Genomic DNA, 57,671 nt, shown 5'->3' with positions numbered 1-57,671 from the left:
TTGCTTTAGGCTGAATGTAGAGCCTTAAAACAATATCATTCCCGTCTTTCCAAGCCGCTAAAGGCATTATAGCTGATGCCAGATAGGACCGATTAAATCGCCCATCAAGAAGTTCGCAAATTGTAGACCAATAAATAGTACTAGCACGCTTAAATCAAAGCCGCCCATCGCAGGAAGAATACGGCGAATCGGTGCAAGCATTGGTTCAGTTAGCTGATGAAAGACAAACTCAATTGGGCTACGGCCTTGGCTAACCCAGCTTAAGATTGCACGGATTAGCAGCACCCAGAATAGAAGACCGCCAGCCGCTTTAAGTAGTGATAATAAGCCTAGGAATAGGAAGTCAGGGCTAAATGCGAAAGATCCACTTGAATTGATCATCACTAGAGCGACAAACTTCAGAACACAAAGTACGTAAGCAAATAAAATTGTTGCCAGATCAATACTGCCAATTGATGGAATAACACGACGAAGCGGCGCAACAACAGGTTGAGTCGCTTTGACAATAAATTGTGAGAATGGGTTGTAGAAATCAGCACGTGAAGCTTGTAGCCAGATACGTAGCATGACGACCATGATATACAGGTCAAATAGCGTTGAAATTAAAAAACTCATTGAGCTCATAATTAGTCCTTAAGACAAAGTGAAATCGTTTATATCAAACGGTTAGATTAAAATTCTTGTTCCATCTCTTGTGCTCTAGCAACGGCAGATTGCATCGCTTTAGCTACAATATCTGAAAGTTGATGTTCGTTAAATGTTCTTAGAGCCTCAGCTGTAGTGCCACCTTTTGAGGTGACTTGCTCACGCAGAGTTGAGAGCTGAGTATCAGGGTTGGCGACAACCATTTCTGCGGCACCTAGTGCTGATTGCTGAACAAGCATACGCGCCGTTGATTCATCAAAACCTTGTGCTACGGCTTCTGCCTGCATCGCTTCCATAAACAAAAAGAAATAAGCAGGGGCACTGCCTGCTGCTGCAATGATGTTATTGATGCCAGACTCTTGCTCTACCCAGCAAACTTTACCGACAGCGCTCATAAGCTCCGCAGAAAACTGTTTATCTTGCTGCTTTACATCACTTGCGGCGTATAGACCGCTCATTCCTTGTCCAAGCAAAGAAGGGGTATTTGGCATAACACGAACAAGGCTTAGTGTGGTATCAAACATTTCGTTAAGGCGAGCGGCACTAATTCCGGCAGCAATAGAGATAACCAACTTGTCACTGTAATCGACAGTGCGAAGATCTTGGCTAACAGTCGCCATCAATTGAGGCTTAACTGCCATCACAACGACATCGGCATCTTGCACAGCATTTAAGTTATCAGATTGCGTATTGATGCCATATTGCTCGCTCAGGAAATCAAGTTTAGGTTGGCTTGGATTTGTCGCCGTGATTAGCGCTGCTGGGTAGCCACTTGCTACAAGGCCCGCAATAATTGAGCGCGTCATATTTCCTGCGCCGATGAAGGCTATTTTCTTCTGTTCCATTTCATTCAACCTAAATTATGTGAGCGTTATTTTGTTTACGTTTAATGGTACTAAGACTTGTTTGCGTAGTCTCGTGCGCCAAAGATAGCAGTTCCAATCCGTACCATCGTACTGCCGGCATGAATTGCTGCATCCATATCACCACTCATGCCCATAGAAAGAGTATCGATGTGGTCATATTTTTCAGCCAACTGCTGTTTCAATGTGGCCAGCTTTTCAAACTCCGCTAATTGAGACTGATAGTCGGGTACATTGGCTGGAATCGACATCACTCCTCTTAATGTGAGGTTTGGTAGCGATGAAATCAACTCAGCTAAGGCAAAAACTTCATCACTATTAATACCCGATTTACTTTGTTCACCACTGGTGTTGACTTGAATAAGTACTTGAAGTGAACCCATACTTTCTGGTCTTTGATCATTGAGTCGTTGCGCAGTCTTAGTTCGATCAATGGTATGAACCCAATCAAAGTGCTCAGCAACAAGGCGTGTTTTATTGGACTGAATTGGGCCGATAAAATGCCACTCTAAATCAAGTTCAGAGTAAGTTTGGTTAAAATGTTTAACCTTATCGACGCCTTCTTGCACGTAATTTTCGCCAAAAGTGCGTTGTCCACACTTAGCAGCATCGAGAATTGCTTCGATAGGCTTAGTCTTGCTCACTGCTAAAAGTTGCACGGACTCTCGAGGTCGTCCACACTTTTGTTGTGCGCTTTCAATCTGTGAGGTGATATGTTCAATATTTTGTTGAATACTACTCATGGCTACTTTACTAAGGAAATTTAATGGATATCGCAGAGTTACTGGATTTTAGTGTAAAGCATAATGCTTCAGATCTACACCTTTCTGCAGGAGTACCTCCAATGGTACGTATAGATGGTGAAGTAAGAAAGCTTGGTGTGCCTGCTTTTAGTCATGCGGATGTACATCGACTCGTTTTTGAGATCATGAACGATGCTCAGCGCAGTGAGTTTGAAGAGAAGCTTGAAGTTGATTTTTCGTTTGAATTACCAAACGTAGGGCGCTTTCGTGTTAATGCTTTTAATCAGTCGCGTGGTAGCTCGGCGGTGTTTCGTACCATTCCTGTTCATATTCCCACTCTAGAGCAAATTGAAGCGCCAGAGATCTTTGAAAAAATATCCAACTATGAGAAAGGTTTGGTACTGGTGACTGGGCCAACGGGTTCGGGGAAGTCGACCACGTTAGCGGCGATGGTTGATTATATTAACCGTAATCACAATAAGCATATCCTGACCATTGAAGATCCGATTGAATTTGTCCATGAGAATAACAAGTGTCTGATAAATCAACGAGAAGTTCACCGAGATACGCATAGTTTTAAAAATGCCTTGAGAAGTGCTTTGCGTGAAGATCCCGATGTAATCTTGGTTGGTGAGCTTCGAGATCAAGAGACGATCAGTCTTGCGCTGACAGCAGCAGAAACAGGTCACTTAGTCTTTGGTACGCTTCATACCAGCTCTGCGGCTAAAACCGTCGATAGAATTATTGATGTATTTCCTGGTAGTGATAAAGCCATGGTGCGCTCAATGTTGTCTGAATCGATGCGTGCGGTGATAGCACAGAAGCTGCTAAAGCGTGTTGGTGGCGGCCGAGTGGCCTGTCATGAAATTATGATGGCAACCCCGGCAATACGTAACCTGATTCGAGAAGATAAGGTTGCTCAGATGTACTCGATTATTCAAACTGGTGCGGCTCACGGCATGCAGACAATGGAACAAAATGCCAAGCAGCTCATTGCTAAGGGTGCAGTTGACCCTGAAGAAGTACAAAAGAAAATTGAAGTAGAAACGTCGCTATTTTAATGCGAGTGAACGGCGATCGGTGCTTAAATCAAAATTAATGAGAACCTAAAATGGAATTGAACCAGTGTTTGCAAGGCATGATCAACGAGAAGGCATCGGATGTATACATCACCGTTGGTGCACCTATTCTATTTCGCGTTGATGGTGAGTTAAGAGCGCAAGGTGATAAGCTTAATGAAGATCAAGTAAAGCAGCTATTAACATCAATGATGGATGCTGATCGCGCTCTAGAGTATAAGCAGACCAAAGAAGCCAATTTCGCCATTGTGCGTGATATTGGGCGTTTTAGAGTGAGTGCTTTTTATCAGCGTGAGCTTCCGGGGGCGGTTATTCGCCGCATTGAAACCAATATCCCAAGCTTTGATGATCTTAAGCTGCCTGATGTTCTGCAAAATCTCTCGATTGCTAAACGGGGTTTGGTGTTGGTGGTTGGAGCGACAGGCTCAGGTAAATCGACCACCATGGCCGCGATGACGGGTTATCGAAATAACCACCGTACGGGTCATATCCTTACGGTTGAAGATCCGATCGAGTTTGTTCATGAACACAACCGCTGCATCGTGACTCAGCGAGAGGTTGGGCTTGATACAGAAAGCTATGAGGTAGCATTGAAGAACTCGCTTCGCCAAGCGCCTGATATGATTTTGATTGGTGAGATCCGTAGCCGAGAAACCATGGAATACGCCATGACGTTTGCTGAAACAGGGCATTTATGTATGGCGACACTTCATGCGAACAATGCAAACCAAGCGTTAGAGCGTATTTTGCACCTAGTACCTAAAGAGCAAAAAGAGCAGTTTCTGTTTGATCTTTCTATGAACCTGAAGGGCGTGATCGGCCAACAGCTAATTCGTGATAAGAATGGTCAAGGGCGGCATGGAGTGTTTGAAGTTCTATTGAATAGCCCAAGGATCTCGGATCTTATTCGCCGTGGTGATCTTCATGAATTAAAAGCAACCATGGGTAAATCGAAAGAGATCGGTATGCAGACATTTGATCAAGCGCTTTATCAATTGGTGATCGACGATAAGATCAGTGAGCAAGATGCGATGCACAGTGCTGATTCAGCGAATGATCTAAGGTTGATGCTGAAAACTCAGCGTGGAGAGAGCTTTGATTCCGGCAAGCTAAGTAACGTTAAAATCGATATGGACTAACTCCCTTTGCACTAGAGGCTGAAACTCCAATTACTTTGGGGCTATATTCTGGAATTGAGATAATTTCTGCAACAGAAAAGCTTGGTTGATACCAAGCTTTTTTATTGATTGAGAATAATAGGCTATTCACCCCATTGGGTTTCAAACCAACTTTCTAAGATAACCACGGCTGATTGGCAATCGACATTGCCTTTACTCAGCGCTTTATAACCACCCATGCTAAACAGATCAGAGCGAGCTTCAGTGGTTGAAAGCCTTTCATCATGAAGTTCAACTGGAACCCCATAGCGGCCAAACAGTCGATTAGCGAACTTCTTTGCTCTAGGCGTAATCGTCGCTAAATCTTTTCCATGTAGGTCTGTTGGTAGGCCTACAATGATTAAATCGGGCTGCCACTCTTTAATTAGCTTTTCAATATCATCCCATTGAGGGATGCCATCTTTCGCTTTAAAAGCCTTGAGAGGCGAGGCGGTACCAGTAATATCTTGGCCAATTGCGCTGCCGATACTTTTTGTACCGTAGTCAAAAGACATAATTGTTCGAGACATTTAATATTCCAAAATGAGCTTGGCTCTGTTGCTACTAAAAAGCTTGTTTCTAATGAACTAAGCGTGACCCGTTTGAGTTGATAATTGCGCGGCATCGATGCCTAGCATTTGAACCGCAGCACGCCAGCGTTCACGAATAGGTGTATTGAAGATCACATCTGGATCCGCTTCCATTGTTAGCCAAGTGTTTTCTGCTAGTTCTACTTCTAACTGGCCTGCTTCCCAACCTGAATACCCCAGAGCAATCACATAGCTGTTGGGTTCTGCGTCGGTGCCGAGTACTTCTAGAATGTCTTTAGAGGTTGTTACAGATATTTGATCGGTCATTTTTATGCTTGATTCATATTCATCTTTTGGTTGATGAAGAATGAAGCCACGATCCTCTGAAACAGGGCCACCGTTCAATACGGGTTTTTCTAAGCTATTAGTATTAAGCTGAGGCTGAGTGGGTTCGATATCAACCTTTTTGAGCATACCGCCGACCGTAATATCGATAGGGGCGTTAATCACTAGTCCCATCGCACCATCTTGATTGTGTTCGCACACATAAATGACTCGATGCTGAAAGTAGGGGTCTTCCATTCCGGGCATGGCAACTAAGAAATGATTTGTTAGGTTCATAACAACTCCAATCATGAAGTGGGCAGTAAACTGCCCAAATACAGTTACGCTTTCAAGCGGCGCTCAATTGCGTCCATCAATTTGCCTGTGATTGAAATATCGAATGCAGCTTCGATCTCACGAATGCAAGTCGGGCTCGTTACGTTAATTTCAGTCAATCTATCGCCAATAACGTCTAAGCCTACAAAAATTAGGCCTTTTTCTTTTAATGTTGGAGCAACAGCTAGAGCGATCTGCTTATCGGTTTCACTCAGTGGACGAGCTTCGCCACGACCACCCGCTGCTAGATTGCCACGTGTTTCCCCTTTTGCCGGGATACGAGCAAGCACAAACGGCATTGGTTCACCATCAACTACTAAAATACGTTTGTCACCGTTGGTAATATCAGGAACAAAAGTTTGTGCCATTGCGTAGTTCTGGCCGTGGTTGGTTAATGTTTCAATGATGACATTAACGTTAGGATCACCCGCTTTAACACGGAAGATTGATGCACCACCCATGCCATCAAGCGGTTTTAAAATAACATCGCCGTGCTCTTCTTGAAATTGCTTAATCTTTTCAGCTTTGCGCGTCACTATTGTTGTTGGTGTTAGCTCAGGGAACCAAGCAGTAAAAAGCTTCTCATTACAGTCACGTAAGCTCTGTGGCTTATTGACGATCAGAGTCCCTTTCTCTTCCGCTCTTTCTAAAATATAGGTCGCGTAGATGAACTCAGTATCAAAAGGAGGATCCTTTCGCATCAATACCGCATCTAGCTCTGACAGTTTGATGGTTTGCTCTGATTTAAACTCATACCAGCCGTTTGGATCTTCTTTGAGCTCGACTACTTTGGTGTCAGCAATGGCTTCACCTTGATCTAAGTGTAGATCATCCATCTCCATATAGTGGATTTCATAGCCTCGACGCTGAGCTTCTAGCATCATGGCAAAGCTTGAATCCTTTTTAATGTTAATGGATGAGATCGGATCCATCACAATACCCAGTTTAATCATTGAAATTCTCCAGTTAGCCGAGATCGCCAAAACGAACTTGTAAGGCGGTAATTGCAGTCAACGCTGCGGTTTCTGTACGTAATACTCGTGGACCAAGTAATGTCTCTTCGAATTGATACTCTTGTGTCATATCAATCTCTTGTGAAGAGAGTCCACCTTCCGGTCCAATCAATAAACGAACTTTATTAATTGGCTCAGGGAGCGTGTTTATAGAGTAGTTAGCTCTTGGGTGAAGATTGAGCTTAAGGGCTTCAGTTTGTTCAGCACACCACTGCTCAAGCTGCATAATGGGACGAATCACAGGAATGGTGTTTCGACCGCATTGCTCGCAGGCACTGATGGCGATTTTTTGCCACTGAGCCAGCTTTTTCTCAAAGCGCTTCGCGTCCAGTTTCACGCCGCATCGCTCTGATATAAGAGGGGTAATAGTGTTGACGCCAAGCTCAACCGATTTTTGAATCGTAAACTCCATTTTATCGCCACGAGAAATAACCTGGCCTAAATGAAGATCTAAAGGAGACTCGCTGCTGCGTTCAATACGTTTAGTGAGTTCAACACTTACGCGCTTTTTACCTACTTCACTAAGGACGGCTGGAAACTCTGCACCACTGCCGTCAAAAAGGAGCACTTCTTGACCCGCTTTCATTCGTAAAACACGTCCAATATGACCTGCTGCATCGTCATCAAGATCGAGCATCCCCAGTTGTGAAATCGGATGTGAGTGATAAATACGAGGGGTTCTCATAGAGAGTTCCTAAGCGAGGAATAGTTAGACCCTAACATGGATGCTTTAACGTGAAAAAACAAGGTTTGATAGGGATTAAACTAATTAATGATGTGAATTTCTAAGTGAGCTACAGAGCAGAAAAGGTCAGCGTTTTTTGACATGACTGACAACGATAGGTGGCTTGTTGTCTGAGCACTTTATTGTGACGTCGAATTGATAGGGCATGATTGGTACAGCCACAGTGATATTCGAAGGTTTTTCCTTGTACTGAATTCACCGAAAAGTCATGAGTTGTTTTAGCATCCAAGCCAAAAACTTGCTGCATGACTGCTTGCCACTCTTTACCGTGTGGCCTTACTCGCCCAAATTGATGGAATGTCACCAGGTGTGCGACTTCATGAGCAATCACTTCATCTAAAAATGCCTGAGGGTTTTCATTAAAGAGAATCGGGTTTAAACGAACTTCCCACAGTTGCAGATACGCTTTTCCGGCGGCTTTTCCGCGCAGCTTATAACTCAAAACTGGAAGTTTAAAAGGGTAGTCAAAATAACAGGATGCCTTCTCAATACATACTTTCAACTTTGCTTGAGCACGATAGTTAAGTTCAAAGTCTTCCACTGAGATTCCTTGCCGTAAGTTTTTATAAGATACGCATCAATAAAAAAGCCTCAGCATTGAGCTGAGGCGATGATAGTAACATTAAATAATGTTTAGAAGATAAGGTAGGAGACCTTATATGTGGTGTTTCTTTTTGATGGTTTCATGATAGCCATGCCATGTGGCGTAACCTAAAATTGGCATAGTAAAGAACATCCCAATACCGTAAGTAGCAAAGCCGATGAGGATCCCGCCTGTAATGACCAATGCCCAAACGATCATCGCTGGAATGTTACTTTTTACTGCATTGAAGCTCGAGAAGACTGCCGTCATCATATCTACGCGCTTTTCCATCATTAGAGGAATAGAGAACGCAGACATACTGAATATAACGGCTGAAAAAATAAACCCTACTATTGAGCCAATAATCAAAAATGGTGCAAACTCTTGAATAGGAGCGCCTTGAACTGATGGGTATAAAGCATGGATTAACGCTGCAACGCGCATCCAAAATATCATCGCAACGGTTAGCAGAACGGCGAAGGCCCACTGTGAGGTTGAGTTACGGGAGATTGCCCGCATCGAGTGCATTAAACTTGGGCTGTGACCTTTTTCTCTCTCCCAGCTTGCATCATACATACCGAGTGCAAGGAAAGGGCCAATGAGCATATAAACAATCAGGCTTGGCATGACGACAAGGTGTGTTCCTTGCCACTGGACCAATAACACAATCCCAATTGCGGCAGCCATAAAGCAGGCTCCATAAAACATGCTTATTATAGGCATTCGTATAAAGTCATTTAAACCTAATGATAGCCAGTGAAAGGGAGCAGATACGCTCAACTGATTGCAGGGTAGGGTTCGAGCATATTCACTATCAGGTATTTTCTTATCTTTTGTTTCAAACTCTGATGGGTTTACCGTACGAGGCATACACCCTCCTTGATCTATTCTCGTTAATTGTTGCCGACTTTTCACTTGCCGACTGACGAATTTGAGGTGGTTTATCAAAGTAGTAGAACGTTTGAACTCTTGCTCTGCAATACAATCCACATCAATTATTGTGTTTTAAGTAACCATTATATTTAAAGTAATAGCTTGATATTGAAGTCATAGGCTGAGGTTAAAGTGTGACTCATCAATGGCAGTATTTCTGCTTAAGAAGAAAGTACATTTAACACTTTATTAACTATTGGTGGGAATAGAAAAAAACACAAATTATTTGATGAAAAATTAAGCTAAAACAAGAAAGCCCCTGCAAATATGCAAGGGCTCTATGTTTTGATTCGGTAGTTGCTAGTTACTTAAGACCAGCGAACTCACGTAGCATCGCTGCTTTATCTGTCGCTTCCCAAGGGAACTCTTCACGGCCAAAGTGACCGTATGCTGCCGTCTGCTTGTAGATAGGTTGAAGAAGGTTAAGCATTTCTTGAAGACCGTATGGGCGAAGGTCGAAGTTTTGACGAACCGCCTCAACGATGATTTCTTGTGATACTTTTTCAGTACCAAACGTTTCAACCATGATAGAGGTTGGATCAGCAACGCCAATTGCGTAAGAAAGTTGGATTTCACAACGATCAGCCATACCAGCAGCAACGATGTTTTTCGCAACGTAACGCGCCGCGTATGCTGCAGAACGGTCTACTTTTGATGGATCTTTACCAGAGAATGCACCGCCACCGTGACGAGCTGCGCCGCCGTAGGTATCAACGATGATCTTACGACCTGTTAGACCACAGTCACCCATTGGGCCACCGATAACAAAACGACCAGTTGGGTTAATAAAGAAGTTAGTCTCTTTATTGATCCACTCTGAAGGAAGTACTGGCTTGATGATCTCTTCCATTACCGCTTCACGTAGATCGGGTGTTGAAATGTCATCACTGTGCTGAGTTGAAAGAACAACAGCATCGATACCAACAATTTGACCTTGGTCGTATTGGAACGTTACTTGAGATTTTGCATCTGGACGAAGGAAATCAAGTTTGCCGCTCTTACGTACTTCAGCTTGCTTTTTAACAAGAAGGTGAGAGTAAGTAATTGGTGCAGGCATTAGAATTGGTGTTTCATTCGTTGCGTAGCCAAACATAATGCCTTGGTCGCCAGCGCCTTGATCTTTAGGATCCGCTTTATCAACGCCTTGGTTGATGTCAGGAGACTGCTTACCAATCGTGTTAAGCACAGCACATGAATCGGCATCAAAGCCCATGTCTGAACCAGTGTAGCCAATTTCACGAACGGTTTGACGAGTGATCTCTTCGATATCAACCCAAGCTGATGTGGTAATTTCACCACCAACCATAACCATACCGGTTTTAACGTAAGTCTCACACGCTACGCGAGCTTTTGGATCTTGTTCGATGATGGCATCAAGAACAGCATCAGAAATTTGGTCTGCAATTTTGTCTGGATGACCTTCTGAAACAGACTCAGAAGTGAATAGGTGCTTAGCCATGAGAGCTCCACTAGTTTGGTTGTTTATGATGAATTTTAGCATTCACCACAATAAAAATTGAAAAATGATAGTAGGTGTTTCTACATCTAGACGTCTATTCTAATTTTGAATGTTGGAATTACAAGTTCTTTTTTGGATATATCATAACTAAACGTTTGCGTATGAAAATTGGGATTTGATTGGGTGAATGTATAGAGTTGTGAAAATAGTTGGAAATTTGAGCTAAATCTCCAGTAAAACGTTTGCAGTCAATAGGGGGCTTTGAGAGAATATGACGCCTGAATTCGACGAATAATTCAGATTCCACTATTTTTTAAATCGCATACGCACTCAGGAGCAGACATGCCTTCTCGTAAAGATCTAGCCAATGCAATCCGCGCACTTAGCATGGACGGCGTTCAACAAGCAAACTCAGGTCACCCTGGCGCACCTATGGGTATGGCTGACATCGCTGAAGTTCTTTGGCGTGGTCACTTGAACCACAACCCACAAAATCCAGAGTGGGCAGATCGCGACCGTTTTATTCTTTCTAACGGCCACGGCTCAATGCTGATTTACTCTCTGCTTCACCTAGCAGGTTACGAGCTTTCGATTGAAGATTTGAAAAACTTCCGTCAACTGCACTCTAAGACTCCTGGTCACCCAGAGTATGGTTACGCACCTGGTATCGAAACGACAACTGGCCCACTAGGCCAAGGCATCACGAATGCTGTTGGTATGGCGTTGGCTGAAAAATCGCTAGCAGCGCAATTTAATAAAGAAGGTCACGACATCGTTGATCACTTCACCTATGCATTCATGGGTGATGGCTGTCTGATGGAAGGTATCTCTCACGAAGCTTGTTCTCTAGCGGGTACGCTTGGTCTTGGTAAGTTGGTTGCTTTCTGGGATGACAACGGCATTTCTATTGATGGTGAAGTTGAAGGTTGGTTCTCTGATGACACACCTAAACGTTTTGAAGCGTACGGCTGGCACGTAATTCCAGCGGTTGATGGTCATGATTCTGAAGCGATTAATGCAGCAATCATCGCTGCTAAAGCAGATCCTCGTCCTACGCTTATTTGTACTAAAACAGTGATCGGTTTTGGTTCTCCTAATAAAGCGGGTACGCACGACTGTCACGGTGCTCCACTAGGTGCTGATGAAATCACAGCGACTAAGAAAGCACTAGGTTGGGAACATGGTCCTTTCGAAATCCCAGCAGACATTTCTGCTGAGTGGGATGCAAAAGAAGCTGGCGCTGCGAAAGAAGCAGCTTGGAATGCTAAGTTTGACGCATACGCTACTGCTTACCCTGAGCTTGCTGCAGAATTCAAACGTCGTGTAAATGGCGAGCTTCCAGCACAGTGGGAAGAGAAGACAAGCAAAATCATTGCGGACCTTCAAGCGAACCCTGCAAACATTGCATCACGTAAAGCATCACAAAATGCATTAGAAGCATTTGGTCAAATGCTTCCTGAGTTCATGGGCGGCTCTGCTGACCTTGCACCATCTAACCTAACTATGTGGTCTGGTTCTAAGTCACTGACTGCTGATGATGCTTCAGGTAACTACATTCATTACGGTGTGCGTGAGTTCGGTATGACGGCTATCATGAACGGTATGGCTCTGCACGGTGGTTTCGTACCATACGGCGCAACGTTCCTAATGTTTATGGAATACGCACGTAATGCAATGCGCATGGCTGCTCTGATGAAAGTTCAGAACATTCAAGTTTACACGCATGACTCAATTGGTCTTGGCGAAGATGGTCCAACACACCAACCTGTTGAGCAAATTGCATCACTGCGTCTAACGCCAAACATGAGCACATGGCGTCCATGTGACCAAGTTGAATCTGCAGTAGCATGGAAACTGGCTGTTGAGCGTAAAGATGGTCCTACATCTCTAATCTTCTCTCGTCAAAACCTTGCACAGCAAGAGCGTACAGACGCACAAGTTGCTGACATCGCTAAGGGTGCTTACATCCTTAAAGATTGTGAAGCTAAGCCTGAGTTAATCTTAATCGCAACAGGTTCTGAAATTGAACTTGCTGTAGCTGCGGCGGCTGAACTGACTGCGGAAGGTAAGCAAGTACGTGTTGTTTCAATGCCATCAACAGATGCATTCGATAAGCAAGACGCAGCATACCGTGAAGCGGTACTTCCATCAGATGTAACAGCTCGTATTGCTATCGAAGCGGGTATTGCTGACTTCTGGTATAAGTACGTTGGTTTTGGTGGCAAGATCATCGGTATGACAACATTTGGCGAATCTGCACCTGCAGGTGAGCTATTCAAGATGTTCGGTTTCACAACTGAGAATGTAGTGAATACAGCAAAAGAGTTACTGGCTTAACTTAAGCGAGACTTCTGATATCGAAGGCCTAGCAGTTTGCTAGGCCTTTTTTGTTCTATTCATTTTTGCTATATCTTTAACCTTAGGTATTCCTTATACTCTACGAACTTTGATCTAGCGCAATTTTATTATGCAAATCTCTCTAGCTGGCCTCTGGCAACTATCCCCATTGACTGATCTGTCAATTCCTCAAGAAGACATTCTTTTTCCTGCACCATTGAGTACAGTTTTACCTAATGATCTGTCTGAAGAAGTAATTGCAGAGCAAGAGTGGCATTTGATGCACGATATTGAGGTAGATGAAGCGATGCTGGCTAACTCTGCTATTGATCTCGTCATCTCAGGCATTGGTTATCATGCCGAAATTAGAGTGAATGGGGAGGCGGTGTTTGATTGTGAAGAGTTTCATGAGAGCTATCGAAAAGATATTCTGCCGTATCTTCAATTAGGTCGAAATCGATTTGAAATACTGTTTCTTGAACAAGAAGAAGATTGGCTACTAGAGGATGACAAGGAAATCGACACACCATTTTCTCTTAATGAGTCGATAGAGCCTGAAAGTCGTATCGGTATTTGGTATACGCCCTATTTAGAGGTGTTACCGTCCGTTCGTATCGATGACGTCAAAACGGAACTGGTCAATCACCAAGTAGGTGGTTGTGAGGTGTTAGTACATCTTAATTTTACTGCGTTTAAACCGGGCCTAATTTCGGCTCTGATTAAATTCAATGGCATGACGTATCGTCTTCCTATTGATGTGCGAGCATCCAAAACAAATGCGGTCTTCCAACTAGACGCTCCTATTTTTCTTAACATCGACAATTATAATGAATCACAGTGTTATTTGTTGGATGTTAAGTTAGAGAACAGCCATCGAACGTACCATGTCGGTTTAATTGATGAGACCGAATATCCAACTTATGCTCAGCAAGTCATGCAAGAGATCCATAATTACATCCCGTTAAACTGATTCAGCACCAACATCAGTGTGCGCATTGCCAAGTTGAATTGTACTTCGTAGCGTGTTTACGCTGCCATGACTTCTCGTGGAAGTAGTAAGCACAAGTGTTAAACGCAGGCTCTATGGTTGCCATGATTCCGCCAACCAATGCATCTCCAGTCAATAAATAGACAACACTAAAAGCAACACTAAAGTGCACGATAGCAAAGCTGGTGGTTTTTATTTTAGTCGAATGAGCAAACTGCTGTAACGACTTCCATTGGTTCCATATCTTTTCGTGGAAGTAGAATGCAAATGTATTGACAGTAGGCTCGATCATCGCAATCAAGCTGCCAATGAGAATATCTCCAGTCAGTATATAAGCAACACTAAAGGCAATCATAAAATGTATTGTGGCAAAGCTCAGTGTTTTTCTCATGGTCATTCTCAATTTGGTCATTGTCTCGATAGGGCTATTATTGAGAATTAGTCGCATTAAGTGAAATTGAGTTTGTCTATTAGTCTAATCAGAATTTTCGATGTCGAGCGTTCACTCGCGAGTTATGACACCGAAAAAGAAAAACGCAGTATTCTGAGAGAATACTGCGTTTTAGTATCGATATCGTTGAACGAGCAAATTAATATTAGCCTTGAGGCTTAACCACTAATACGTTGATTGGTGAGTTCTGTACTACTTTGCTCGCGACTGAGCCTAGTACTGCATTATCAAGCTTTGAACGTTTATGGCTTGGCATAACTATCAAATCAGCTCCAAGCTTTGCAGCATGCTCCAAGATCGTTGAGTATGGCTTACCTTCAGCAACATGAACCTTGTAAACAATTTTCTCGTTGATGTGCTGGTCAGCAAATTTTCTTAGTTGCTCTTTCACATCTTCTTTCATCTTCTGTGCTGCATCTTTCGGGAAGTAAGTCGCCACCATAGACATGTGGATTCCCGGCAGTACATTAAGAAGATGTATCTGTGCTTTTGAGTGCTTAGCATGCCAAACGGCAAGTTGAACGGCTTTGTCAGAAAAGCCTTTGTCATTTAAATCTACAGGAACAAGGATTTGTTTATACATTATTTGTCTCTTTATATTTTAACCAAGTGGCTAAGCGAATCCTTTTTAAAAATTGGCCTTATCTAACTAAACTCACGAGAAAAACTAAAGCTTAGGTATTAAGATAAGGCCATCTCTTTACGCGCTCAACTGTTCCTTTCGAGCTCGTCTTCTTTGATTTAATCCTAGAGCAATTAAGATCAGTAAGGAAGGAATAAACACCCATTCTTTCATTGGTCTATCTGCATTTTGGATGACTGATTTTATTTCCCAATCAAAATCGATACCAGCCGCTTCCGCAGGGCTGCCAAATTCAACCATATCAACAATCATTTTGCCTTCGGTTTTAGTTAGCATTAAGCCCATAGATGCAATCCGCTCTTCACTTGTGGATGCTGAATCTTCAAATGGAAGGCGAACCGTTTTTTCAGAATAGTTACCTTCTAAATTTTCTCCTCCTACTCTTAATTCAAGCGATTGTCCCACTGATAGGTTTTCAGTTATTTGAGCAACCTCAATACCTGGTGAAAGAACCTTCTCTGGATAGACCATGTCCCACCAGAAACCAGGACGGAAGAAAGAAAAAGTCAGTACGATAAGCAGGATTGTTTCCCACCATTTATTCTTAGTGAACCACCAGCCTTGTGTTGCCGCAGCAAAAATCAAGACAGCTGTTACTGAAGAGAAAATAGTCAGTACCAAATGCCACCAAGAATCAATGCCCATCAATAGTAACTGCGTATTGAATATAAACATAAATGGCAATATTGCGGTTCGAATATCGTAGGTAAAGCCTTGAATACCGGTGCGTATAGGATCGGATTTCGCGATGGCTGCAGCAGCAAAGGCGGCGAGACCTACAGGGGGAGTATCATCAGCCAGAATACCGAAGTAGAACACAAACAAGTGAACTGCGATAAGAGGAATGATAAGCCCGTGTGCAGCACCAAGCGTCACGATAACTGGAGCCATTAAAGTTGATACAACGATGTAGTTTGCTGTTGTTGGTAAGCCCATCCCCAAAATCAAGCTGATCACGGCGGTGAATAGCAACATAAGAATAATGCTACCGCCAGAAATAAACTCAACAAAGTCAGTCATGACAAGACCGATGCCCGTTAAGGTAACAACCCCTACAACCGTACCAGCAGCAGCTGTTGCTACACCGATACCAATCATATTACGAGCGCCAGAAACCAAGCTCTCTGCAAGGTCGACAAAGCCTGCTTTTACTTGCTCAGAGACATTGTCTGACTTAGACATAACTGCCATAAGTGGACGTTGGGTTAGCAAGATGAAGATCATGAAGACAGTCGCCCAGAATGCGGATAAACCCGGAGAGAAACGCTCTACAGTTAAACACCAAACTAAAACAACAATTGGAAGTAGGAAGTGCAAACCAGACTTAATAGTAGGGCCTGGGTCAGGCACTTCTGTAAGTTCGGCATCGAGATCCAGTCCACCTTCTTCTGCATATCGCGAAGAGACACGGACTAAACCAACATAAGCTAATAAAAGGGCAATGGTTACTATCGGTGTTGCGGCATCACCGAAGACATCTTTTGTCCAACCAACGCCATAGTAAACAATCGCACTCATAATACCTAAGCCAATAATGGTGCCACTGAATGAAAGAATACTCTGAATCCATGTTGGTGTATGACGACGTGGAAGGCCCGTCATTCCGGCCTTACAGGCTTCTAGGTGAACAATATAGATAAGAGCGATATATGAAATCAGTGCAGGCAGAAGCGCGGCTTTAATGACCTCAACGTATGAGATACCGACATATTCAACCATTAAAAATGCCGCAGCACCCATTATTGGTGGTGTTAACTGACCGTTTGTTGAAGCGGCAACTTCTACTGCGCCAGCCTTTTCACCTGAAAAGCCGACACGCTTCATCAGAGGAATGGTAAAGGTACCTGTTGTTACTACGTTAGCGATCGAAGAACCGGAAACCAATCCTGATAGGCCAGATGCAACAACTGCTGCTTTTGCTGGTCCACCTTTCATGTGACCCAATAAGGAGAACGCGACTTTAATAAAGTAAGCACCCGCTCCAGCTCGTTCTAGCATTGCGCCAAAGAGAACGAATAGGAAAACAAACGAGGTTGAAACACCAAGTGCAACGCCGAATACCCCTTCAGTAGTTAACCAGAGGTGCGACATCGCTTTGTTCAAACTTGCCCCTTTGTGGGCAATAACATCTGGCATGTGGGGCCCGCCAAATGTGTAAAGCAAAAATACCGCTGCAACCACCATCAATGGTGGACCTAGTGCGCGTCTTGTTGCCTCTAAAAGAAGCACCATACCTGTTACTGCCGCTACAATATCCGCGGTAGTCGGTGCACCAGAACGTTCAGCCAGTTCGGTATAAAAAAGGAAAATATAGGCAGCAGAAAAACTTCCGGCTAGCGCCAATAACCAGTCGACAACTGGAATATGATCGCGTGAGGATTTTTTCGATGCTGGATAAGCCGTAAAGGCTAAAAAGATAGCAAACGTGAGGTGAATAGCACGAGCTTGAGTGTCATTAAGTACAGCAAAATTAAAAATGAACGGTAGCGGAGATGCATACCAAAGTTGGAACAGTGACCAACACAGTGGAACAAACCAAAGAACACGCCCGGGAATACCCTTTGGATTACGTGCACCTGTATCGGATTGTGCCACCATTTCTTGCACATCTTGAGACGGTGTTGTTGTCTGCGTCATGTACTTTGTCCTTATTATCGATGGTCTGGTTTATCTTTAGTGCGCTTCTGCGAATAGATCGTTCAGAATAAATATAGACTGAAATCGATTTAAACGGCACTAAATGGTAGTCATTATAGATGTTAAATGGGGTTGATTTTCTAGCAGTGAAAATCAAAATAGGGGTGTAACAATCAAGGAGGCATGACGCCCCCTTGATATATACTCAGTCATTTACTTACTTAAGTAAGCCAATTTCTTTGTAGTATTGCTCAGCACCTGGGTGAAGAGGGATAGAAAGACCTGCTTTCACCATGTCTTCTTTCTTCAGGTTAGCAAATGCAGGGTGAAGACGTTTGAACGTATCAAAGTTTTCAAATACTGCTTTAGCAACGTTATAAGCAATTTCATCAGAAACATCTGTTGTTGTAACCATTGTAGCTGCTACACCAAAGCTGTTTATATCGCCATCAGTACCGCGGTACATACCAGCAGGAACTGTGCTGTATGCATAGTATGGGTTATCAGCTACGATCTTATCGATTTGCGGACCAGTTGCAGAAACTAGTTTAGCGTCACATGATGTTGTTGCTTCTTTGATTGATCCATTTGGGTGACCAACCATGTAGATAAACGCATCAATTTTGTTATCACAAAGTGCTTGTGAACGTTCAGAACCTTTTAGCTCAGACGCTAGTTTGAAGCTATCGTTAGTCCAACCAAGAGCGTCCATTACAACGCCCATTGTTGCACGGTCACCAGAACCTGGGTTACCGATGTTAACGCGCTTACCTTTTAAATCTTCAACGCCATTAATACCAGCATCAGAACGGGCGATAATGTTGAATGGTTCTGTATGTAAAGAGAACATTGCGCGTAGTTTTTTGTACGGACCTTGTTCAGTAAACTTACTTGTACCGTTGTAACCGTGATACTGCCAGTCAGACTGAACAACACCAAAGTCCAATTCACCAGCGCGAATAGTGTTGACGTTATAGATTGAGCCACCCGTTGATTCTACTGAACAACGAATGTTGTGGTCTTTACGGCCTTTATTCACAAGTTTACAAATTGCACCACCCGTTGGGTAATAAACACCAGTTACAGAACCAGTACCAATAGTGATGAATTCTTGAGCGTTAACAGCGCCTGCGCCCATTACTGCAGCGGCAATTACACCGATCTTAATAAGTTTATTAAATGCCATGAATATTCCTTCCTTAATTCATTATTAACCCCAAAACAAGTGTAGTCGTTTTGAGAGTTTCCTCGTTTGGAAACGGCATCTTTTCCAATCCATACACTGGAAAAGTGGCTGAATAATAGCAAAAAAAAGGAGGATAATTATATCAATGTTAAGAAATATAGATGATTAGGCTGAGTTGTAATGATGAGGTTAATGACTGTAAGTAAATATAAACTCATTAATTTCAGTGGTTTAAGTTTGTTTCTTGGGGCGGGGATAAGATTTCTTAGATGTGAACTTGGTCACGATTACTAGAATAAAATCGCGACCAATATAACAGCTAAATCTATTTACCCGGTGTATTCAAATAGGTCGCACACGGATTCAAACAGTTGTTCGGTGGTCACAGATAGCGTTGGAGTGATGAAAATTGTATCGTCTCCAGCAACCACGCCTAGGATGCCTTCAGATTTTCCTAATGAGTCCAACAATCGAGCAATTAATTGAGCAGCACCTGGACCAGTATGAATGACGACGATGGCAGCGTTGCGGTCTATATCGAGTACTAGCTCTCTTAGTGAGCTAGAGACTGTCGGAACGCCAAGTTCTGCTGGTAAGCAGTAAACCATTTCCATTTTGGCGTTTCGCGTGCGGACAGCGCCAAACTTGGTGAGCATTCGAGATACTTTTGATTGATTGATGTTCTCGAAGCCTTCATTTTTCAAAGCATCAACAATATCGCCTTGAGAACCGAATCTTTCTTCTTTTAGAAGGGATTTAAAAGCCCGAACTAGATTGTCTTGTTTCTCTGTATTGCGCATGATTTAGATTCTTTGGTTGATTTGAACGTGCATATCTTCGCATAGCTATGCATATTACGCCAAACCCTAGGGATAAATTCTGTCTATACGGTCACTGTAAACTATTTTGTTATCCATACAGATTGGCAGGTTAAGTTGTTGTCATTTAACGTTATTGAGTGAATAATCAAGTGCTACATGTAGCACGTATTTATTGAGTTGCGCTAGGTCGCAAAGCTAACGTTAATTGATTGTAATCAAGTTATGAATATTATATTTTTTACCTTAAATGATTACAAAATACCCTACATAACTTTTATAAGAGATCCAATCTCAAGGAGACAACAATGAAAGTAGCCGTAATTGGTGCCGCTGGTGGCATCGGCCAAGCTTTAGCCCTTCTTCTTAAAAACCGCCTTCCAGCGGGTTCTGACTTAGCCCTATATGATATTGCTCCAGTAACACCGGGTGTTGCTGCAGATTTAAGCCATATCCCAACACCTGTTTCTATTAAAGGTTATTCAGGTGAAGATCCAACGCCAGCACTTGAAGGTGCCGATGTTGTTCTAATTTCTGCAGGTGTTGCACGTAAGCCAGGAATGGATCGTGCGGATCTATTTAATGTGAATGCAGGGATCGTTAAATCTCTTGCTGAAAAAATTGCTGTTACATGTCCTACTGCTTGTGTTGGTATCATTACTAACCCAGTAAACACAACAGTGCCTATTGCTGCTGAAGTGCTTAAGAAAGCAGGCGTTTACGACAAGCGTAAACTATTCGGCGTGACAACTCTGGATGTGATCCGTAGTGAAACTTTCGTTGCGGCACTAAAAGATAAAGATCCTGGTGACATTCGTGTTCCTGTTATTGGTGGTCACTCTGGCGTGACGATTCTACCTCTACTATCTCAAGTAGAAGGTGTAGAATTTACTGCTGAAGAAGTAGAAGCACTAACGAAGCGTATTCAAAATGCGGGTACTGAAGTTGTTGAAGCTAAAGCCGGTGGCGGCAGTGCAACACTTTCAATGGGTCAAGCTGCATGTCGCTTTGGTTTGGCACTTGTTAAAGCGCTACAAGGTGATGACTCTGTGATTGAGTGTGCTTATGTAGAGGGTGCAGGTGAGCACGCTCCATTCTTTGCTCAACCAGTTAAACTGGGTAAAGATGGTGCAGAAGCTATTTTAAGCTATGGTGAGCTTAGCGATTACGAGAAAGCGGCACTTGATGGCATGCTACCAACACTGAATGGCGACATTGAAATTGGCGTTGAATTTGCCAAGTAGTGTTCATATTTAGGATGATGTTCAGCCTTATTGTAAGGTAAGTCATCTAGAAAAGAGAAAAGCTGATCTTTGGATCAGCTTTTTTATTGTTTGAATGTTTTGCCTGATCTTCTTTTTATATAGGGCATGTTAATCGTTGCTCTATATAAAGAGGAAAGTCGACTTGTTAGATTTCGGCTACTTTGTTCGCTTAACGGTTATTTTGTTCGCTTAACAGATAAGTGAGCAAGGGCTATTAGCGCTTGCTTGTATTCTGACTCTGGCAAGATTGATAATTCAGCAATGGCTTTATCTGCCTCTGCAAGGGCTTTATCTGTTGTGTACTCAAGAGATCCACTCTCTTTCATTGCTGCGAGGATATCGTCAAGACGCTCCATACCATTCGAGTGTTCAATGGCATCTCGAATCATAAGGGCTTGCTCCTCACTGCCATGACGCATTGCATGAAGTAGCGGTAGGGTAGGCTTACCTTCTGCAAGGTCGTCACCTACATTTTTACCCATCTCCTTACCGTCTGAAGTGTAATCCATCACGTCATCGATAAGCTGGAATGCTGTTCCTAGGTATTTTCCGTAGTTCTGTAGTGCAACTTCAATTTCTTTTGGTGATTCATTTAAGATGGCACCAATTTGAGTCGCGGCTTCAAACAGGCGTGCAGTCTTCGAGTAGATGACCTGCATGTAGCTCTCTTCAGTAGTGTCAGGATCATTACAGTTCATTAACTGTTGAACCTCACCCTCTGCGATGACATTCACTGAGTCGCTCATCAGTTCAAGGATCCTTAAAGATCCTAGCGTTGTCATCATCTGGAAAGAGCGGGTATAGATAAAGTCACCAACTAAAACACTCGCTGCATTTCCAAAGGCGGCGTTGGCTGTTTCTTTGCCGCGGCGCATATCAGATTCATCGACGACATCGTCGTGCAACAAGGTAGCAGTGTGGATAAACTCAATAAATGCAGCAGCGGTTGTATGAGCTTCGCCTTTATACCCGAGTGCACGTGCCGATAAAATAGCGAGCAGCGGGCGTAGGCGTTTGCCACCACCACTGACAATGTAGTATCCCAATTGGTTGATTAAAGATACATCAGAGTTGAGTTGAGCTTGAATCGTTTCATTAACTTTTGCCATGTCTTTGGCAGTAAGCGCTTGGATAGCAGTAAAATCCATTATAAATCCGGCTGAGGTTAGACCCTGTAAGGTATTCTTATCTTCTTTAGTAGCTGAATAATACACTAAAAAACGTTGATTAATACATCACTAAAGGGCATGATTGCCGCACTTTTCTTTGGCGAACACCTTTTCGCCAATTATTTAAAAATATGGCTTGTCATAGCCGCATGATTCCCGTAGAATCTGCGCCCTATTGATTAGTTTAGCGCACACCCGAGTTGTTCAAATAACAACCAAAGGCTGTGCGGAAAAAGCGGAGTAAAATATGTACGCTGTTTTCCAATCTGGTGGCAAACAACACCGAGTTAGCGAAGGTCAAACCCTTCGTTTAGAGAAATTAGACGTTGAAACTGGTGCAACTGTAGAATTTGATAAAGTTCTTCTTGTTGCTAACGGCGAAGAAATCGCTGTTGGTGCACCTCTTGTTGAAGGTGGCAAAGTGACTGCGGAAGTAGTACAACACGGTCGTGGCGATAAAATTAAAATCGTTAAGTTCCGTCGTCGTAAGCACTCTCGTAAAGAGCAAGGTCACCGTCAGTGGTTCACAGAAGTGAAAATCACTGGCATTAACGCTTAAGTATTAGGAGAGTTTAACAATGGCACATAAAAAAGCTGGTGGTTCTACTAATAACGGCCGCGATTCAGAAAGCAAACGTCTTGGTGTTAAGCGTTTCGGTGGTGAATCTGTTCTAGCAGGTAACATCATCGTTCGTCAACGTGGTACTAAGTTCCACGCTGGCACTAACGTTGGTATCGGTAAAGACCATACTCTTTTCGCTCTTACTGAAGGTAAAGTGAAATTTGCAGTAAAAGGTCCTAAAAACCGTAAATTCGTTAGCATCGAAAGCGAGTAATTAAGCAGCTGCTTAGTTATATTAGCTTTTAAGCTGAATTCAAAAGCCCTGCCGATTCGGCGGGGTTTTTTATTTGTAGATACTATGGGTTTATAAACATTACCTGTTTATAGGCGCAATTAATTTATAAACGCTACTGCTTTACAGACGCTATACCCTAGGCCCTAGTTCACAGTGGGATTTATGGTCTAACGTCTACTAGAATAGTAGTGATTTCCCACGTGCATGAGTGGAGTGTAAAATGAAATTTGTTGATGAAGCAACGGTTAAAGTTGAAGCCGGTGATGGCGGTAATGGAACCGTAAGTTTTTGGCGAGAAAAATTCATCACCAAAGGTGGACCTGATGGTGGTGATGGCGGTGATGGCGGTGACGTTTATCTACAGGCTGATGAAAACCTAAACACCTTGATTGATTATCGCTTTCAACGTTTTTACGACGGTGAGCGCGGCGAGAATGGCCGTGGCGGAAACTGTACTGGTAAGCGCGGTAAAGACAAAGTTTTACGTGTGCCTGTTGGTACTCGTGCTGTTGATATCCATACCAATGAAATTGTTGGTGAAGTGGCTGAACACGGCAAAAAAATCATGGTCGCAAAAGGCGGTTGGCATGGTTTAGGTAATACTCGTTTCAAGTCTTCAGTTAACCGAGCGCCTCGTCAAAAGACGATGGGTACTAAGGGTGAAGTTCGTGAACTTCGTCTAGAGCTACTGTTACTGGCTGATGTTGGTATGCTTGGCTTACCAAATGCGGGTAAATCTACCTTCATTCGTTCTGTATCTGCTGCAAAGCCGAAAGTTGCAGACTATCCATTTACCACTCTAATTCCTAGCTTAGGGGTTGTGAGTGTTGTTCCTGGAAAGAGCTTCGTTGTTGCTGATATCCCTGGTCTAATTGAAGGTGCAGCAGATGGTGCAGGCTTAGGTATTCGTTTCCTTAAGCACTTAGAGCGTTGTCGTGTTCTACTGCACATGATTGATATCATGCCTGTGGATGAAAGTGATCCTGCGCAAAATGCGCTAACGATCATCGATGAGCTTGAGCAATACAGTGAAAAGCTTGCTGGTAAGCAAAGATGGCTAGTATTCAACAAAGTCGATCTTATGCCAGAAGAAGAAGCGGATGAAAAGATCCAAGAGATCTTGGAAGCGCTTGCTTGGGAAGATGATTACTACAAAGTTTCAGCGCTTAATAAGCAAGGCACGAAAGAGCTTTGTTATAAACTGGCTGACTTTATGGAGCAGCTACCCCGTGAACTTGAAGAAATTGATGAAGAAGATAAAGTCGACTTCATGTGGGATGATTACCATAAAGATGCAATGAGTGGCGATAACGTTATTACCGAAGACGGTGACGACGATGATGATGATTGGGACGATGAAGAAGATGACGGTCACGTTATCTACGTTCGTGACTAGTTTCGATTAAACTCTAAACGCATCAGTTAACTCTATCTAGAAACCGCAACCCTTAGGGCTTTGCGGTTTTTTTGTGTCTAAATCATATTGTTACCACAATTTATTTGGCACTATGAAGAGTCAAAAATCATACTGGAAAGGACTCATGGTATTAAATCAAAGAGCGGTCTCTCGGCTGATCGCTCAAGCAGGGCAGATGTTGCTTGCTCATGGTGCTGAAAGCACGTTAGTAGGGAGCATTACCCATAGAATTGGAATTGCAAGTGGCATGGATGAAGTAGAAGTTTCACTCTCTGCTAGTTCACTTGTCGTTACCACTGTCTATCAAGATCACTGCATTACCACTGCAAGACGAAGCCCGGATCGCGGCATTAATATGCGAGTCATAACCCAAGTACAGCGCATTTGCATTATGCTCGAAAAGGGAATTTTAGATTATGAACTTGCTCAGAAAAAGCTCAATGAGATAACACCGGAGCGCTATAATCGCTGGCTAGTGGTAGTGATGATTGGCTTGTCATGCGCAGCATTTAGTCGCTTGGCGGGTGGTGATCTTGGTGTCTTCATGATGACCTTCTTAGCATCATCGATTGGCATGGTGGTTCGCCAAGAGATTGGCCATCGCCATTTTAATCCGATGGTTAATTTTGCGGCTACCGCATTTGTTACCACCATTATTTCAGCTCAAGCCGTGACATTCTCTATTGGTAATCAACCGACACTTGTCATGGCATCATCGGTATTGATGCTTGTTCCCGGTTTTCCATTGATCAACTCCGTTGCCGATATGATCAAAGGCTATATCAATATGGGGATTGCTCGTTTTGTTATGGCAAGTCTTCTGACTTTAGCGACTTGTTTAGGTATTGTTGGCGCGATGAGCGTGTTAGATGTATGGAGCTGGGGGCTATGATGGATCTTCTATTGGGCCTTGCCCACGACATGCTGTTTGCTGCTATTCCGGCTGTTGGGTTTGCGTTAGTTTTTAACGTACCGCAGAAAGCGTTAATCTATTGCGCTTTAGGTGGTGCTATAGGTCACGGGTCTCGTTACCTCATGATGCACTTTGGAATTCCTATAGAGTGGGCTACTTTCTTTGCTGCCACTATCGTAGGAATGATAGGAGTTCATTGGTCGCATCGATTTTTGGCTCACCCTAAGGTATTTACTGTCGCCGCGATGATCCCAATGGTGCCTGGTGTCTTTGCTTTTAAAGCCATGATTGCCATGGTCGAAATAAACCAACTTGGCTATTCGCCAGAATTAGTGGCAACGTTGTTTGAGAATTTCTTGAAATCGATGTTTATCATCGCAGGTCTTGCTATTGGCTTAGCAGTGCCGGGGCTGTTATTCTATCGGCGTAAACCCATTGTATAGAATCGATTAGGAAAAAAGAGATGATCATCAGTATGATTGCCGCGATGGCAGACAATCGAATTATTGGTAAAGATAATCAAATGCCGTGGCACCTTCCAGCCGATTTCGCATGGTTCAAGCGTTGTACCATGGGTAAGCCGGTCATTATGGGAAGAAAGACCTATGACTCTATTGGGCGTCCATTACCGGGTCGCTTAAATATTGTGATCAGCCGTGACGCCAACTTGAAAATCGAAGGCGTGACAACTGTGACTTCAATTGATTCTGCATTGACAGTTGCTGGAGATATAGAAGAGGTGATGATCATTGGTGGCGGCGCGATTTATAGTGCTTGCTTAGAGAAAGCGAATAAACTCTATGTCACTTATATTGATGCTCAGATTGATGGCGATACTCAGTTTCCGCAATGGAGCAGTGAGTTTGTCGAGACTCATGCTGAGCAGTTTACCGCTGATGAAAAAAATGCTTACAACATGACGTTTACAATATTAGAGCGGTAGCCATTTATTGATCTGTTTCAGTTAATAAAGGCTAGATGATTCTAGCCTTTTTGATTGATATCGAGGTGGTTATTAACTTGAGAGTGCAGGTTGCTCAAAGTATTGTTTATCTTCCCAGCGCAACATCGTAAGACTTCCACCCCAGACACAGCCAGTATCCAAGCCAATCACTTGCTGATTCTCGTAGCCTTCTAATGCAGCCCAGTGACCAAAAATAACTGGTTTTTCTAGCTTTATACGAGATTCGAGTTTGAACCATGGGATAAGTTCACTGTTCTCTTGCTGCTCTAAATGGCTAGGTGGGAGTTTGCATGCCATATCTAGGCTTGAATCAGCAAAGCAGTATCTCATTCTTGTCAGCGCATTAATGCTATAACGATAGCGTTCAATCCCTTGTAAATCTATTTGCCATAACGATGGGCTGTTACTGTACATGTTTTCTATAAGCCAAGGCCAGCGATCACTTTTCAGAATCTGTTCCACTTCTTCGGCTGCACTTCTCGCTTGTGTTAAATCCCATTGAGGGGAGATCCCTGCATGGGTCATCACAAAGTCATTGTGTTCAGCCAGCAGCGGTTGATGCCTTAGCCAAGTCAGTAGCTCGTCTTTATCTTCTGCATCAAAAATCGGACCTGTTTGATCCCTATCTTTTATCTTATGAATTCCTATTGATACTGCCAGTAGGTGTAAGTCATGGTTACCCAATATTATTTGCGCAGAGTCACCAAGGCTTTTGATAAAGCGAAGGGTTTCTAGCGACTTAGGGCCACGAGCGACGAGATCTCCGGTAACCCAGAGTTCATCTTCGCTAGGGTTGAATTTAACCTGATCTAGCAAGCAAATAAGTTCATCAAGACAGCCTTGAAGATCACCAACAATATAGGTAGACAAGATTACTCCTTAGTTAAGGATATTAGGAATCGCGAGACGAAATGGGGTTATCTCAGTGGTAAATTGATTGCCGTTTTCATCAAGGAAAATGTACTGTCCCTGCATTACACCGAAAGGTGTTTCGATAGCGGTTGCGCTGGTATAACTATATTCGTCATCACTTTTGATGTGAGGTTGTTGACCAACAACGCCATCGCCTTCAATCGTCAGCTGTTTTTCATTGGCGTCGGTAATTAACCAGCGGCGACTTAATAGCTGTACGGTTTGGTTACTTAGGTTTTTTATGGTGATGAGGTACGCGAAAATATAGTGGTTTTTTTCAGGGGTAGATTGTTCTTCCACGTATTTAGTTTGCACGTGAATTTGGATGCTAGGAATAGGCTCAATCATGATCACTCCCGATCAGTCGTGCGCTTATAAAATTCAGCCCTTAGCTATTAATAACGATAGTAGCTATCAATAATAATAGGAAAAGGGCTGAGTAAAGAGGTTTAGTGATTCGCTTCTAACCAGTTTGCCATATCAACAAACTGTTCTAAGGTTAGGTTTTCGGGGCGTACACTAGGGTTGATACCAAGCTCTTCAAGTATTTCTTTATCAATTAGGCCTTTATAACAGTTACGAACTGTTTTTCTGCGTTGATTAAAGCCTTCACGACAGACGCGATCTAACCACTTCAAGTCTTTTGCTGGATAAGGCAGAACCTCATACGGCATCAAACGAACAACCGCCGAATCTACTTTTGGTGGCGGAATAAAGGCTGTTGGTGGTACTTCTAGTACTGGCGTTACTTTACAGTAGTACTGAGCCATTACAGTTAGGCGGCCATATGCTTTGCTACCAGGGCCTGCAGCTAAACGGTTAACTACTTCTTTTTGAAGCATAAAGTGCATGTCTTGGATGTCTTTATGAAACTCAAAAAGGTGAAACATCAACGGTGTCGAGATGTTATACGGTAGGTTACCGAAAATACGTAACTTATTGTTAGGCTTAACGAGCTGCTCGAAGTCAAACTTCATAGCATCGCCTTCATGAATCGTTAGCTTATCTGCTAGGTCTGGGTGGTTACGCAGACGTTCTGCTAGATCTCTATCTAATTCAATGACGGTAAACTTGTCGACAAGCTTACCAACAGGTTCTGTTATTGCACCTAAACCAGGGCCGATCTCTACTAGGTTTTGACCTGGTAAAGGGTTTATGCCTGAAACGATACCATCAATAATATATGGATCATTTAGGAAGTTTTGACCAAAACGTTTACGCGCTTTGTGCCCTAAGTGGACATCATTTCTCATATTTTTCTCGAGTTTCGTGCTAAATCGCATTAATTAGATTGTTTATCTACCAATTCAATCGCGTGAGTAAGAGCAGTTTTAAAGCTCCCCGTATCCGCTTTGCCAGTCCCTGCAAGGTCGAGTGCAGTACCGTGATCAACCGATGTTCTTATAAAGGGTAGACCAAGAGTAATGTTTACGGATTGACCGAAGCCTTTGTATTTCAATACAGGGAGGACTTGGTCATGATACATGCCTAAGACAGCATCAGCTTGCTCTAAGTATTTCTCATTGAAGATGGTATCGGCAGGTAGTGGGCCGATTAAGTTAATTCCATCTCTTTGACGAATTTTATCTAGTGTTGGTGTTATTGTTTCTATCTCTTCACGGCCTAGGCAGCCATCTTCGCCTGCATGAGGGTTTAAACCACATACATAAATAGAAGGTTTCTCTATTGCAAATTTTTCGACTAAATCTTGATGAAGGATATGAATGATCTTTTCAAGTCGCTCTTCTGTCACTGCTTTTGATACGTAAGCTAAAGGAATATGCGTTGTTACTAGTGCAACTCGCAAGCCTTCAGTTGCTAGCATCATCACCACAAGTGGTGTATTTGACTTCTCAGCAAAGAATTCGGTGTGCCCACTAAAAGCAACACCCGCTCGATTAATCACCCCCTTGTGAACAGGGCCGGTGACAATAGCATCAAATTCACTATTCATACAGCCTAATGCGGCTCTTTCTAGCGTTTTTAATACGTAGTGGCCGTTGGCTTCATCAAGCTTTCCTGCTTCACAAGGTGCATTTAGTGCAATATGATCGATAACGAGCGAACCTGCTTGTTGAGGTGTAACTGGAAGATCAGCATTGTAATCGACCAGCTGTACATCGATAGCAAGCTGCTTTGCTCTTTGTTCAATCAGAGACTTATCAGCACAAACAACAATTTGATGTCCCCAGTTCTCTTGCGAGAGGGCTAAAACGAGATCGGGCCCAATACCAGCTGGCTCACCCGCTGTGACCACGATACGTTTAATTGTCATCGTTATCTGCCTCAACCATCTCAACAAAGGCACTCGCACGTAGCTCTTGCAGCCATGCGCTCGCTTCTTCGTTAAACTTACGGTTGAACAAAATACCGTAGGCTCTATTTTTCAGTGCGGAATCGGTTCTATCGACTTCACGACGGTCGATGACTTCAACAATGTGCCAGCCATGAACGGTTTTAAACGGTTCGCTAATCTGGCCAACAGGAAGCGTTTCGACTTGGTGTTTGAACTCTGGAACATAAAGGTCAGGCGTTTGGTAACCCAATTCACCATCTTGAACCGCAGAACCCGGGTCTTGACTGTACTGTTGAGCTAAATCGCCAAAGGTCGCTTCGCCACTTAGTACCTGTCTTGTAATTTCAAGAAGATCACGCTGTACGCCTTCATCACTTAAGATAACCGTTGGCTTAATAAGAATATGACGAGCATTTACTTCTGTAACCGCAACAACTTCTAGGCCTTTAACATCGTCAATTTTTAGAATATGGAAACCAATACCACTACGGAAAGGACCAATAATGCTGCCTTTGTTTTGCAGTTTTATTTGGTCGGCAAAAATGGTTGGCATCTCTTCTTTGCGCATCCAGCCCCAATCACCACCTTCTAAAGCTTTTGGCCCTTTAGAGTAGGTGTAAGCCATGGTTTTAAAGTTTTCACCATCATTGAGTTGCTTAACCAGATCATTTGCCTGCTCTTCTAGCTCTGATTTCTCTTGTTCATCAGTAAAACGGAGCTGAATATGGCTTACTTTATATTGAACCGTTGCGTTGGTTTCTTGCGCCAAGATATCAGCAAGATTCTCAACTTCTGCTGGAAGGATATTGATGCGGCGGCGAACGAGTGCATTACGAGCTTCACTGGCGGCAATTTCTTTACGAACTTGCTCACGAAAGGCTGCGTAAGTGAGACCTTCTTTCTCAACCGATGCAGTAAGCTGTGCGATTGTTTGCTCGTTTTTCTCTGCAATATCTGCAATAGCTTCATTCAGGCGATTATCATCAATACGAACGCCAAGACGCTCTGCTTCTTGCTGCTGAATGGTATCGACAATCAATTTTTCTAGCACTTGCTCTCGTAATATATCTTCATCAGGCAGTGCTTGTTCGCTGTCTTTTGCATTGGCGTGCAGAGTTTTAAAGGCTGTATCAATGTCACTTTGTAGTACAACGCCTTCATTAACGATAACGGCAATTTTATCCAGTGCCACAGGCTCTGCATTTACACTTGCAGCAGTTATACTGGTGATACTGCCAAGCAGGATCTGTTTCCACAGTTTCATTTGAAATCCTATAAGTCATTACTGGCTGCGGGTAAATATCCACGTCAGCCAATATTTAAAATTATTAGTTATTTAAGAAGAATGGTCGACCGTAACCTAGTGCATTCCCTGTGCTAGCAGCACCCGCGGCACTTGAATCTGAGCCAATAGTGGTACCAAAGCCGACAATACCGAAGTTGATACTGATATTCTCTTCATAGACAGGAGTCGCGTTTGGATTCGTAACGAAGTCACCATCCCAGCTAATTATCTGATTACTAAATGTAAAGCCGATATACCAACAATCAGATCGGTAGCGAATATTAGCTAACCACTCTAAGTTCTCTTCGGTGGTTAAGTCATAAAAGTATTGTGCGCTTGCATTCCATTTTCGGCTAATTTGGTAGCCACCTAGTAAGCCAACCTGAGAGATACCATCTTTGGTGATTGAATCAACGCTGAAATCAACTGTATCTTCCAAATACTCTTTCGTAACATAACGATAGTTGGTTTGAAGATATCCACCGCTAAAGCGATATTCTAGTGTGCTGTTACCTAGTTGCACTTCACTGGAGTCGATATCGTACTGAATACCACCATGATAGAAAAGATAATCATCGTAGTTAAAATCTACCTCCACAGCCCAAGCCGAATAGTTAGATGGTGATGATTCTTCTTCCGAGGCGCTTAGTGAAGAGTTTTTAGTATCTTTGTCTAGATAGAAAATTTGCCCAAAAGAGACATTTAGACGCTCTTTATAGGCATCATCGAAAAATCGAGAGGAAGCGCCATAGCTAAATTGATTGGCTGCAGCGATTTTATCAACACCACTATATTTTCGGCTACGAAAAAGGCCGTAGTAATCAGTTTGAAGTAGTGTTGTATCATAGTCTCCAATAGCGCTTTGATCTTCTTCTGGTACATATAAATACTGTACTTGAGGCTCAAGTGTTTGGGTGTAGCTCTCAAAGATCGTGGTATCGCGCTCTAGTACAACTCCGGCGTGGGTTCGAAATTCTGGTATTAGTCGTGATACACTTTCTTCTAAATCTGGATTTGATACATCATCTAGATCTTGTTGATAATAAGTACCTAAAAGCCTAGCCTCTGTAGTCCAAGTCCCCCATGTATTAGCAAGAGGTACGGTTACCCCCGGTTCAATATGAACACGCACTGCAGAAGGACTGTCATCCGCATCTGTTTCAAATCGAGAAATATGGCTAATCAAATCAAAATCGAGATGTTTCATAACCTCTGGTGCGTAGTAGTTAAACTCAAGCTGAGGCATCAAGCGATAGGGTAAGTTTCCACTAGTGGTAAGAACCTGAAAATCACGAACTAAGACTGAGGCATCCCAAGACTCGCTACGGTAAGTTGCTTGCCCCTCTTGAAGAAGTTGCCCATCTTCACGGTTACCAATGCTAGAGTCTATATGGCTAAAGTAATAAATATCACTGACTTGTGAATAATCAATCTCAAACTTCCAAGCCTGTTGGAAGATGCCACTGTGTTCATACTGAAAGCCCCAACGATCGCCATAATCGGTGTATTTTTTATCATCAGGTAAGTACTCAGACTTGATATTACCAGCACCTAAATCAGATAGGTATCGGAACTCACTGTTTAGCTGTGTTCCACGTTCTTGCATATATTTAATGGTGGTTTCTAGGTCGTAGTTTGGCGCTAAGTTCCAATAAACTGGAACCTCCATCTCAAAACCATCACTTGAACCATAGCTGACAGTTGGGTACAAGAAGCCCGTTTTACGTGTATCACCAATAGGGACAGTTAAAAATGGCAGGTAGAAAACAGGGACACTTTGGATCTCAAAGCGTGGATTATAAAAGGTGGCTATTTCTTCATTTTGGTCAATATCGATACTAGTAGCACGCATTCTCCAAGCGTTATCACCTTCTGGACACGAGGTAATACTGCCATCTTCAATCTCATAAACCGCCTTACCCGTTTTAGCCATATACACGGCTTCGCCACGACCTGGTTCACAAAGGAAATTATATTGGGTGTTTTCTGCGGTCAGCTCATCGGTTGTTAGGTCATTGGTTGCTTTGTCAGAAATGGTTTTAATTTCACCATCACTGAAGTGAACATTTCCTTTGGCCACAACAATATTATCGACTTGGTGAAGCGTTACTTCATCAGCGGTCATACGTTTTTTACCTTGGGTAATAATCACATCGCCTTTATAGACTGATTTTTGATTATTTAGTGCTTCAAGGCTATTTGCTTCAACATCAATTGGCAGCTCATTTGGATTTTCTGCCTCAGGTCGATTGACCAAGCATTGGTCAATAGGGTCTAATATTTGGCATTGTCCGAAAGCAGGCATTTCTTGCACGTCATCATCGAGTACTGTCTCAGCATGAGTCTGAGGCACTAACATGGCAGTACTGATTGAAGCGGCTAATAAAGTGCGGGGAAAAAATGGCATCGAGTTTTACTGTCCTGTTGAACTTGATTTATCCGGTGAATGGGTTCCGAATATAAAAATACGGTCCTATCATAAAGGAATTTCATGCTTACGGCACTATCAGACCACTTAGTGGCAAAAAAATTCACAGATTGAGAGCACATAATGCATATTTTTGGCAAATTCCTCGGCGCTTTTTTTGGCTTCTTGTTTGGTGGCGTGTTTGGATTGTTTTTTGGACTGTTCATTGGTCACCAGTTTGATAAAGCCCGCCGTTTGAGCCGTGCTGGTTTTAGAGGTGGAGCTTTTGGTTCTGGCCCGAGTCAAACAGAGCGACAAGATGAGTTCTTTAAAGCTGCATTTGCCGTTATGGGGCACGTGGCTAAAGCTAAAGGTCAGGTTACAGCACAAGAAATTCAACTAGCGACCACTATGATGGAACGAATGAATCTGCATGGTGAACAGCGCCGTGCTGCACAAAATGCGTTTCGTGAAGGTAAAGAATCAGGATTCCCATTAGACAGTGTTCTCGAGCGAGTTAAAATTTCCGCTGCAGGGCGTTTTGATTTACTACAGTTCTTTCTTGAGCTTCAAATATCCGCTGCGTTTGCGGATGGAGAGGTTCACCCAAGCGAGCGTAATGTTTTACATAAGATAGCCCAAGGTTTAGGCTTTTCATCAGCGCAACTTGAACAGCGTTTACGCATGCAAGAAGCTGCTTTTCGTTTTCAACATGGCGGGCATGGAGGTCATCAACAATCTGGTGCTTGGCAACAAGAAAACCAAGCTGATCATTTAGCGGCAGCTTATGAAGTCTTGGGCGTCAGTGAAACGGCTGAATCGAAAGATATAAAGCGAGCTTATCGTAAATTAATGAATGAACACCACCCAGATAAGCTGATGGCAAAAGGTTTACCACCTGAGATGATGAACGTGGCGAAAGAGAAGTCACAGGAAATTCAGAATGCCTATGATTTGGTTAAAAAGGTAAAAGGCTTTAAATAAGCTCTTTTGCGTTTTAGATAAACAACTAACCAGATAAAACAAAAAGGCGAGCATTCTATATAAAATAGTGCTCGCCTTCTTCATTTTATTGTTCGCAAGAACTGTTGTCGTGATTATTTACGAACGGCAATCGCTTCAATTTCAATACCAACATCTTTTGGTAAACGAGCTACTTCAACGCATGAGCGAGCAGGGTAGTGAGCCACGTTGTGCTCATCAAAGAATGCACCGTAAACTTCATTCACTGCGCCAAAGTCATTCAAGTCTTTTACGAAAACCGTTAATTTTACGATGTCTTTTACGGTTAAGCCTGATGCTTCAACTACCGCTTTAACATTTTCCAGAGACTGACGAGCCTGCTCTGTGATTTTAGGAGAAACTTCACCCGTTACTGGGTTTACTGGGATTTGACCTGAAGTTAGAACCATGTTGCCAAGGTCTACACCTTGAATGTATGGGCCGATTGCTGCAGGTGCTGAGTCAGTATGAAGAACTTTAGTCATGTGATTGATTCCGTCAGTAGAAGGGAAAATAGGCGATCAGTTTGCCGTGAAACTATCCTTACGTAAAGGAAAACAGCGTAAAGGAAACGGCACAATAGAACAGGTAGAAAAGAAAAACCCTCAGGTATTTATCACTATTTTTAGTAATGAATACAAAAGGGATTTAATTGATAGACAGCGTGAATGTTAAAGTCGTCACGAAGAGATAGAACGCGACTCTAACTATCTTTCTGTCACGACTTCTCGTGAGAATACCTTTTCACAGTATTTGCATTTAAGACGAATCTCAGCATTTTTTTCAATGACACTAAAGCTACTTTCTACAGGCTCATTGTGAGTAATACAGTTGCTGTTAGGGCATTCGAATACATCGTTTACTTGTTTTGGTAATTCTAAAACTAGCTTCTTCGCTACTTGGTATTCTTCAATTTGGTTCACGGTCGCGTGGGGTGCATAGAGTGCAAGCTTGCTTGCTTGGTCTTCATTGATAAAAACATTTTCAATCTTAAGCAGATCTTTCGCGCCTAGCGCTGATGATGGAAGGTTTAGACCAACCGTAACGCGTTGATTGGAATTATGCATATCAAATAGACGTAGAACTTTGATACCAACTTGAGCGGGTATATGGTCAATAACGGTGCCATTTTTAATTGCTTCAACCTGCAATTGAGTTTCTTTCGACATAGTAGTTTCCTCTATTACAGTTAAAGTGATTCATTTAGAACGAGAGCAAGTAGCGCTTCACGAGCGTAGACACCATTTTCAGCCTGCTCAAAGAAGTAGGCGTGCGGCGTTTTATCGACATCAGTGGTGATCTCATCCACACGTGGCAGTGGGTGAAGAACTTTCAAGTTCTCACGAGCGTTTTCAAGCATGCTTGCTTTTAGGATGTACGCGGATTTGATGTGTGCATATTCCGATTCGTCAAAACGCTCTTTTTGCACACGAGTCATATAAAGAATATCAAGCTCAGGAATCACTTCTTCCATATCTATATGAAGGCTGTAGTTGATACCTGCTTCGTCTAGTTCTTCACAAATGTAGTCAGGCATAGCCAGAGCTTCAGGTGCGACAAAGAAGAAGCGTACATTGGTAAACTTAGCGAGAGCTTGAGTTAGCGAGTGAACCGTACGACCATATTTTAGGTCACCAACAAAAGCGACGTTAAGGTTATCTAGTCGACCTTGAGTTTCGGCGATACTAAACAGATCAAGAAGAGTTTGAGTTGGATGTTGGTTTGCACCGTCACCAGCGTTAATAACTGGCGTGCCATTTGAGAACTCAGAAGCAAGGCGAGCAGCACCTTCTTGAGGGTGACGCATGACAAAGGCATCAACGTAAGAGGAAATCACTTGCACCGAGTCAGCCAGAGTTTCGCCTTTTTTCGCTAGGGAAGTGTTACCGCCACTATCAAAACCGATAACATCGCCACCAATACGTTGGATAGCAGTTTCAAATGAAAGGCGTGTACGAGTTGAAGGCTCGAAGAAGCAACTAGCGATTACTTTGTTCTTAATCAGTTCAGGTTGAGGATGAGATTTCAACTGACCTGCCGTATCAACTATCAGTTCCAGTTCTTCACGAGAGAGTTCTGGAATAGAGATAATGTGCTTATTATAAAGCGTGTTTGTCATGTTCTTCTTCCCTATCTTGAATGTTCTTAAAGCCACAAAAAAGCCCCCCAATAATGGGAGGCTTTAAAAATCGAGAGAATTACAGAAACCAATGACAGCAAAGCTAGGCTTGGAAACCCATCGTAGCTTGCGGTTTTTATATCGCTGAATTGTGCACGACATCGGTGCCATCATTTCATAATCCTCTGACAAATTGCCGAGCATTATACGCCTTCGTTTTGTCAGCGCAAGCGATTACGTCAAGCTTTCCTTTAGTAGGTAGTACTCCACTAGTTGCCTAATGTAGCAACCATGATCGCCTTAATAGTATGCATGCGGTTCTCTGCTTCATCGAACACAATAGAGTGCTCTGATTCAAACACTTCTTCTGTTACTTCTAGGCCATTCATACCGTATTTCTCAGAGACTTCTTTACCAATGACCGTTTCATCATTATGAAACGCAGGTAGGCAGTGCATGAATTTCACATCCGCATTTTCAGTCAAGGCTAAGGTTTGGCTATTGATTTGATAAGGCGTCATTTTTGCTACACGCTCATCCCACGCTTCAGCGGCTTCACCCATAGAAACCCAAACATCAGTATAAAGGAAGTCACACTCTTTCACGCCTTCTTCGACGTTCTCAGTCAAGGTGATTTTTGCTCCAGTCTGAGTGGCTATTTCTTGGCAAGTTTTTACCAGTGAGGCTTCAGGCCAAAACTCTTTGGGTGCGACAAGGCGAATGTCCATGCCCATTTTAGCGGCACCAACCATGAGTGAATTACCCATGTTGTTACGAGCATCACCCAGATAAGCAAAACTGATTTGATGCAGGAGCTTTCCTTTGCCGTGCTCAAGCATAGTGAGGAAGTCAGCCAAAATTTGGGTTGGGTGGAATTCATCCGTTAAGCCATTCCATACAGGAACGCCAGCGTGAGCGCCCAGCTCTTCAACAATTTCTTGGCCAAAACCGCGGTATTCAATGCCGTCATACATGCGCCCTAAAACTCGGGCCGTGTCTTTCATTGATTCTTTTTGACCGATCTGAGAACCAGAAGGACCAAGGTAAGAGACCTGAGCGCCTTGGTCAAAAGCGGCTACTTCAAAGGCGCAACGAGTTCGTGTTGAGGCTTTTTCAAAGATCAGAGCAATGTTCTTTCCACTCAGTTTCTTTTGTTCGGTTCCTGAGTATTTTGCTTTTTTTAAATCAGCAGAAAGATCGATCAAAAACTGAATTTCTTTGGGGGTAAAGTCGAGCAGTTTAAGAAAGTTACGATTACGTAAATTGAAAGCCATTGGGTTAATCCTTAAGAGAACTGTTTCTTGAGGAATAGTAAAACATATAAATGCATTAAATGTGAATAATTATTTTAAAAATAAAGCGAGATATCTTAGATGGTAGATAGATACCTCGCTTATTGTTTACTGATGAGCCAATGCTACTTGGTTTAAAATTACATATTCTCTTCAGCGAACTCGGCTAAGCGGCTACGAACGACGCCATTTAAGTGGATATTGGCACTGCCTTCAAAGTTCTTAAATCTCTCCACCATGTAGGTGAGTCCTGATGTGACGGGAGTGAGATAGTGAGAGTCAATCTGAGCAAGATTTCCTGAGCAGACTATCTTGGTTCCTTCACCGCAGCGCGTAATGATGGTTTTTATCTGTGAAGCGGTTAGGTTTTGACACTCATCCAATAAGACAAAGGCATTCTGAATTGAACGGCCACGCATGAAGTTAATCGACTTAAATTGAATGTTTGCTTTATCGCATATGTATTTCATTGACCCTTCAGTGCAATGATCATGCTTGTGCAGCGCTTCAAGTGTATCAGTGACGGCGGCGAGCCAGGGCATCATCTTCTCTTCTTCACTACCGGGTAAGAAGCCAATCGACTCACCAATGTCTGGCGTATTCCGAGTAACAATGATTTTATCGAACATTTTGTTTTCTATGGTTTGTTCTAGTGCTGCAGCCATTGCCAGTAGAGTTTTACCACTTCCCGCAGCCCCAGTTAGAATGACCAGATCAATATCTGGGTCAAGTAGGGCATCCATAGCCATGCCTTGGTAGATATTTTTCGGTGTAATGTCCCATGCTCGTTTGTGCATCATGCGCTCACGGCTGAGGTCTTGCAGTGTGAGACTATCGTCGGAAATCTCAGCGACTCTGGCGGCAAAGTCACTCTCTTGATCGATAATGTATTGATTGATAAAGGTCGGTTCAAAAGGTTCTCTACTAAGAGTATGGAAGGTCTTCCCACCTAGAGACTTACTTTCTACCTCTTCAACATCATCCCAGAATGCGCCTTCACGTTGTTGAAATCCTTTGGTGAGGTATTGAACGTCATCAATGAGCTGATCAGTACGGTAATCCTCAACAAAACGTACCCCCGCACCTTTAGCGCGTAAGCGCATATTGATGTCTTTGGTGATTAAGATGACTTCGCGTGGAGCGTGCTTGGTTTGTAAATCGAGCACCGCGTTGAGAATGCGATTATCTCCGGCTTTATCAGCAAAGGCTTTGACCGTTTCTTGCAACTCAAAGTCAGCCATAATGGAAATCGTACCCGTTGCCGAAATGTCTTTTGAGAAACGAATACCTTCTGATATTTCATCGGGTGAGGCATCGCGGAAAAGGTCTTCTAAAGCTCGAATGGCGACACGTGCATCACGAGCAACGTCTCGCTTACTGTCTTTAATTCGGTCAAGCTCTTCGAGGACTGTCATTGGAATGAGCACGTCGTGCTCTTGAAAGGAGTATATGGCAAAAGGTTCGTGAAGAAGGATGTTGGTATCAAGGACAAACAGTTTCCGATCGGTATCAGTCATAAGCGTCTCCTTGCCGAAGTTCGGCATTGCTTTGCAATCATTGCTTGCAGAAGGGGACAGAGTCATAACGCGCTTTGTAGGAGTGTCGCTCTGTACACTAACATCTGCAAATCCGTGTTGATCTATTTCTATACCTATGAACAGCATGTTTTGTGCCAAAATTGAACATTTAGACTCAAAATTATGCGTATTCATTAACGAGTATAGCAACACTCAAATACACAAATGACATGCTTTTCTTACAGTTTGATGGCGGACTAACTTCTGTCAAAAAATCCGAGGATACCTCGTGACCTACATCACAGCTTCAAGTAAGATTAGCGACCTTTTTGGGTGCGGAATTTTCACTATAATTATCTTTTGATAATCCTTTTTATACTCGCGCCGAAATACAAACTAAAATAACAAAGAATATTTTCAACTTAGAATAATGAGGTAGTCGATTCATGACATTTGCTTTGGGCCAGCGTTGGATTAGCGATACGGAAAGCGATTTAGGTTTAGGTACCGTGGTAGCAATGGATGCTCGTACAGTGACAGTAATGTTTGCTGCAGCAGAAGAAAACCGAGTCTATGCGCGCAGTGATGCTCCCGTAACCCGAGTGACATTTAATGTCGGTGATGTCGTTGAAAGCCAAGAAGGCTGGTCTGTTAAGGTTGAACAAGTTGAAGAAAATAAAGGCATTTATTTTTATCTTGGTACACGAACGGATAACGAAGAAGAGGTGATGCTAAGAGAGATCATGCTCAGCAATAATATCCGCTTCAACAAGCCTCAAGATAAGCTGTTCGCTGGCCAAGTTGATCGTATGGATAACTTTGTGCTGCGTTATAAAGCGTTGACCAATCAGTTTGAACAGCACAAAAGCCCAATGCGCGGTTTATGTGGTATGCGTGCAGGTTTGATCCCTCACCAGCTTTACATTGCCCATGAAGTGGGTCGTCGTCACGCTCCTCGCGTTTTACTTGCCGATGAAGTTGGCCTAGGTAAAACCATTGAAGCAGGTATGATCATTCACCAGCAAGTGCTATCGGGCAGTGCTGAACGTATTCTTATCGTTGTGCCAGAGACACTTCAGCATCAATGGCTGGTTGAAATGATGCGTCGCTTCAATCTGCATTTCTCTATTTTTGATGAAGAACGTTGTATTGAAGCGTTTGCAGAAGCAGAGAACCCATTTGATACTCAGCAATACGTATTGTGTTCTTTGGACTTTATCCGTAAAAGCCGTCGCCGCTTTGAACAAGCATTGGATGCTGACTGGGATCTGCTGGTTGTTGATGAAGCGCACCACCTAGAGTGGAGCCAAGAGAAACCAAGTCGCGAATATCAAGTGATTGAAGGGCTAGCTGAAAAAACAGCTGGAGTACTTCTACTTACCGCAACACCTGAACAGCTAGGTCGAGAAAGTCACTTTGCTCGTTTACGTCTACTTGATCCTGACCGTTTTTATGATTACGACACCTTCGTTCAAGAGGAAGATCAGTACGCGCCTGTTGCGGATGCTGTCTCAGCACTTTTCTCTGGCCATAAGTTAGAGAATGAAGCGAAGAATCAAATTACTGAGCTGTTATCTGAGCAAGATGTCGAGCCATTGTTCCGCATTATTGAAAACGATGAGCATGAAGAAGCGAAAGCAACAGCTCGCCAAGAGCTTATTGATAATCTAATGGACCGCCATGGTACGGGCCGAGTACTGTTTAGAAATACTCGCGCTGCGATTAAAGGCTTCCCTAAGCGAAATGTTCACCTGCTTCCTATGGAGATTCCTTCTCAATACGCGACGTCAATGCGTGTATCTGGCTTGATTGGCGGCAAAATGTCACCTCAAGCTCGCGCATTAAAAAATCTTTACCCAGAAGAGATCTTCCAAGAATTTGAAGGTGATGATGCAAGCTGGTGGCAGTTTGATTCACGTGTGAATTGGTTGATTGAAAAGGTGCAGGAAAAACGCAGCGAAAAAATCTTAGTCATTGCTTCTCGCGCAAGTACAGCTCTGCAGCTTGAACAGGCTCTGCGTGAGCGTGAAGGCATTCGTGCAACGGTTTTCCACGAAGGTATGTCGATTATTGAACGTGATAAAGCAGCGGCTTACTTTGCTCAGGAAGAGGGCGGTGCACAAGTTCTCCTATGTAGTGAAATAGGATCTGAAGGGCGTAACTTCCAGTTTGCTAATCAGCTTGTAATGTTTGATCTACCGTTTAACCCAGACTTGCTTGAGCAGCGTATTGGTCGCTTGGACCGTATTGGTCAAGAGCGTGATATTGATATTCATGTGCCGTATCTACAAGGAACGTCTCAGGCGATCCTTGCTCGTTGGTTTGATGAAGGCTTGAATGCATTTAGAGAAACCTGTCCAACAGGGCGCGCAGTGTACGACAAGTACTCTGATACACTCGTTGATATGTTAGCTTCAGGTAACATTGAAGAGCTAGACGACGTTATTTCTGAATCTGCCAAGTTAAATAAAGAGCTTAAATCTCAATTAGAACATGGCCGTGACCGATTGCTTGAGATGCACTCGAATGGTGGTGAAAAAGCGCAGGCGATTGTCGATACCATTTCAGCGACAGATGGCGATACTAATTTAGTAAGCTTTGCACTTAGCCTGTTCGATACGATTGGTTTAAACCAAGACGATAAAGGTGAAAATGCGTTAGTTGTTACTCCTTCTGAACATATGATGGTGCCAAGCTACCCTGGCTTACCTTATGAAGGCGCGACGATTACTTTTGATCGTGAAACCGCACTGTCACGTGAAGATATGAACTTTATCAGTTGGGAGCACCCAATGATTCAAGGTGGTATCGATCTGCTTATGAGTGAAGGTGTTGGAGCCTCTGCGGTATCGCTTCTAAAAAACAAAGCATTACCTGTTGGTACGCTACTGCTTGAGCTTATTTATGTTGTGGACGCACAAGCACCAAAACGCAGTGGTATTACGCGATTCCTACCTCAAACACCAATTCGCCTGATGATGGATGGACGTGGTAACGATCTCTCTGCTCAGGTTGAGTTTGATAGCTTTAACCGCCAGCTAAGTCCCGTTAATCGCCATCTAGCAAGCAAGCTTGTCTCTTCGGTACAAAATGAAGTACATGCGTTGATTGAAGCGGGTGAAAACCTTGTAACTGATAACGTGGAAGCGGTTCGTGAGCAAGCGCAGCAAGAGATGCAAGCGAGCCTTAACGGGGAACTAGAGCGTCTACAGGCGCTGAAAGCAGTTAACCCGAACATTCGTGATGAAGAGATTGAAGCGATTGATGCACAAATTAAAGAGCTAACGGTCTACATTAGTAAAGCTCAGGTTCAATTAGATTCGCTACGCTTGATTGTGGTCAGTCATAATTAATCTAAGCATATTCAGATAAATAAACTCCGTTAAGAATAGGCCGGTTAAATCGGTATAATTGCTTCTAATAACAGCTATATAGCTGTTATTAGAAGCATTTTTTTATTCCACTTATAAATCAATTTTGAGAAGTTCCTTATGGCGATGCTTGAATACACACCACCGACTGACCCTTGGATCGATATTGTCTATGAAGATGACGATATCTTGGCTGTTAATAAACCACCGGGTTTGTTATCTGTTCCCGGTCGACTTGCTGAGCACTACGACAGTATGTGGAGCCGTTTGGTGGTGGAGTATCCCGAGATTCAAGTGGTGCACCGCTTAGATATGTCGACTTCCGGTCTAATGCTGCTGGCAAAAAATAAAGACGCCGAGCGCTCGTTGAAGAAGCAGTTTCAATATCGTTTAACACATAAGATCTATTATGCTCGTGTGTGGGGAAATGTAGATCAAGATGATGGCGAAGTGGATCTACCGCTTATCTGTGATTGGCCAAACAGACCAAGGCAGAAAGTCTGTTTTGAGGATGGTAAACCGTCCCAAACAAAGTATCAGGTCGTTGAGCGTGAAGAGAAGACGTCGATAGTTCGGCTTCTTCCTATTACAGGGCGTTCTCATCAGCTTCGTGTTCACATGCAAGCGTTGGGTTATTCCATCGTTGGTGATGAGTTTTACGCTCCCCCTGAGGCGCTTGAATTTAGCCCTCGCTTGGAGCTTCATGCTGCAGAGTTGAGTTTTTATCATCCAGCGACGAATAAACGCCAAAGTATTTTTGTTCCGTGTGATTTTTACCAAGATGCTGAAGAGCAAATTTGGCAACACTTTGAGTGCCCAGAGGAGCTACCAGACTACAAAACACTGCCACGCTGTTAGTCTTAGATTTAGTATCAATTAAATGCCTGTAACCCAAATAAGGAAGTGATATGACCGTGCCAGTAGTGGTGTTTTTAGATAGAGCGACGATCCCAACTCAGATTAAGCTGGCTACGTTGCCGTTTGAGCATCAGTGGATTGAGTATGATTACACTACGCCTGATGAAGTCTTTGAACGATTAGAGAATGCGGACATCGTCATCGTCAATAAAGTGGTATTGAATGCGGACGTTCTGGCTAAATTACCTAACCTGCGTTTAATTGCGGTATCGGCAACAGGTTACAATAATATTGATACTGAGTTCTGCCAAAGAGCGGGTATAGCCGTGACTAATGTTCAAGGTTATGCCACTCAATCAGTTCCTGAACACGTCATCGCTATGTTATTCACACTAAGACGTAACTTAGTTGGTTACCATCAAGATATCGCAGTTGGTGAGTGGCAGCGCAACAAGCAGTTCTGTTTTTTTACTCATCCAATTGGTGATATTGCTGGCTCGACACTGGGTATTATTGGCAGTGGCGCATTAGGGCAAGCGACGGCTGCGTTAGCTAAAGCTTTAGGAATGAAGGTACTGTTTGCGGAAAGAAAGAGCTCATCTCAAAAAGGGATGATGGATTGCCGTGAAGGTTATCTTCCTTTCGAGCTGGTACTGCAGCTTTCTGATGCGATTACTCTTCACTGCCCACTCAATGATCAAACTGAAAATCTTATCTCTACTGCTGAACTCAAGAAGATGAAAGCCAATGCTATTTTGATCAATGCGGGGCGAGGCGGTCTCGTCGATGAGCAAGCGTTAGTGGACGCATTAAAGTTTGGTTTGATTGCTGGCGCTGGCGTCGATGTTTTTACTAAAGAGCCTGCCGATGAAGATAATCCGTTACTAGCGAACATGGACATGCCTAATCTATTGCTGACACCTCACGTGGCGTGGGGTAGTGATTCTTCGATTCAAAAGTTAGCCGATATTTTGATGGATAATATTTCAGTCTTTAATGACGGACGAGAGCAAAACAGAGTTGTATAGAAAACAAAAATGCCAGTCGAGAGACTGGCATTTCTATTTAATATTCTTGTAGCAACGTGGATTAGCTGGTTGTAACTGGCTGCTCAACTTTTGCTGAATCTTCACCATCAGCGGTTTTGTCCACTAACATAGAGATAGCGCCGTCACCGGTAATATTACACGCAGTACCAAAGCTGTCTTGTGCCATGTAAAGAGCGATCATCAGCGCAAGTTCTGCTTCACCAAATCCAAGCATAGAAGCCATTAAGCCTAACGCTGCCATTACTGCGCCACCCGGAGCTCCCGGAGCTGCAATCATAGTAATGCCTAGCATCATGATAAATGGAATCATGCTAAAGAAAGATACCATTTCGATATTGCTGCTTAGTGCCATTACTGCTGTTGCACACAGAACTAGCGTAATTGTAGAACCTGATAAATGGATAGTTGCACATAGTGGGATGGTAAAGTTGGCAATTGGCTCCTTAACTCCATTTTCTTTCGTTTGCTTTAGCGTCACAGGAATAGTGGCTGCTGAAGACATGGTTCCTAGTGCAGTAAAGTAAGCTGGAAGCATTGTCTTTAGAGCTTTAACCGGTGACTTTCCGTTTACAGTTCCTGCAATCACATATTGAATACTGATCCAGATCCAGTGCACCACAATCGCTGTTACTAATACTAAACCGAAGGTTTTAAGAGTAGTAAATACAGTGCCTTCAGCGGCCATATTAGCAAAAACACCCGCGATGTAGATTGGTAGCATAGGGATGATGATTTTGGCTAGCAGCAGGTCAATGATACTGCGTCCATCATCCGCGAACTGTTTTAGCGTTTGGCTACCAGTAACCGAAATACCGATACCAAATAGGAATGCTAGAGCTAGCGCTGTCATTACGCCAAAAATAGCAGGGATCTCAAGGCTGATAAATCCAGTGAGTGCGCGTTGAGCTTCGATATCCGGAGCGGCACTAGGAGATAAACCTGATAGAACGATCGTTGCAGCAAGGAAAGCAAGACAGCCCGCGATGACGGTTGAACCGTACGCTAGTCCAACTGTTTTACCAAGTAGATTGCCAGAGTTTTTAGGCAGGCTTGCAATACCACTGGTGATGTAAAATAGAATGATCAGTGGAATGGAAAACCCGATCAGTTGGCCACCGATTTGCTGGAACGTAAGAAACAGACGAACGAGAATATCTGGTGCGAATGATCCGACTAATATACCGCCGACAATACCGGTAATGAGTTTTACGACAAGGTTCATTATTGAACTCCTAATTGAATTTATTATTTTGTAGGGCTTTGTTATCAAGTGATGATGTATCACTAATTTTTTATGCGGTGGAGTATAGAGTTTATCGCTGGATTGTTTTGTGATTGGAGTGCTTTGCTTACGATTTGTAACGGTTTTGTTTGGTAATGTTGGTGGGATGTTTTGTTTTTATGGTTTTGGTTGGATATTCGTTTCACTATGCTTTAAGTGGAAAGTGATAGATAAAAAAATAGCCGGCTTAAGAGCCGACTATTTGATGTTCAGGTACTGTGATTAATGCTAATTATAAAGCGGCAATCGTTGCCTTTTGCTCTTCAAGTTTAACCAAAGTCTCTTTATAGCTTTCAAGTTTTTCACGCTCTTTAGCGATAACTACTTCAGGTGCTTTAGCAACAAAACCTTCGTTACTCAGCTTACCTTCGATACGCTTTACTTCACCTTGAGTCTTAGCTACTTCTTTATCTAGACGAGCAAGCTCTGCATCTTTGTCGATAAGGCCTGCCATTGGGATCATTAGCTCAGACTTGCCAACCAGTTTAGTCGCACAAGCAGGAGTCACTTCGCCATCGGCAAGAACTTTAATTTCGTCTAGTTTTGCTAGAGAATTCAAAACAATCTTGTTCGCTTCAATACGAGCAGCATCTTGCTCGTCAGCGACTTTGATCATTACTTCTAAGCCTTTGCTAGGTGCAATGTCGTACTCTGCACGTAGATTACGGATAGCGGTAATGAAAGTTTTTACCCATTCGATGTCATCAACAATCTCAGCATTGAAGTTCGCTTCATTAAACTGAGGAAGTGCTTGAGTCATGATAGTCTCGCCTTCTACACCGTCAATCAGTGGCTTAACGCTCTGCCAAATCGATTCAGTGATGTAAGGAAGAATAGGGTGAGCAAGACGAAGCGTTTTCTCAAGAACAGTGATCAGCATGTAGCGAGTAGCTTGCTGTTGAGCTTCTGTGCCTTTCCATAGAACGGGCTTAGTTAGTTCTAGGTACCAGTCACAGAATTGGTTCCAGATGAATTCGTACAGCGTGTTTGCAGCCATATCTAGACGGTAGTTGTCTAGGTGAGCGTTGAACTCTTTTGCAGCAACTTCAAACTGAGACTCGATCCATTTATCTGCTAGAGAGAATTCCATATTTGCACGATCTTCAGCTGATAAAGTCATGCCACAGTCGTGCTCTTCTGTATTCATCAGCACGTATCGGCTTGCGTTCCATAGCTTGTTACAGAAGTTACGGTAACCTTCAAGACGCTTCATATCCCAGTTGATGTCACGGCCAGTAGAGGCCATTGCAGCAAGAGTGAAACGTAGTGCGTCAGTACCGTATGGTTCGATGCCATCTTCAAAAGTTTTACGTGTCGCTTTTTCAATCTTCTTAGCAAGCTTAGGCTGCATCATGTTGCCACAACGCTTCTCTACTAGCTCTTCAAGACCGATACCATCAATCATATCGATTGGGTCAAGTACGTTACCTTTAGACTTCGACATCTTGTCGCCGTTCTCATCACGGATAAGGCCTGTCATGTAAACCGTCTTAAATGGTACTTGTGCTTTGCCGTCTTCATCTTTACAGAAGTGCATGGTCATCATGATCATACGAGCAACCCAGAAGAAGATGATATCAAAGCCTGATACCAATACATCTGAAGGGTGGAAGGTTTTCAGCGCTTCAGTATCTTCAGGCCAGCCTTGTGTGCCGAATGTCCAAAGAGCAGAAGAGAACCATGTATCGAGTACATCGTCGTCTTGGCGAAGTACAACAACAGGCGCTAGGTTGTTTTTCTCACGTACTTCTTCTTCTGTACGTCCAACGTAGACTTTACCATCGTTGTCATACCAAGCTGGAATACGGTGACCCCACCAAAGCTGACGAGAGATACACCAATCTTGAACATCACGCATCCAAGCAAAGTACATGTTTTCGTACTGTTTAGGTACGAACTGAATATCACCGTCTTCTACCGCTTTAACCGCTGGTGCAGCAAGTGGCGCTGTGCGAACGTACCATTGGTCCGTTAGCATTGGTTCGATAACCACACCGCCACGGTCACCGTAAGGAACCGTTAAGTCGTGATCTTTAATTTCATCAAGAAGACCAATTTCTTCAAATTCAGCAACGATTGCACGACGAGCGGCAAAGCGTTCCATACCGTGGTATTTAGCTGGAAGTTCAGTTGAGTAAACATCGCTCTCTTCACCATTGGTATTGAAGATTTCCGCTGCATCGCGGATATCACCGTTAAAAGTCAGAATGTTGATCATTGGTAGGGCGTGACGCTTGCCTACTTCGTAATCGTTAAAGTCGTGAGCAGGAGTGATTTTCACACAACCCGTGCCTTTTTCCATGTCTGCGTGCTCATCACCAACGATAGGGATAAGACGGTTAACAACAGGAAGAAGAATCTCTTTACCGATAAGATCTTTGTAACGAGGATCTTCAGGGTTGACCGCAACGCCAGTATCACCAAGCATGGTTTCTGGACGAGTGGTAGCAACAACAATGTAGTCTTTACCATCAGCCGTTTTAACGCCATTGGCTAGCGGGTAACGGAAGTGCCACATGAAGCCTTTTTTATCTTTGTTTTCTACTTCTAGATCAGAAATCGCAGTGTGTAGCTTTGGATCCCAGTTAACTAGGCGCTTACCACGGTAGATAAGATCTTCTTCGAAAAGACGAACAAATACTTCTTGAGTTGCCGCTGATAGACCGTCATCCATAGTGAATCGTTCACGATCCCAATCGACAGATGCGCCTAAACGACGAAGCTGCTGGGTAATAGTGCCACCAGACTCTGCTTTCCAATCCCAAATCTTATCGATAAACGCTTCACGACCGTAGTCATGTTTCGTTTTACCTTCTTCAGCGGCAATCTTGCGCTCAACAACCATTTGGGTTGCGATACCTGCGTGGTCGGTACCCACTTGCCAAAGGGTATTTTTGCCCTTCATACGTTCAGCACGAATCAAGGTATCCATAATGGTATCTTGGAATGCGTGACCCATGTGCAGGCTACCAGTAACGTTTGGTGGCGGGATCATGATGCTGTACGCTTCTTTTGAAGTGTCGCCGTGTGGCTTAAAGTAGCCTTTTTCTTCCCAAGCTTGGTATAGCGCTTGTTCGATAGATGTTGGGTTGTATGTCTTTTCCATAGTGCTCTTAAATCGGTACTGTGAATTAGTAAATGTGGTCAAACTTTATAAGTGAAGGATCTACGGCTGAAATGATTAGGCTAAGATCGCTTTAACTATAAGGTTTGACTATGGATGCTGTATCTCGATTGTTTGCAGATTAAAACCTGCTTGTCGGTAAATTTTATACCTTTCTCGAGCTAGCTGCTTGGCATTTTCCTCGCAAGGAACGAAGTCTACCACCTCTGAGAACTGCTTCGCAAAGGTTGTATTATTATCCGCCAAATTAATTACGATCTGACGATTCCACGTAGGCTTTACATTTTGGTGCCCAATCTCGATGTTGGTACCATATTTTGGTCCTTCACCAACGAGGTTATGAGCGACAAAGTGCTCTGGTTCTGATTGCCAAAAAAGTTCAGCGATACGTTCCGCGTGAATTTTACCATGGCCATTTAAATATACTTTGGCGCCTTGCTGAGCAAAGTGTTTACTGAGAAATAGCACGTAATCATCAAAACCAGCTTGGCTTGCTTGAGGACTCTTTGGGCTGACGATGTAAAATGTAGCGTTGGCCATATTATTCTCAGTGAATGAGGTACATTACTTTTGATGAAATTAAAGATAATAAAAAAGGGCCTCGCGGCCCTTTTTTGAAGATTACTCTTCGCCTTCTTGGCCACTTCGATTCAGTAGGAATTGGACAAGTAATGGGACTGGGCGACCGGTTGAACCTTTCGCTGCGCCAGATTTCCAAGCCGTTCCTGCAATATCAAGGTGTGCCCAGTGGTACTTCTTAGCAAACTTAGATAAGAAACAACCTGCGGTAATTGTACCTGCAGGACGTCCACCAATATTTGCCATATCAGCAAATGGGCTCTTTAGCTGTTCATGATACTCATCAGCCATTGGCATACGCCATGCGCGATCGCTCGCTTGCTCTGAGGCATTCACTAGTTCGTGAGACAGTGGATTGTGGTTTGAAAGAACCGCACTGATGTGATGACCTAACGCCATAACACAAGCGCCGGTTAGCGTAGCCACATCAACCACACACTCTGGTTCAAATCGCTCAACATAAGTCAGCGCATCACAAAGAACCAAGCGTCCTTCGGCATCCGTGTTAAGGACTTCAACTGTTTGACCGTTCATCGTTGTTAAAATGTCACCAGGGCGGTAAGCATTGCTACCCGGCATATTTTCACAACCAGCAAGTACGGCAGTTACATTGATTGGCAAGTTTAGCTTAGCCAATGCCTTCATGGTACCAAACACAGAAGCTGCACCACACATGTCATACTTCATCTCATCCATGGCTTCGCCTGGCTTAAGAGAAATACCACCTGAATCAAACGTCAGGCCTTTGCCGACAAGTACGATTGGCTTCGCATCTGGATCCGCGTGACCTTTGTACTCCATGATGGACATCATAGATTCGTTTTTCGAACCACGGCCAACTGCAAGGTATGAAGTCATACCCAACTTCGCCATCTCTTCTTCACCAATGATCTTAGTGGTGACGGTTTCATAGTCATCGGCTAAGCGACGAGCTTGAGAGGCAAGGTAAGCCGGGTTTGCGATATTAGGTGGCATATTGCCAAGATCTTTCGATGCTTTTACACCAGAAGAGATCGCAAGACCATGAGCAATGGCTTTTTCACCTTGGCTTAGCTCACGACGTGTTGGTACATTAAATACTAACTTACGTAGTGGGCGGCGTGTCTCAGGCTTATTACTCTTGAATTGATCAAAGGTATATAGGCCGTCTTTGGTCGCTTCAACCGCTTGACGAACTTTCCAGTAAGTATCTCGGCCTTTAACGTGCAGTTCAGTTAAAAAGCAAACTGCTTCCATAGAACCTGTTTCGTTAAGTGTGCTGATGGTTTTTTGAATGATTTCTTTATATTGGCGCTCACCAAGTTCACGCTCTTTACCACAACCGACTAACAAAACACGTTCAGATAGAACACCCGGTACTTGATGCAGTAGTAGCATCTGACCTGGTTTTCCTTCAAGATCACCGCGGCGAAGCAATGAGCTGATATAGCCATCACTGATTTTATCCAGCTGTTCTGCTACTGGAGAAAGACGTCTTGGTTCAAACACTCCAACAACGATACATGCGCTGCGTTGTTTCTCTGGACTGCCACTTTTTACATTGAACTCCATGCGTACTCCTACATCCTGAAGACAAATAGAACTAAATGTTAGATAATGCGAGCTTACTTGTTGAATCCATGCTTGGAACTACGTTTTAATTAAGCGAACTAACAGTTAGTGAAAATTTTAAAAATAAAAGGTTCAACGGGAAATTATAGTGATTCAACCAAAAAAACAAGTTTTCTATAGGTACTTTCAGCGTGATTATTGTTAGATATTTGATCCGCGAGACACTCAAAAGCCAATTAGCCATCTTTTTTGTGCTTTTTTTAGTGTTTCTCAGCCAAAAGTTTATCCGTGTACTGGCAGAGGCATCTGACGGTGAAATACCTGCACGTATGATTTTATCCATTGTCAGTCTTAACATGCCCACCATGGGTTTGTTGATGCTGCCGCTCAGTTTGTTTATCGGTATTTTGCTCACTTTTGGTCGTTTATATGCAGAAAGTGAAATAACCGTAATGAATGCGACGGGAATTGGTAATAAATTTCTGATTCAAGCTGCGCTGTACTTGGCCATTATTACGGGCTGTCTTGCCGCATTTAACTCATTTTGGTTGGCACCTTGGAGCCAAGAGAAAGAAACACAGCTAATGGAGCAGTTGGAATCGGAAAATACCGTAGACCTTCTGAAAAAAGGGACATTTCAGCGCACACCTGATGGGTCATCGGTTGTGTTTATCGATGATATCCAAGATAAAAAGCTTGAAAATGTGTTTGTCGCTCAGCTTCGCCCGAGTGGCACGATCTTACCAAGTGTTATGTTTTCGAATTATGGTGATGTAAAAGAGACCAGCGATGGTCGACAAGTTATTACCATGCACGAAGGTATTCGCTATGAAGGCATTCCTACTCGCCTTGATTATCGTAATACAACGTTTGATGAATATGATGGATTAATTGGTCAACGAGACGTGAAGCCGAAAGGACGTGACTGGGAAGCTAAATCAACACTAGCACTAATAAAAAGTGGTGATAAAAGAGCGCAGGCTGAATTACAGTGGCGTATTTCTTTAGTGCTTTGTATACCACTATTAACCATGTTGGTGGTTCCGCTCTCTGCGGTAAACCCTCGTCAAGGCCGCTTTGCTAAAATGGGCCCTGCGATACTAATTTATCTAGCGTACTTCTTATCAATTAGTGCGACGAAATCCGCTATTGAAGATGGCTCTATCCCTGTGATGGTTGGTATGTGGCCAATTAACGCTGGATTGCTCTTGGCTGCGATAGGGGCGAATATGGTGGATAGTATTCCTGTTCGAAAATTCAAAGATCAGATCAGACAAAAAAAGGTGGCGAAAGCAAGTGTTTAAGATTTTAGACTTATACATCGGTAAAACGATTATTGCGACTACCTCACTGGTTCTGACTACCTTTGTCGGTCTGTCTGCCATCATTAAATATGTTGAGCAGTTAAGAAAGGTGGGCGACGGAACTTATGATCTTGTTCAGGCCTTACTGTTTGTTGCGTTAAGTATTCCGCGCGATATTGAAATGTTCTTCCCTATGGCAGCTTTACTTGGGGCGCTAATCGGGTTGGGTATGCTCGCTTCAAGCTCTGAGCTTGTTGTTATGCAAGCCTCCGGTTTTTCGAAGCTCAATATTGGTATGTCGGTATTAAAAACGGCTGTACCATTGATGATTATCGTTACTTTATTGGGGCAATGGGGCGCACCACAAGCGCAAAAAATGGCTCGAGATTTACGTGCATTTGCAACCTCTGGTGGTCAACTGCTCTCGGTCAGAACTGGGGTTTGGGCTCGTGATGCTAATGACTTTATCTTTATTGGCAAAGTCGACGATGACCAATTGCACTCATTGAATATGTGGCGATTTGATGCGGATAAGCAATTAGAAACCGTGGTTTATGCCAAATCTGCTAATTACCTCCAAGATAATGAGTGGCTGATGAGAGATGTTCAGGTGACGGATATGCGTGATGGTATCGAGTTATCTAAAGACATATTAACTGAATATCGTTGGACGACTTCACTTGAGCCGGATAAATTAGCGGTTGTAACAGTAAAACCTGAAGAATTGTCTTTAACAGGCTTGTTTGACTATGTCGGTTATTTGAAAGCTTCTGAGCTTGACTCTTCTCGTTATGAACTGGCATTGTGGCGTAAAGTGACTCAACCTTTCTCAATTGCGGTAATGATGTTGATGGCGTTGTCCTTTATATTTGGTCCACTACGGACTGTGACCATGGGCGCTAGGATACTTTCTGGCGTGATCGCTGGGTTTACTTTTTATATATCTAGTGAGTTCTTTGGACCGCTAAGTTTGGTTTATGGTATTCCACCAATGTTTGGCGCCGTTGCACCTAGTCTCGTATTCCTCTCTGTTGCTTTGATGTTGCTGCGTAGAAAGCTCTAACAATCAGAACGCAATAAAAAAGGAAGCTAATTAATAGCTTCCTTTTCTTGTTTTTGGGGAGTGGTTATTTAATTTGCTTTTGGTAATACGACAACCTTTGTTTTCGCCCAGATATCTTGGAAACCACGCTTTTGGGGATCGAAAGGAACAGTAAGGTTCGCCAGACCAAATGCAGACGTAGCCAATCGAATTAAAGCCTGTGTCACGCTAATTGCACCACCTTGTTCATTTTGGATTTGAAGCTTCCAAGCTCGCATCCCTAAAGTTTGCCCTGCACGAGTCCAAAAGAAGACAAAAAAGTAAACGGCGATAGCGACAAGGTAAAAGGTATAAATAGGGCTCCAGATAGGGTGATTACCGAGTAAGTCACTGACATCGATATAAGGCGCGTAATTCACAGCGCCAAGAGCAACCAACGCTTCTAAGATTGCAACAATCAATCCTCCTGACATCATTAATATTGCCATCACAATTAGTGAGTCATAGAAAAGAGCACCGAAACGGCGCATTAGTCCTGCTGGTGGTAGGGTATTGGTTGTAGTCATAATTGATTCGTAAGTCTGTAAATACTGCGGCAAGAATATAGTGTTGAGCGACCAGAAGGAAGAGAGCAAACGCACAGGTTGTTATTTCCTGGTGAAATTATCATCAAACAAAAGCTTTTCAATCTTTTAGGCTTGCGAAGAAAGTGATGTTACGTATAATGCCAACCATCGAAAGGGGAAACCCTAAAGATGCCGGTATGGTGAAATTGGTATACACGACGGATTCAAAATCCGTTGCCTTCGGGCGTGGCGGTTCAAGTCCGCCTACCGGTACCATATTTAAATGATAAAGCCTCAGTTAACGCTGGGGCTTTGTTGTATCTAGTACTTTCGTTTTTGGCTTGTTGTCTAAGTTAGCACTATATTGAGGAGTCTTATCTCCATTCTTTAAGCGTGTAATAACGTACTAGGTGTAATTTGGTGTAATCAAAGAGGAAACTAAAGCTAAACCCCAGTCTTCCCGTCGTTCGACTCTTTAACTGTAATACTTTTAAAACAACCCCGTGTGCTAGCCATCGATATAGCGTGGTCATATTGACTTTAATGACGAGCTAATGTCACATGCCGTTACACTGAGTGGAATTGTTGAAGCTTTACATCTAGTGCCAGACAATGAACAATCCTTGTATACTGAATAAATTGCGTGAATAACATATTAAGCTCTAGGAAAAAATAGTGCCTTTAACTGGAAAATTATGACCAATACAGCAAACAAAAAATCTAATCCCTTGTTCGAAATTGCCTTTAACGTTTTTCTTCCTTCTTTTATTCTGATGAAATTTAGTGGTGATGAACATCTTGGTACCGTAGTGGCGCTCGTTGTCGCTTTGGCCTTTCCTGTTGCCTATGGTGGAATGGAGCTAATTCGTAATAAGAAGTTCAATTTTATCGCCGCATTGGGTTTCGTTAGTGTGTTATTGACTGGTGGCATCGGCCTGCTAGAGCTTGATACTCGCTGGTTGGCTGTTAAAGAGGCTTTAATTCCGGGCCTGATCGGTTTAGCTGTATTAATTTCTACCTTTACTCGTTATCCAATCGTAAAGAAAGTCATTCTAAACGACACCATATTGAACCTATCTTTAATCAGAGAGCGTTTATCTCAAAGAGGAAATGAAGCAGCATTTGAACGCTGCTTAGTGGTTTCGAATTATTTATTTGCGAGTACGTTTGGTTTTTCATCAGTGATGAACTATTTTCTGGCAACTTGGATTGTGACCAGCCCTGCGGGTACTGTCGCGTTCAATGAAGAGTTAGGTAAGTTGACTCTATATAGTTACCCAGTTATCGCAATTCCAAGTATGTTGATGATGTTTGGTATCTTCTATTACTTGTGGCGTCAAATTCGCTCAATGACCTCATTGGATACGGATCAAATATTTCACGCTAACTAGTACCCTTATTAGTTTTCATACAAAACAGCAAAGCCTCGACTTCATCGGGGCTTTTTTGTGCCTATTACTTAGAAATTACAACCTCAACATTGATGCACTCAGATTCATCCAACACAACCCTTTTATGTGACGAATCGTATAGAGTGTTGTTATTCCACTTAAATTTGATGAGTGACCTGTCTAACAGATGTCAAAAATAGCGACTAAGAACGTTTCGCTTCTGTTTTCTATCAGCTATCTTTTATTAATGCTTATAAGGAGATAGCTATGTTTCAACTTACCCCATATCTGTTTTTTGCTGGTCGTTGTGAAGAGGCGTTAGAGTTTTATAGCCAGTGCTTTGATGGTGTGGCAACGTCAAAGCAGTATTTTCGAGATGCACCTATGCAGATCCCCGGAGCTCAGCCAGATTGGATAATGCACGCCGAATTTGAAGCGTGTGGAATGAAGTTCATGATGTCAGATGGTGTGGTAGCAAGGGAAATGTCAGGGAATAATATTGCGTTATCATTAGTACTGGATGATGTAGACCAACAGGCTCGTATATTTGATAAGTTAATGGAAGGTGGTCATGTGATGATGCCTATTTCAGATATCTATTCAGGTGCCAAATTTGGAAAAATCGAAGATATGTACGGTGTACGTTGGTTACTTTACTGTGAACTAGAGGCGTAACTATATTTAGACTAAGGTTGCCCTAACTTCTCTAATCATCTAATGGGTGTGTTTTCGGATAAACTTCGTTAATATTTGAGTAGGTATCGATAACTAGAATGTATATTTGTGGCCAGTATTAAAATTTCGGTTGATAGACTTCAACCAGGGTTACATGTTCGACTGCCAGTGAAATGGAACGATCATCCCTTCTTATTTAATAGCTTTATGATTAAAAGCGAAGATCAGATCCGAATGATTAAACATTTGGGTATTCAACACGTCTTCATTAATACCTCCCAAAGCGAGACTCAGCCACTACCGGCTAATCAGCCCGCAAAAGAGCCAACTGAAGAAGATGCACAGGTTGATATAGAAGCCAAAAAACTTTGGGAAGAAAAACAGAATAGGATAGAAGAGCTTGGGGCTTACCGTCGTAAAGTGATCAAGTGCGAAAAGGAATTTGAACGCTCACTTGCTCAAATGAGAGCGGTGATGAACAAAATTCGTAATAGGCCTGAAAAAGCGGTAGATGAAGCTTTGGCTTTAGTCGACGGTATTGTAGATAAGCTTCTAAATAATGAAGGCGTCACATTACACTTAATGAACAGTAAAAGTGAAGTAGAAGACATTTACTTCCACTCACTTAATGTTTCGGTCATCGCAATGATGATCGCTAAAGCAAAAGGCATGGATGCACAGCAGATTAAAGATATCGCTTTTGCTTCTCTTTTTCATGATATGGGAAAAATAAAGGTACCGGCTGCGATCATTCGAAAACAAACGCCGCTATCTACACCAGAAATTAACTACCTTAAGCTACATACTAAGTATGGGCTTGATTTAGCGATGAACATGGAGACCTTTCCTGAACCAGCCAAAATCGTAATTGAACAGCATCATGAACTTAATGATGGGTCAGGTTATCCTAATAAGCTAAAAGAGAAAGAGATCGATGAGTTAACTCAAGTCGTCTCTGTTGCCAATGCGTATGACAATCTTTGCCATCCAATGAACCCTGCTGAGCAAAAAATACCGTATATTGCGCTTTCTCACTTATATAAGAAGTGTAAGCACCTTTATAGTAACGATAACTTAAATGTACTGATTAAGTTTATGGGGGTGTATCCACCTGGAACCGTTGTTCAGCTGTCTAATGAAATGGTTGGGTTGGTCATTTCGGTAAACTCTAAGCACATCCTGTTTCCTAATGTTCTTATCTACGATCCATCAGTTCCAAGAACTCAAGCTCCTATCATTGATCTAGCAGAGAAGGAGATAAAGATAGTGAATGCCATTTTACCTAATAAACTCCCTGATAAAGTAAAAGAGTACCTAAACCCTCGCTCAAGGGTTTCCTACTTTTTCGATAGTGATGATTAGATTTAATTTAAATAACCCAATTTAATGTTGAAAACTCACGTTATCCACAGGGTTTTGTGAGTAATCTGTGTGCGTGGGTGGAATAACTCGTGAGTAAATTAAAGCCTGAATGATAAGTAATCATTCAGGCTTTTTTATTGAAAAAAATGCCATTTACCTCTTGCCATCAACGTCGAACTATCTATAATGCGCATCCACTGAGACGGCAGACGCCACAAGGCTTCAGCAGTAATCAGTTAGACGGAAAGTCTACGAGAATTAAATTTCGAAAGTGTTTGACACTGACGATTATCTCGCTAGAATGGCCGCCTCTTCCAAGTGATGTAAATCACAAAAGAAGAACGCTCTTTAACAATTTAAACCTATCAATCTGTGTGGGCACTCGTTGATGAGAATCCAAAATGTTTTTACCTTGGTAAAAACAGTTTCTTCGGAAACACTTGGGCTTCAATGAACTGAGTGACCAATACGAATAACTGCTTGCAGTTATTTGGCACAGTCAATTCATTACCATTCTGTTGGAATGGTAATAGCTTTAAAGTTACATATTTACTTCGGTAAATATTAGTTTTGAAGTCAGTATTCATTGAGCCGACAAAATCTTAAATTGAAGAGTTTGATCATGGCTCAGA

At 43.0% G+C, this 57,671-nt stretch carries 53 protein-coding genes and 1 tRNA gene (1 of these 54 running past the window's edge); 21 read left to right on the top strand and 33 right to left on the bottom strand.

Annotated elements, in window-relative coordinates; translation table 11 throughout:
• The 4 genes in view from yggU to L4C54_RS16925 are tightly spaced (at most 50 nt apart) and all read right to left on the bottom strand, a layout consistent with a single transcriptional unit that may run on beyond the window.
• On the bottom strand, window positions 1-67 hold the start of the coding sequence (yggU, locus tag L4C54_RS16940) for a DUF167 family protein YggU (protein WP_428809108.1). Its footprint begins 224 nt before the window's first position; 67 of the gene's 291 nt are visible here — the first part of the coding sequence; it begins with the start codon at window positions 65-67; its stop codon lies off the left edge, out of view.
• Complete coding sequence (locus L4C54_RS16935) at window positions 67-624, bottom strand: YggT family protein (protein ID WP_428802593.1); 558 nt, start codon at window positions 622-624, stop codon at window positions 67-69. Before L4C54_RS16935 ends, yggU begins: the two co-directional genes overlap by 1 nt.
• 47 nt (window positions 625-671) lie before the next feature.
• On the bottom strand, window positions 672-1,490 hold the full coding sequence (gene proC / locus L4C54_RS16930; RefSeq protein WP_428809107.1) for a pyrroline-5-carboxylate reductase: 819 nt from the start codon (window positions 1,488-1,490) through the stop codon (window positions 672-674).
• Between the two features lie 50 nt (window positions 1,491-1,540).
• On the bottom strand, window positions 1,541-2,251 hold the full coding sequence (locus L4C54_RS16925; RefSeq protein WP_428809106.1) for a YggS family pyridoxal phosphate-dependent enzyme: 711 nt from the start codon (window positions 2,249-2,251) through the stop codon (window positions 1,541-1,543).
• 23 nt (window positions 2,252-2,274) lie between these two features.
• Between L4C54_RS16925 and L4C54_RS16920 the strand changes: the two genes are divergently transcribed.
• Entirely contained in the window at window positions 2,275-3,312 is a 1,038-nt protein-coding gene (locus tag L4C54_RS16920; protein ID WP_428809105.1) for a type IV pilus twitching motility protein PilT, read from the top strand.
• Between the two features lie 50 nt (window positions 3,313-3,362).
• On the top strand, window positions 3,363-4,469 hold the full coding sequence (locus L4C54_RS16915) for a PilT/PilU family type 4a pilus ATPase (RefSeq protein WP_428809104.1): 1,107 nt from the start codon (window positions 3,363-3,365) through the stop codon (window positions 4,467-4,469).
• A gap of 122 nt (window positions 4,470-4,591) precedes the next feature.
• On the opposite strand, the gene ruvX is transcribed toward L4C54_RS16915, so the two are convergent.
• From ruvX to metK, 7 genes are all read right to left on the bottom strand, one after another.
• The gene (gene ruvX, locus L4C54_RS16910) at window positions 4,592-5,017 is read right to left on the bottom strand and encodes a Holliday junction resolvase RuvX (RefSeq protein WP_428809103.1); all 426 of its coding nucleotides are present in this window, start codon (window positions 5,015-5,017) and stop codon (window positions 4,592-4,594) included.
• Between the two features lie 57 nt (window positions 5,018-5,074).
• Window positions 5,075-5,638: a YqgE/AlgH family protein gene (locus L4C54_RS16905; protein WP_428802587.1), complete on the bottom strand. Its 564-nt coding sequence runs from the start codon at window positions 5,636-5,638 to the stop codon at window positions 5,075-5,077.
• 44 nt (window positions 5,639-5,682) lie between these two features.
• The gene (gshB, locus tag L4C54_RS16900; RefSeq protein ID WP_428809102.1) at window positions 5,683-6,630 is read right to left on the bottom strand and encodes a glutathione synthase; all 948 of its coding nucleotides are present in this window, start codon (window positions 6,628-6,630) and stop codon (window positions 5,683-5,685) included.
• A 13-nt stretch (window positions 6,631-6,643) separates the two neighbouring features.
• Window positions 6,644-7,375, bottom strand: a complete 732-nt coding sequence (rsmE, locus tag L4C54_RS16895) for a 16S rRNA (uracil(1498)-N(3))-methyltransferase (protein WP_428809101.1) — start codon at window positions 7,373-7,375, stop codon at window positions 6,644-6,646.
• 109 nt (window positions 7,376-7,484) lie between these two features.
• Entirely contained in the window at window positions 7,485-7,976 is a 492-nt protein-coding gene (locus L4C54_RS16890) for a SprT family zinc-dependent metalloprotease (protein WP_428809100.1), read from the bottom strand.
• Window positions 7,977-8,090: 114 nt separating this feature from the next.
• Window positions 8,091-8,888, bottom strand: a complete 798-nt coding sequence (locus L4C54_RS16885; protein ID WP_428809099.1) for a DUF2189 domain-containing protein — start codon at window positions 8,886-8,888, stop codon at window positions 8,091-8,093.
• Between the two features lie 367 nt (window positions 8,889-9,255).
• Window positions 9,256-10,410 carry a methionine adenosyltransferase gene (gene metK / locus L4C54_RS16880; RefSeq protein WP_428802583.1) on the bottom strand — a complete coding sequence of 385 codons (1,155 nt, stop codon included), beginning with the start codon at window positions 10,408-10,410 and terminating at the stop codon, window positions 9,256-9,258.
• 342 nt (window positions 10,411-10,752) lie between these two features.
• On the opposite strand from metK, the gene tkt reads away from it, so the two are divergent.
• On the top strand, window positions 10,753-12,747 hold the full coding sequence (gene tkt / locus L4C54_RS16875) for a transketolase (protein WP_428809098.1): 1,995 nt from the start codon (window positions 10,753-10,755) through the stop codon (window positions 12,745-12,747).
• A 130-nt stretch (window positions 12,748-12,877) separates the two neighbouring features.
• On the top strand, window positions 12,878-13,717 hold the full coding sequence (locus tag L4C54_RS16870; protein ID WP_428809097.1) for a glycosyl hydrolase 2 galactose-binding domain-containing protein: 840 nt from the start codon (window positions 12,878-12,880) through the stop codon (window positions 13,715-13,717).
• Window positions 13,718-13,730: 13 nt separating this feature from the next.
• Here the strand turns inward: L4C54_RS16870 and L4C54_RS16865 are convergent, their stop codons facing one another.
• The 5 genes from L4C54_RS16865 to argR all read right to left on the bottom strand — a co-directional run bounded on the left by L4C54_RS16865 (window position 13,731) and on the right by argR (window position 19,452).
• Window positions 13,731-14,126 carry a DUF2061 domain-containing protein gene (locus L4C54_RS16865; protein ID WP_428809096.1) on the bottom strand — a complete coding sequence of 132 codons (396 nt, stop codon included), beginning with the start codon at window positions 14,124-14,126 and terminating at the stop codon, window positions 13,731-13,733.
• Window positions 14,127-14,331: 205 nt separating this feature from the next.
• Complete coding sequence (locus L4C54_RS16860) at window positions 14,332-14,769, bottom strand: universal stress protein (protein ID WP_428802579.1); 438 nt, start codon at window positions 14,767-14,769, stop codon at window positions 14,332-14,334.
• A gap of 117 nt (window positions 14,770-14,886) precedes the next feature.
• The gene (locus tag L4C54_RS16855) at window positions 14,887-17,466 is read right to left on the bottom strand and encodes a TRAP transporter permease (protein WP_428809095.1); all 2,580 of its coding nucleotides are present in this window, start codon (window positions 17,464-17,466) and stop codon (window positions 14,887-14,889) included.
• A 217-nt stretch (window positions 17,467-17,683) separates the two neighbouring features.
• Window positions 17,684-18,652, bottom strand: coding sequence for a TAXI family TRAP transporter solute-binding subunit (locus L4C54_RS16850; RefSeq protein ID WP_428809094.1), 969 nt, complete (start codon window positions 18,650-18,652; stop codon window positions 17,684-17,686).
• Window positions 18,653-18,981: 329 nt separating this feature from the next.
• Window positions 18,982-19,452: a transcriptional regulator ArgR gene (gene argR, locus L4C54_RS16845; RefSeq protein WP_428802576.1), complete on the bottom strand. Its 471-nt coding sequence runs from the start codon at window positions 19,450-19,452 to the stop codon at window positions 18,982-18,984.
• Between the two features lie 326 nt (window positions 19,453-19,778).
• Between argR and mdh the strand changes: the two genes are divergently transcribed.
• A complete protein-coding gene (mdh, locus tag L4C54_RS16840; protein WP_428802575.1) occupies window positions 19,779-20,714 on the top strand; it encodes a malate dehydrogenase in 936 nt (311 codons plus the stop codon).
• Window positions 20,715-20,911: 197 nt separating this feature from the next.
• On the opposite strand, the gene ispB is transcribed toward mdh, so the two are convergent.
• Window positions 20,912-21,883 (bottom strand): octaprenyl diphosphate synthase, encoded by a 972-nt coding sequence (gene ispB / locus L4C54_RS16835; RefSeq protein WP_428809093.1) that lies wholly within the window; start codon window positions 21,881-21,883, stop codon window positions 20,912-20,914.
• Between the two features lie 268 nt (window positions 21,884-22,151).
• Here ispB and rplU point away from each other — a divergent pair, with 268 nt between their 5' ends.
• From rplU to folA, 6 genes are all read left to right on the top strand, one after another.
• Window positions 22,152-22,463: a 50S ribosomal protein L21 gene (gene rplU, locus L4C54_RS16830; protein ID WP_428802573.1), complete on the top strand. Its 312-nt coding sequence runs from the start codon at window positions 22,152-22,154 to the stop codon at window positions 22,461-22,463.
• Between the two features lie 19 nt (window positions 22,464-22,482).
• A complete protein-coding gene (rpmA, locus tag L4C54_RS16825; protein ID WP_102404997.1) occupies window positions 22,483-22,740 on the top strand; it encodes a 50S ribosomal protein L27 in 258 nt (85 codons plus the stop codon).
• Window positions 22,741-22,981: 241 nt separating this feature from the next.
• Window positions 22,982-24,157 carry an Obg family GTPase CgtA gene (gene cgtA, locus L4C54_RS16820; protein ID WP_428809092.1) on the top strand — a complete coding sequence of 392 codons (1,176 nt, stop codon included), beginning with the start codon at window positions 22,982-22,984 and terminating at the stop codon, window positions 24,155-24,157.
• A 145-nt stretch (window positions 24,158-24,302) separates the two neighbouring features.
• The gene (locus L4C54_RS16815; protein WP_428809091.1) at window positions 24,303-25,070 is read left to right on the top strand and encodes a threonine/serine exporter family protein; all 768 of its coding nucleotides are present in this window, start codon (window positions 24,303-24,305) and stop codon (window positions 25,068-25,070) included.
• On the top strand, window positions 25,067-25,534 hold the full coding sequence (locus tag L4C54_RS16810) for a threonine/serine exporter family protein (RefSeq protein ID WP_428809090.1): 468 nt from the start codon (window positions 25,067-25,069) through the stop codon (window positions 25,532-25,534). Before L4C54_RS16815 ends, L4C54_RS16810 begins: the two co-directional genes overlap by 4 nt.
• Window positions 25,535-25,554: 20 nt before the next feature.
• Window positions 25,555-26,034, top strand: coding sequence for a type 3 dihydrofolate reductase (folA, locus tag L4C54_RS16805; protein ID WP_428809089.1), 480 nt, complete (start codon window positions 25,555-25,557; stop codon window positions 26,032-26,034).
• 72 nt (window positions 26,035-26,106) lie between these two features.
• On the opposite strand, the gene apaH is transcribed toward folA, so the two are convergent.
• From apaH to lptD, 6 genes are all read right to left on the bottom strand, one after another.
• Window positions 26,107-26,925 (bottom strand): bis(5'-nucleosyl)-tetraphosphatase (symmetrical) ApaH, encoded by an 819-nt coding sequence (gene apaH / locus L4C54_RS16800; RefSeq protein WP_428809088.1) that lies wholly within the window; start codon window positions 26,923-26,925, stop codon window positions 26,107-26,109.
• 9 nt (window positions 26,926-26,934) lie between these two features.
• Window positions 26,935-27,315: a Co2+/Mg2+ efflux protein ApaG gene (gene apaG / locus L4C54_RS16795; protein WP_428802567.1), complete on the bottom strand. Its 381-nt coding sequence runs from the start codon at window positions 27,313-27,315 to the stop codon at window positions 26,935-26,937.
• 101 nt (window positions 27,316-27,416) lie between these two features.
• Window positions 27,417-28,220, bottom strand: a complete 804-nt coding sequence (gene rsmA / locus L4C54_RS16790) for a 16S rRNA (adenine(1518)-N(6)/adenine(1519)-N(6))-dimethyltransferase RsmA (protein ID WP_428802566.1) — start codon at window positions 28,218-28,220, stop codon at window positions 27,417-27,419.
• 29 nt (window positions 28,221-28,249) lie between these two features.
• The gene (gene pdxA / locus L4C54_RS16785) at window positions 28,250-29,242 is read right to left on the bottom strand and encodes a 4-hydroxythreonine-4-phosphate dehydrogenase PdxA (RefSeq protein ID WP_428809087.1); all 993 of its coding nucleotides are present in this window, start codon (window positions 29,240-29,242) and stop codon (window positions 28,250-28,252) included.
• Window positions 29,232-30,527 (bottom strand): peptidylprolyl isomerase SurA, encoded by a 1,296-nt coding sequence (gene surA / locus L4C54_RS16780; protein ID WP_428809086.1) that lies wholly within the window; start codon window positions 30,525-30,527, stop codon window positions 29,232-29,234. The genes pdxA and surA overlap by 11 nt, the downstream gene beginning before the upstream one ends.
• A 64-nt stretch (window positions 30,528-30,591) precedes the next feature.
• Window positions 30,592-32,955 (bottom strand): LPS assembly protein LptD, encoded by a 2,364-nt coding sequence (gene lptD, locus L4C54_RS16775; protein WP_428809085.1) that lies wholly within the window; start codon window positions 32,953-32,955, stop codon window positions 30,592-30,594.
• 144 nt (window positions 32,956-33,099) lie between these two features.
• On the opposite strand from lptD, the gene djlA reads away from it, so the two are divergent.
• On the top strand, window positions 33,100-33,939 hold the full coding sequence (gene djlA, locus L4C54_RS16770; protein WP_428809084.1) for a co-chaperone DjlA: 840 nt from the start codon (window positions 33,100-33,102) through the stop codon (window positions 33,937-33,939).
• 113 nt (window positions 33,940-34,052) lie between these two features.
• Here the strand turns inward: djlA and L4C54_RS16765 are convergent, their stop codons facing one another.
• The 5 genes from L4C54_RS16765 to L4C54_RS16745 form a co-directional block, all read right to left on the bottom strand.
• Entirely contained in the window at window positions 34,053-34,442 is a 390-nt protein-coding gene (locus tag L4C54_RS16765) for a RidA family protein (protein ID WP_428809083.1), read from the bottom strand.
• A gap of 222 nt (window positions 34,443-34,664) precedes the next feature.
• Window positions 34,665-35,126 (bottom strand): aspartate carbamoyltransferase regulatory subunit, encoded by a 462-nt coding sequence (pyrI, locus tag L4C54_RS16760; RefSeq protein ID WP_428809082.1) that lies wholly within the window; start codon window positions 35,124-35,126, stop codon window positions 34,665-34,667.
• Between the two features lie 20 nt (window positions 35,127-35,146).
• Window positions 35,147-36,076, bottom strand: a complete 930-nt coding sequence (pyrB, locus tag L4C54_RS16755; RefSeq protein WP_428809081.1) for an aspartate carbamoyltransferase — start codon at window positions 36,074-36,076, stop codon at window positions 35,147-35,149.
• 269 nt (window positions 36,077-36,345) lie between these two features.
• On the bottom strand, window positions 36,346-37,350 hold the full coding sequence (argF, locus tag L4C54_RS16750) for an ornithine carbamoyltransferase (protein ID WP_428809080.1): 1,005 nt from the start codon (window positions 37,348-37,350) through the stop codon (window positions 36,346-36,348).
• Between the two features lie 158 nt (window positions 37,351-37,508).
• Entirely contained in the window at window positions 37,509-38,885 is a 1,377-nt protein-coding gene (locus tag L4C54_RS16745; RefSeq protein ID WP_428809079.1) for a PhoH family protein, read from the bottom strand.
• A 446-nt stretch (window positions 38,886-39,331) separates the two neighbouring features.
• Here L4C54_RS16745 and rapA point away from each other — a divergent pair, with 446 nt between their 5' ends.
• The 3 genes from rapA (at window position 39,332) to L4C54_RS16730 (ending at window position 44,142) form a co-directional block, all read left to right on the top strand.
• Window positions 39,332-42,238 carry an RNA polymerase-associated protein RapA gene (gene rapA, locus L4C54_RS16740; protein WP_428809078.1) on the top strand — a complete coding sequence of 969 codons (2,907 nt, stop codon included), beginning with the start codon at window positions 39,332-39,334 and terminating at the stop codon, window positions 42,236-42,238.
• A 138-nt stretch (window positions 42,239-42,376) separates the two neighbouring features.
• Window positions 42,377-43,114: a bifunctional tRNA pseudouridine(32) synthase/23S rRNA pseudouridine(746) synthase RluA gene (gene rluA, locus L4C54_RS16735; RefSeq protein WP_428809077.1), complete on the top strand. Its 738-nt coding sequence runs from the start codon at window positions 42,377-42,379 to the stop codon at window positions 43,112-43,114.
• A gap of 50 nt (window positions 43,115-43,164) precedes the next feature.
• Window positions 43,165-44,142, top strand: coding sequence for a D-2-hydroxyacid dehydrogenase (locus tag L4C54_RS16730; RefSeq protein ID WP_428809076.1), 978 nt, complete (start codon window positions 43,165-43,167; stop codon window positions 44,140-44,142).
• 61 nt (window positions 44,143-44,203) lie between these two features.
• On the opposite strand, the gene L4C54_RS16725 is transcribed toward L4C54_RS16730, so the two are convergent.
• The 4 genes from L4C54_RS16725 to pepA all read right to left on the bottom strand — a co-directional run bounded on the left by L4C54_RS16725 (window position 44,204) and on the right by pepA (window position 50,699).
• Complete coding sequence (locus L4C54_RS16725; RefSeq protein WP_428809075.1) at window positions 44,204-45,385, bottom strand: dicarboxylate/amino acid:cation symporter; 1,182 nt, start codon at window positions 45,383-45,385, stop codon at window positions 44,204-44,206.
• 292 nt (window positions 45,386-45,677) lie between these two features.
• Window positions 45,678-48,551, bottom strand: a complete 2,874-nt coding sequence (locus L4C54_RS16720) for a valine--tRNA ligase (RefSeq protein ID WP_428809074.1) — start codon at window positions 48,549-48,551, stop codon at window positions 45,678-45,680.
• A gap of 108 nt (window positions 48,552-48,659) precedes the next feature.
• Window positions 48,660-49,109: a DNA polymerase III subunit chi gene (locus tag L4C54_RS16715; RefSeq protein ID WP_428809073.1), complete on the bottom strand. Its 450-nt coding sequence runs from the start codon at window positions 49,107-49,109 to the stop codon at window positions 48,660-48,662.
• Between the two features lie 81 nt (window positions 49,110-49,190).
• Window positions 49,191-50,699: a leucyl aminopeptidase gene (gene pepA, locus L4C54_RS16710; RefSeq protein ID WP_428809072.1), complete on the bottom strand. Its 1,509-nt coding sequence runs from the start codon at window positions 50,697-50,699 to the stop codon at window positions 49,191-49,193.
• A gap of 191 nt (window positions 50,700-50,890) precedes the next feature.
• Here pepA and lptF point away from each other — a divergent pair, with 191 nt between their 5' ends.
• Window positions 50,891-52,003, top strand: a complete 1,113-nt coding sequence (gene lptF / locus L4C54_RS16705; protein WP_428809071.1) for an LPS export ABC transporter permease LptF — start codon at window positions 50,891-50,893, stop codon at window positions 52,001-52,003.
• Window positions 51,996-53,066, top strand: coding sequence for an LPS export ABC transporter permease LptG (gene lptG / locus L4C54_RS16700; protein ID WP_428809070.1), 1,071 nt, complete (start codon window positions 51,996-51,998; stop codon window positions 53,064-53,066). The genes lptF and lptG overlap by 8 nt, the downstream gene beginning before the upstream one ends.
• Before the next feature lie 68 nt (window positions 53,067-53,134).
• Here the strand turns inward: lptG and L4C54_RS16695 are convergent, their stop codons facing one another.
• Window positions 53,135-53,611, bottom strand: coding sequence for an RDD family protein (locus tag L4C54_RS16695; RefSeq protein ID WP_428809069.1), 477 nt, complete (start codon window positions 53,609-53,611; stop codon window positions 53,135-53,137).
• A gap of 191 nt (window positions 53,612-53,802) precedes the next feature.
• Between L4C54_RS16695 and L4C54_RS16690 the strand changes: the two genes are divergently transcribed.
• From L4C54_RS16690 to L4C54_RS16675, 4 genes are all read left to right on the top strand, one after another.
• Window positions 53,803-53,887: transfer RNA gene (locus tag L4C54_RS16690), tRNA-Leu, on the top strand.
• 419 nt (window positions 53,888-54,306) lie between these two features.
• Window positions 54,307-55,002: a VC0807 family protein gene (locus L4C54_RS16685; protein ID WP_428809068.1), complete on the top strand. Its 696-nt coding sequence runs from the start codon at window positions 54,307-54,309 to the stop codon at window positions 55,000-55,002.
• Between the two features lie 267 nt (window positions 55,003-55,269).
• Window positions 55,270-55,677 (top strand): VOC family protein, encoded by a 408-nt coding sequence (locus L4C54_RS16680; protein WP_428809067.1) that lies wholly within the window; start codon window positions 55,270-55,272, stop codon window positions 55,675-55,677.
• Between the two features lie 108 nt (window positions 55,678-55,785).
• Complete coding sequence (locus tag L4C54_RS16675) at window positions 55,786-57,039, top strand: HD-GYP domain-containing protein (RefSeq protein WP_428809066.1); 1,254 nt, start codon at window positions 55,786-55,788, stop codon at window positions 57,037-57,039.
• Window positions 57,040-57,671: the final 632 nt, after the last annotated feature.

Origin of the sequence: Vibrio lamellibrachiae, assembly GCF_050337265.1 — a bacterium.
GTDB lineage: Bacteria > Pseudomonadota > Gammaproteobacteria > Enterobacterales > Vibrionaceae > Vibrio > Vibrio kyushuensis.
The sequence above is the reverse complement of the archived record's forward strand: the minus strand, read 5'-3'. Positions and strand labels throughout refer to the sequence as shown.

Bases quoted from the DNA above. Each gene is read 5' to 3' on its own strand.
- L4C54_RS16935 (WP_428802593.1), bottom strand. From the start codon at position 624: ATGAGCTCAATGAGTTTTTTAATTTCAACGCTATTTGACCTGTATATC.
- proC (WP_428809107.1), bottom strand. From the start codon at position 1,490: ATGGAACAGAAGAAAATAGCCTTCATCGGCGCAGGAAATATGACGCGC.
- L4C54_RS16925 (WP_428809106.1), bottom strand. From the start codon at position 2,251: ATGAGTAGTATTCAACAAAATATTGAACATATCACCTCACAGATTGAA.
- L4C54_RS16920 (WP_428809105.1), top strand. From the start codon at position 2,275: ATGGATATCGCAGAGTTACTGGATTTTAGTGTAAAGCATAATGCTTCA.
- L4C54_RS16915 (WP_428809104.1), top strand. From the start codon at position 3,363: ATGGAATTGAACCAGTGTTTGCAAGGCATGATCAACGAGAAGGCATCG.
- ruvX (WP_428809103.1), bottom strand. From the start codon at position 5,017: ATGTCTCGAACAATTATGTCTTTTGACTACGGTACAAAAAGTATCGGC.
- L4C54_RS16905 (WP_428802587.1), bottom strand. From the start codon at position 5,638: ATGAACCTAACAAATCATTTCTTAGTTGCCATGCCCGGAATGGAAGAC.
- gshB (WP_428809102.1), bottom strand. From the start codon at position 6,630: ATGATTAAACTGGGTATTGTGATGGATCCGATCTCATCCATTAACATT.
- rsmE (WP_428809101.1), bottom strand. From the start codon at position 7,375: ATGAGAACCCCTCGTATTTATCACTCACATCCGATTTCACAACTGGGG.
- L4C54_RS16885 (WP_428809099.1), bottom strand. From the start codon at position 8,888: ATGCCTCGTACGGTAAACCCATCAGAGTTTGAAACAAAAGATAAGAAA.
- metK (WP_428802583.1), bottom strand. From the start codon at position 10,410: ATGGCTAAGCACCTATTCACTTCTGAGTCTGTTTCAGAAGGTCATCCA.
- tkt (WP_428809098.1), top strand. From the start codon at position 10,753: ATGCCTTCTCGTAAAGATCTAGCCAATGCAATCCGCGCACTTAGCATG.
- L4C54_RS16870 (WP_428809097.1), top strand. From the start codon at position 12,878: ATGCAAATCTCTCTAGCTGGCCTCTGGCAACTATCCCCATTGACTGAT.
- L4C54_RS16865 (WP_428809096.1), bottom strand. From the start codon at position 14,126: ATGAGAAAAACACTGAGCTTTGCCACAATACATTTTATGATTGCCTTT.
- L4C54_RS16860 (WP_428802579.1), bottom strand. From the start codon at position 14,769: ATGTATAAACAAATCCTTGTTCCTGTAGATTTAAATGACAAAGGCTTT.
- L4C54_RS16855 (WP_428809095.1), bottom strand. From the start codon at position 17,466: ATGACGCAGACAACAACACCGTCTCAAGATGTGCAAGAAATGGTGGCA.
- L4C54_RS16850 (WP_428809094.1), bottom strand. From the start codon at position 18,652: ATGGCATTTAATAAACTTATTAAGATCGGTGTAATTGCCGCTGCAGTA.
- argR (WP_428802576.1), bottom strand. From the start codon at position 19,452: ATGCGCAATACAGAGAAACAAGACAATCTAGTTCGGGCTTTTAAATCC.
- mdh (WP_428802575.1), top strand. From the start codon at position 19,779: ATGAAAGTAGCCGTAATTGGTGCCGCTGGTGGCATCGGCCAAGCTTTA.
- ispB (WP_428809093.1), bottom strand. From the start codon at position 21,883: ATGGATTTTACTGCTATCCAAGCGCTTACTGCCAAAGACATGGCAAAA.
- rplU (WP_428802573.1), top strand. From the start codon at position 22,152: ATGTACGCTGTTTTCCAATCTGGTGGCAAACAACACCGAGTTAGCGAA.
- rpmA (WP_102404997.1), top strand. From the start codon at position 22,483: ATGGCACATAAAAAAGCTGGTGGTTCTACTAATAACGGCCGCGATTCA.
- cgtA (WP_428809092.1), top strand. From the start codon at position 22,982: ATGAAATTTGTTGATGAAGCAACGGTTAAAGTTGAAGCCGGTGATGGC.
- L4C54_RS16815 (WP_428809091.1), top strand. From the start codon at position 24,303: ATGGTATTAAATCAAAGAGCGGTCTCTCGGCTGATCGCTCAAGCAGGG.
- L4C54_RS16810 (WP_428809090.1), top strand. From the start codon at position 25,067: ATGATGGATCTTCTATTGGGCCTTGCCCACGACATGCTGTTTGCTGCT.
- folA (WP_428809089.1), top strand. From the start codon at position 25,555: ATGATCATCAGTATGATTGCCGCGATGGCAGACAATCGAATTATTGGT.
- apaG (WP_428802567.1), bottom strand. From the start codon at position 27,315: ATGATTGAGCCTATTCCTAGCATCCAAATTCACGTGCAAACTAAATAC.
- rsmA (WP_428802566.1), bottom strand. From the start codon at position 28,220: ATGAGAAATGATGTCCACTTAGGGCACAAAGCGCGTAAACGTTTTGGT.
- pdxA (WP_428809087.1), bottom strand. From the start codon at position 29,242: ATGACAATTAAACGTATCGTGGTCACAGCGGGTGAGCCAGCTGGTATT.
- surA (WP_428809086.1), bottom strand. From the start codon at position 30,527: ATGAAACTGTGGAAACAGATCCTGCTTGGCAGTATCACCAGTATAACT.
- lptD (WP_428809085.1), bottom strand. From the start codon at position 32,955: ATGCCATTTTTTCCCCGCACTTTATTAGCCGCTTCAATCAGTACTGCC.
- djlA (WP_428809084.1), top strand. From the start codon at position 33,100: ATGCATATTTTTGGCAAATTCCTCGGCGCTTTTTTTGGCTTCTTGTTT.
- L4C54_RS16765 (WP_428809083.1), bottom strand. From the start codon at position 34,442: ATGACTAAAGTTCTTCATACTGACTCAGCACCTGCAGCAATCGGCCCA.
- pyrI (WP_428809082.1), bottom strand. From the start codon at position 35,126: ATGTCGAAAGAAACTCAATTGCAGGTTGAAGCAATTAAAAATGGCACC.
- pyrB (WP_428809081.1), bottom strand. From the start codon at position 36,076: ATGACAAACACGCTTTATAATAAGCACATTATCTCTATTCCAGAACTC.
- argF (WP_428809080.1), bottom strand. From the start codon at position 37,350: ATGGCTTTCAATTTACGTAATCGTAACTTTCTTAAACTGCTCGACTTT.
- L4C54_RS16745 (WP_428809079.1), bottom strand. From the start codon at position 38,885: ATGACTGATACCGATCGGAAACTGTTTGTCCTTGATACCAACATCCTT.
- rapA (WP_428809078.1), top strand. From the start codon at position 39,332: ATGACATTTGCTTTGGGCCAGCGTTGGATTAGCGATACGGAAAGCGAT.
- rluA (WP_428809077.1), top strand. From the start codon at position 42,377: ATGGCGATGCTTGAATACACACCACCGACTGACCCTTGGATCGATATT.
- L4C54_RS16730 (WP_428809076.1), top strand. From the start codon at position 43,165: ATGACCGTGCCAGTAGTGGTGTTTTTAGATAGAGCGACGATCCCAACT.
- L4C54_RS16725 (WP_428809075.1), bottom strand. From the start codon at position 45,385: ATGAACCTTGTCGTAAAACTCATTACCGGTATTGTCGGCGGTATATTA.
- L4C54_RS16720 (WP_428809074.1), bottom strand. From the start codon at position 48,551: ATGGAAAAGACATACAACCCAACATCTATCGAACAAGCGCTATACCAA.
- L4C54_RS16715 (WP_428809073.1), bottom strand. From the start codon at position 49,109: ATGGCCAACGCTACATTTTACATCGTCAGCCCAAAGAGTCCTCAAGCA.
- pepA (WP_428809072.1), bottom strand. From the start codon at position 50,699: ATGGAGTTCAATGTAAAAAGTGGCAGTCCAGAGAAACAACGCAGCGCA.
- L4C54_RS16695 (WP_428809069.1), bottom strand. From the start codon at position 53,611: ATGACTACAACCAATACCCTACCACCAGCAGGACTAATGCGCCGTTTC.
- L4C54_RS16685 (WP_428809068.1), top strand. From the start codon at position 54,307: ATGACCAATACAGCAAACAAAAAATCTAATCCCTTGTTCGAAATTGCC.
- L4C54_RS16680 (WP_428809067.1), top strand. From the start codon at position 55,270: ATGTTTCAACTTACCCCATATCTGTTTTTTGCTGGTCGTTGTGAAGAG.